Below are 55,483 nucleotides of genomic sequence, written 5' to 3'. Positions count from 1 at the left end.
CCATAGACGGACACGCCCAGCACGGCGCCGAAGCTAAACACCGCGGACAGGCCATCGCGGAAGATGGCAGAAGCGAAGAGGAAGGCAAAGGCGTTGCGGTCCTCCCGCCACAGCGTGTGCACCGTGCGCCATAGCTCCCGGTAAGAGGCCGCGAGGCCGCCCGTTCTTTCACCCGACGGTGCAATCTCCGGCACGCGCAGCAACACGGGGATGGCAGACAGCCCAAACCACGCCGCCGAAAGCAGTGCCACGAGCCGAACATTCCAGCCACCCTCCGTGGACAGCCCCAGTCCGCCGCCCTCGCCGGAGACGAAGCCGAAGTAGCAGATGAGCAGCAGCACGATGCCGCCGAAATAGCCTGCCGACCAGCCCAGGCCGGATACGCGGCCCACCTTGTCCTCGGAGGCCACCTGGTTGAGTTGGGCAAAGTAATTGACTTCGGCGAATTGGATGGTCACCGAACCTACCGCCAAGCCGATAAGCCCCAGCCAGAAGTACGCGGGCGCATCATTGCGAATGAAGAATAGGCTGGCCATGACCAGGAAGGTCAGCAGCGACCAGAAACCCAGCGCGCGCCGCCGCGTGCCCAACCGGTCCGAGCGCTGCCCCATCACGGGGGTCACCGCAAAGATCACCAGGCCCGCCACCGTCATGGACCACGACAGCCACTGCGCCGGGGTGAACTGCGAGTCAATCTGCTGGCCCACCGAGTCGGTGAGATAAACCGAGAAAATAAACGTCACGAGAACCGCGTTGAAAGCTGCCGAACCCCAATCCCACAGGGCCCAAGCAGCCACGGTGAGGCGGTCAGTGCGCTTCGAGGCTTGCGTCATGCTTCATTATCGTAGGCAAAAACACCTGCCGAGTGGATGGAGTTGCACTTAACGCGACGTGAACTTTTAGGCTCAACGACATGCGTAACGACTACAGCATCGGCGATGTGGCCGGCATTTTGAAAGTCACCACCCGCACCCTGCGGCACTGGGATGACATCGGCCTGCTTAGCCCCCAGTGGCGCACCGGGGGCGATCACCGCCTCTACACCGAAGATGACGTGCAGCGCGGGATGGACATCCTGATTTATCGCAGCGTCGGGATTGAGCTGAAAGACATCGCAGTGCTTCTCGACGCCCCTTCCGCAGCCACCCTGGCCCGCCTCCGCGCCCAACACGAGGCCTTGCAGAAGCGGCGAGCCGACGTCGACGCCATGTTGTACGCAGTGGAAAGACTAATTGAGGAGACTGAAATGGATAAGAACCTAAGCCCCAGCCAAAAAGTGCGGAACCTGGGTGACGCATGGCCCCAACTGCAGGAAGAAGCCCACGAGAAGTGGGGCGACAGCAAAGAATGGGCGGCCAGTGCGGCCGTCGTGGAATCGATGGGGAAGAAGGACTGGGAGGGATTCTCCGTGGACCATGAGAACTTTGCGGCCGAGCTAGAGGAGGCCGCGGACGCAGGACTTGAACCGGGCGGCGAGGAGGCGAAGGAGATCGTCGACAAGCACCGCGCCCTCATCGCCCAGTGGTACCCGGTGTCGAGGTCCAAGCAGGTGATCCTGGCGCGCATGTATTGCGAGGACCCGCGGTTTAACGAGACTTACCGCGGTAACGCCGACTATTTGCGCCAGCTGATTGAGGCGCAAGCCCAGGCGGAAGGGGTGGATCTGGACAATCTCGCCTGGGACTAGTCGGTTCACAGCGCACGTACAGACTCCGCTCAGTACCCTTGGAAGCCAGAGTGCAATACTTCTCACCTTGAATGAGATATCCCTGGCGCCACCAGGCGTTAAGAGAAGCGGAGAAAGGACCAAAGCGGGACCATGGATGATTCGAAGGACGTCAAGGTACTTGTCGTCGATGACGAGCCCAATATCGTTGAGTTGCTCACCGTCTCCCTAAAGTTTCAAGGTTTCGACGTACACAGCGCCAACTCCGGCAACGAGGCCCTGCGCATCGCGCGTGAGATCAATCCAGACGCTTACATCATGGACGTCATGATGCCGGGCATGGACGGCTTTGAGCTGCTGGGCAAGCTACGCGCAGAGGGCCTCGACGGCCCCGTGCTCTACCTGACCGCCAAGGACAGCGTGGACCAGCGCATCCACGGCTTGACCATTGGCGCGGATGATTACGTCACCAAGCCCTTCAGCCTGGAAGAGGTCATCACCCGCCTGCGCGTGATTCTGCGCCGCGGTAACGCGGTGGATGACCAGGACGGCGACGCCACCATGACCTATGCCGACCTCACCCTCAACGATGACACCCACGAGGTCACCAAGGCGGGGGAGATCGTGGAGCTTTCGCCCACCGAGTTCAACCTGCTGCGCTACCTCATGCAGAACCGCGAGGTGGTGCTGTCCAAGTCCAAGATTCTGGATAATGTCTGGCACTACGACTTTGGTGGTGACGGCAACGTGGTCGAGTCCTACATTTCCTACCTACGCCGCAAAATTGATACCGGCGATACCCCGCTTATTCACACCGTCCGCGGTGTCGGTTACGTGCTGCGCATGCCGCGCTCGTAGGCTCATCCACTATGAGCGAACCCACCGCGAATATTCAGGCCCCACAATCCGGGGTGACGCTGGTGCGGGATAAAACCCCGCGCCGGCGTATGCAGCGCCCCAAAGCGCTGCCCCTGCGCACGTGGCTACTTGTCCTCATGGTGCTGGTATCGGGGCTTGGCCTGGCCATGTCCTCCCTGGCGGTGTCGTCGATCATGCGCAACGTGCTCTACACCCGAGTGGACACCGAGCTTAACGACGCCCACAGCTCCTGGGCCAGCAACCTCGACGAGTCCTTTTACATGCCGCAGGACGGAAGCCGCCGACCCCCGACGGATTATGTGGCGCTGGCGTACTATCCCGATGGCTCCGTGGTGACCACGCGGCCGATCGCGGCGTTGCCCGATGCACGCAACGTGATCGTCGGTGGGGAACCCACCACCGTGCGCTCGATTCAGGGCGAAACCGAATGGCGGGCCGTGGCCAAACTCCAACGGGATGGTTCCGTGGTGGTCGTCGCCAAAGACATGACGACGGAAAACTCCATCCTGAAAGGGTTGGCGATTGTCCAGGTGATCATCGCGGCCTTGGTCATGCTGATCATCGCGGTGGTGGGCATGTGGCTGATCCACCGGGCGCTGCGGCCGCTGCGCGTGGTCGAGAAAACGGCTTCCCAAATCGCGGCGGGCAACCTGGACAAGCGCGTGCCGGAGTGGCCGCTGCACACTGAAGTGGGGCAGCTTGCCGCAGCGCTCAACGTCATGCTGGGGCAGCTGCAGAATTCCGTCGTCGATGCGCAGGAAAAAGAACAGCAAATGCGCCGCTTCGTCGGCGATGCCTCCCACGAGCTGCGCACGCCGCTGACCAGCCTGCGCGGCTACACGGAGCTGTACCGCTCGGGGGCTACCCAGGACGCGGAGTTTGTCTTCAGCAAGATCGATGCCGAGTCTAAGCGGATGTCGTTGCTCGTGGAGGATCTGCTGGCCCTGACGCGCGCGGAGGGCTCACGCCTGGACATGCGCGAGGTTGACATGCTGGAACTTGTGCTGTCAGTGGGTTCCTCGGCGCGGGCGGCTTTTGCGGGCCGCACCATCAACGTCAACAACGAGGCCTCCGGGATTCCAATGGTCAACGGAGACCCGGATCGCCTACACCAGGTATTGCTTAACCTGGTGTCCAACGGTATCCGCCACGGCGGCGAGGAGGCGTCGGTGACGCTGACCTTGCGCGACGACGAGGAGCACGTGCTTATCGACGTTGCCGATGACGGCAAGGGCATCTCCCCCGAAGACGCGGCCCATATCTTTGAGCGCTTCTACCGTGCAGACACCTCGCGCACCCGCGATACGGGTGGCTCGGGTTTGGGCTTGGCCATCGTGAAATCACTCGTCGAGCAGCACGGCGGTTTAATCTCCGTGGATTCGGAGCTGGGCAGCGGATCGGTCTTCACTATCTGCCTGCCCAAAGCGCCAACCGACGGCAGCTAACGCCTAGCTGTCGCGGCGGCCATCCTCATCCGTGCCGAGGTGCTGGCGGATGCGCGCGGCGGCCTCGTCCATGGCGGCGGGGTCGGTGGCGTCGGCAGCGAAGGCCTTCGCGAAGTCGTAGTCTTCCATCTTCTCGGTGGGGAAGAGGTGGATGTGGGTATGGGGAACGTCGAAGCCAGCGATGATGTAGCCCGTACGCGGGGTATCGAAGGCCGTCTTGATGGCGCCACCGATCTCTAGAGCGATCTCGTTGAGGTGTGCCCAGGTTTCTGAATCGAGGTCAGTCCACTTATCGACCTCCTCGACCGGCACCACCAAGGTGTGGCCATAACGCAGCGGCTCGATGGACAAAAACGCCACGCACTTCTCGTCGCGGTACACAAAGCGAGCAGGCAGCTCGCCCTCGATGATCTTTGTAAATACGGAAGACATGGCCCCTAGGCTACCGCCAGTTAAGATAGACGGCATGCGCATTCTCGTTATTGGCTCGGGCGGCCGCGAACATGCCCTGCTCACTGGCCTTAAATCTGATCCCTCTGTTACCGATTTGCACATCGCACCGGGTTCCCCGGCGCATAAGATGCAGGCCACCATCCACCCGGAGTATTCCCAGGTGGACGATCCTGCGCGCATGACGGAGCTGGCTGTTGATATTGACGCGGATCTGGTCGTCATCGGCCCGGAGGTGCCGCTGGTGAAAGGCGTGGCGGATGCTTTGCGCGAGCGCGGCATTGCGGTCTTCGGGCCGTCGGCAAGCGCGGCACAGATCGAGGGATCCAAAGCCTTCGCCAAGGATGTCATGGCGGCTGCCGGCGTGCGCACCGCCCGCGCGGAGCAGCTCGCCCCCGGCACCAGCGATGAGGACATCGAGGCCGCCCTCGATCGTTTCGGCCCGCACTTCGTGGTTAAGGACGATGGCTTGGCCGGCGGCAAGGGCGTCGTGGTGACCGAGTCCCGCGACGCGGCCCGCGCGCACGTTGATGCGGTCCACGCCGTGGGCAACCCGGTGCTGCTCGAGTCCTTCCTCGACGGCCCGGAGGTCTCCCTGTTCTGCTTGGTGGACGGCGAGACCGTCGTCCCGCTGCTCCCAGCGCAGGACCACAAGCGCGCCTACGACAACGATGAGGGCCCCAACACCGGCGGCATGGGCGCCTACACCCCGCTGCCGTGGCTGCCTGCCGACGGCGTCCAGCGCATCGTCGACGAAGTCTGCGTCCCCGTGGCTAAGGAAATGGTCAAGCGCGGCACCCCGTACTCTGGCTTGCTGTACGCCGGCCTGGCGTGGGGCAAGGAAGGCCCAGCCGTGGTGGAATTCAATGCCCGCTTCGGTGACCCGGAAACGCAGGCGGTGCTCGCTTTGCTGAAGTCTCCGCTCGGAGAGGTCCTGAATGCCACCGCTACCGGACAGCTAGCGGAGCTGGCGCCGCTGGAGTGGGAAGACGGCTATGCCGTCACCGTGGTGCTGGCCGCCGAGGGCTACCCGGCTTCGCCGCGCAAGGGCGACCCGATTGCCTCGCCGGATCTTGATGATCCCACCCGGGTTCTGCACGCCGGTACCACCACGGGGGAGGGCGGCTACGTCTCCAACGGTGGTCGCGTCCTCAACGTTCTCGGTCGCGGTGCCACCCTCGCTGATGCCCGCGCAGCCGCCTACGAGGTTCTCGGCGGCATCGAGCTGGAGGGCAGCTTCTTCCGCACGGACATTGCACTGCCGGCGGAGAAGGGTCAGATTAGCATCTAATCCCCTGATAATGCCTCCTTTGGGGTGAGGCGTGGAATAATGAGCGACGTGGCTGAAAAGAAGAACATTTCCAACGTCCTGTCCGCTCGATACGCCTCCCCCGAGATGGCTGAAATCTGGTCCCCGGAACACAAGATCATCCTGGAGCGCCAGCTGTGGATTGCGGTGATGACGGCGCAGAAGGATCTTGGCGTCAACATCCCTGCCTCGGCTATCGCCGCTTACGAGGCGCAGGTTGAGAACGTCAACCTCGCCTCCATCGCGGAGCGTGAGCGCGTTACGCGCCACGACGTCAAGGCGCGCATCGAGGAGTTCAACGCCCTAGCCGGCTGCGAGCACATCCACAAGGGCATGACCTCGCGTGACCTGACGGAGAACGTGGAGCAGCTGCAGATTCTGCGTTCTTTGGAGCTGGTGCGCGATAAGGCCATCGCGGTGGTCTCGCGCATTGGTGAGCGCGCGGCGCAGTATCAGACGCTGGTCATGGCGGGTCGTTCCCACAACGTCGCTGCCCAGGCCACGACCCTGGGCAAGCGTTTCGCCTCCGCTGCCGACGAGCTCCTGTTGGGCATCGAGCGCGTGGAATCGCTGCTGAGCCGCTATCCGCTGCGCGGCATCAAGGGCCCGATGGGCACCTCGCAGGACATGCTCGACCTCATGGGCGGATCCGAAGACAAGCTCGCCGCGTTGGAGACCCGCATTGCGGATCACCTGGGATTCTCCCGCGTATTCAACTCGGTGGGCCAGGTTTACCCGCGCTCCCTCGACTTCGACGCTGTGTCTGCGCTCGTTGAGCTGGGCGCCGCGCCCTCTTCGCTGGCCACGACCATCCGCCTGATGGCCGGCAACGAGACCGTGACCGAAGGTTTCAAGGAAGGCCAGGTCGGCTCCTCAGCCATGCCGCACAAGATGAATGCCCGCTCCTGCGAGCGTGTGGGCGGCTTCCAGGTCATTCTGCGCGGTTACCTGACGATGGTGGCGGATCTGTCCGGCCAGCAGTGGAACGAGGGTGACGTGTTCTGTTCGGTGGTACGCCGCGTGGCGCTGCCCGACGCCTTCTTCGCTATCGACGGCATGTTTGAAACCTTCCTCACCGTGCTCGACGAGTTCGGCGCTTTCCCGGCCATGATTGACCGCGAGCTGGAGCGCTACCTGCCGTTCCTCGCCACCACCCGCATCCTCATGGCGGCGGTGCGCGCGGGCGTAGGCCGCGAGACCGCGCACGAGGTCATCAAGGAAAATGCTGTCGCCGTGGCGCTCAACATGCGTGAGAATGGCGGGGAGCAGGATCTGATTGAGCGCCTGGCTGCCGACGAGCGCCTGCCGCTCGATGCCGCCGCCCTCGAGGCCGCGCTGTCGGACAAGCACGCTTTCATCGGCGCTGCCGAATCGCAGGTGAGCCAGATTCTGGGCCGCATTAAGGCGATTGTTGACCAGCATCCAAAGGCCGCCGCCTACACCCCGGGCGAAATCCTCTAGTTTCACCCTTGGCGGTACGTTTTCGCAGACAAGCCCTCTCAACGACGAGTTTTCGGGACGCTATTTTTCGAAAACGTACCGCGCTGGCCCGGTCCACGTACGTTTCGATCAAATAAGGCCCCAGAACTTCAATTTTCTGGCCCCTATTTGATCGAAATGACCTTCCTCCCACGGCCACGGGCAACCCTGCACTAGCTCTTAGGCTATCCCGGGGATGCGCAGCACCGGCAGCTCGAAGCCGCCGAGGGATTTGCCGTTGGTAGCAAGGTAGCCGCCGATCATCAGAGCGGTGAGCACCGCCATGATGCCGAGAACCGTAGCACCCGTGGACGAGGTTTGCTGCTGCGTCGTCTTGCCCGGGATGGGTAGCTCTGGCACCGGCTGGATGCCCTCCTGCGCACCGCGGCTGCGCAGCTCTTCCACGCACTCGGCAAAGGACTGCACCTGCGCTGCGTTGAAGGCATCGACGGCCTCTTTTTCCTGCGCCTGGTTTTCTGCCAGAGCGGCGCGCAGCTTAGGGCTGAAATCGCTACCCGTCGACAACAACGGTGCCGGTCCCTTCTCAGTCCGGGACTTCGCCGCATTGATGGAGTATTCGGCATCCCCCGGCAACAGCACCGATTCATCCTCCACCAGGTCCTCCGGGGCGGACGCGCCGACCATGATGATGACCATATCCGCGCCCGTGTAGCCGGCCTTGCCCAGCGCGGCCACCGTCGCCGCGTAGCCCGGAGCCTTGCTGATATCGCGCGAGGTGTACGCGGAGAAGTCCAGCTTCGGGAACTGCGCTTGAATCTTCTCCGAGGTCGCGCGGATGGTGTTGATGTAGCCCGCCCGGACATCGCGGGCTAGTGCGCGATCCGTGGCCGACGCCGACATCGTGCACAGCCACTGTCCGTGGGCGGACTCGCGCACGGAGATGTCGGCTGCGTGCGCAGCGGGCACAGACAGGGCGGCGCCCACCAGCGCAGCGGAGGTCAAAAGGGAGGTCAGGCGAGAGTGCACGGGCTTAGCTCCTCGGGATTGGGACGTATCTTGAAGCAGTCTAGACGGGTCTAGAATGTATGTCATGCGTCCAGAACTTTCTTCCTATACCCACATCGCCTCCGGCAAGGTGCGCGATATCTACGAAATCGACGACAACACCCTGCTCATGGTGGTCTCCGACCGTATTTCCGCCTATGACCACGCCCTTGAGCCCGCCATTCCGGACAAGGGCCGCGTGCTCACAGCGACCTCGAAGTTCTTCTTCGACGTCATTGATTTCCCTAACCACCTCGCCGGCCCGCTCGACGATGAGCGTATTCCCGAAGAGGTACTCGGCCGCGCCATGGTGGTGCAGAAGCTTGACATGCTGCCCTTCGAGTGTGTCGCCCGCGGCTATCTCACCGGCTCCGGGCTGAAGGAATACCAGGCATCCGGCAGCGTGTGCGGCGTCGAGCTGCCCGAGGGGCTGACCGAGGCTTCCCGCCTGCCCGAGCCCGTCTTCACCCCGGCCACCAAGGCGGAGCAGGGCGATCACGATGAGAACGTGTCCTTCGACGTCGTCGTGGACAAGCTCGGCCGCGAACGCGCCGAGGAGCTGCGCGAGGCCACCCTGCGCATCTACGCCGAAGCCGCCGCGTTGGCGGAGGAGAAGGGCATTATTTTGGCGGATACGAAGTTCGAGTTTGGCGTCGATAAGCACGGCACCTTGGTCTTGGCCGATGAGGTCCTCACCCCGGACTCCTCGCGCTACTGGCCGGCCGATACCTATGAGGAGGGCAAAGTCCAGCCCTCCTTTGATAAGCAGTACGTGCGCGACTGGCTCACCAACTCCGGCTGGGACAAGGAGTCCATGCCGCCGCGCCTGCCAGACGACGTTGTTCAGGCCACCCGCGCGCGCTATGTTGAGGCCTTTGAGCGCCTGTCCGGAACCACTTTTTAAGGAGGCTGAATGAACGCCCCGATTGCTGCTAAGCGCCCGGTGACGCGTGAGTTTCACGGCCGCAGCTTCGTTGATAACTACGAGTGGCTGCGCGCGAAAGAAGCCCCGGAAACCCGGGAGTACCTCGAGGCGGAAAACGCCTACACGAAGGAGCGCACCGCACACCTGGAGACCTTGACGGAGAACATCTTTACCGAGGTTAAGTCCCGTATCAAGCAGACGGACATGTCCGTGCCCCAGCGCCGCGGTAAGTACTGGTACTACGGCCGCACCGAGGAGGGCCAGGAGTATGGCTACAGCTGCCGCATCCCGGTGTCGGAAGGCTCCGATCCGTGGACTCCGCCGACCATCCCGGAGGAGGGTGCTGCGGACGGGGAGCAGGTGCTTCTCGACGTCAACGCGCTCGCCGAAGGCCACGACTTCTTTGCCCTCGGCGCGTCCTCGGTGAGCGATTCCGGCGACCTGCTGGCCTATTCGGTCGACGTGGCCGGCGACGAGCGCTTTGAGCTCTTCATCAAGGACCTGCGCACAGGAGAGCTGTTGGAGGACCGCCTGGAAGGCATCTTTTATGGTGCGACGTGGGTCGGGGAGGAGTTCATCTTCTACACCACCGTCGATGATGCATGGCGGCCGGACACCGTGTGGCGCCACCGCGTTGGCACCCCACAGTCGGAGGACGTCGTGGTCATGCGCGAGGAGGATTCGCGTTTCGGAATCGGTGTGGGCACGACCCGCAGCGAGAAGTACATCATGATTGTCTCCGGCTCGAAGACGACGAATGAGGCGTGGGTGCTCGAGCAGTCCACTCCCGAGGGCGAGTTCCGCTGCCTTTGGGAGCGCGAGTCGGGCGTGGACTACGACGTCGACCACGCCGTGGTGGCGGGCACCGACTACTGGGTAGTCACGCACAATGCCACCGGCCCCAACTTTGCTTTGGGGTATTGCCCGGTTGCTGATGAGCTGCCAGCCCTGCGCGAACTCACCGTCCTTATGCCGCACGATGACTCCGTGCGCATCGAGGGCGTGGATTGTTACCGCGACCAGATCGTCGTGGGCTATCGCCGCGGCGGCATCGGTCGTGCCGCGGTGATGGACGTGCGGGAGGGGTGGACGTCGTTAAGCGAGCTCCACTTCAACGAGGAGCTCTACAGCGTTGGCGTGGCCGGCAACCCGGAGTGGGATGCGCCGGTGCTGCGCGTGAGCTATACCTCCTTCATTCAGCCCGCACAGCTCTTTGATTACCGCGTGGCCACCGGCGAGTACACGCTGCTCAAGGAGCAGGAAGTTCCGGGCGGCTACGACAAGGACGAGTACGTGGCCTACCGCGTGTGGTCTAAGGCTCCGGACGGGACGGAGGTGCCGGTGTCCATCGTGCACCGCGCGGATCTGGACCGCACGCAGCCGAACCCGACGTTGCTGTATGGCTACGGCTCCTATGAGGCGAATATGGACCCGTATTTCTCGGTTTTCCGTCTGTCTCTTATGGACCGCGGCATGATTTTTGCCATGGCGCACGTGCGCGGCGGTGGTGAGATGGGCCGTAACTGGTACGACGACGGCAAGATGCTGGCCAAGAAAAACACGTTTACCGACTTCATTGCGGTGGCTGATGACCTCATCGCGCGCCGGGTGACCACGCCGGACACCTTAGTGGCTGAAGGCGGTTCCGCCGGTGGCCTGCTCATGGGCGCGGTGGCGAACATGGCACCGGATAGGTTCAAGGCCATCGAAGCTAATGTGCCCTTCGTGGACCCACTGACCTCCATTCTCATGCCGGAGCTGCCGCTCACGGTGGTGGAGTGGGAGGAATGGGGCGACCCGTACCACGACCCGGAGGTCTACGACTACATGGCCTCCTACGCGCCATACGAAAACATCGCCCCGCAGAAGTATCCGAATATTCTGGCGCTGACCTCGCTCAATGACACCCGCGTGCTCTATGTGGAGCCGGCTAAGTGGGTAGCCAAGCTTCGCGACGTCGCCACCGGCGGCGAGTTCCTCCTCAAGACGGAGATGGCCGCCGGCCATGGTGGTGTGTCTGGCCGCTATGCCAAGTGGCGGCAAGCAGCATTCGAGTATGCGTGGCTGATTAACCAAGCTACGGGGGCGGAGGCTTAAGCATCACCCCCGCTCGGCGCGCGGCGGCGCGGTGGCTATGCGATAATTTTCCTTATGCATGGCCACCTTTTGGTTTCGATTTCCAGTATCTTCGACGACACCCGAAGGCAGGCCGCTGACCTGCTGGAGCAGTTCGATAAAGCGGATATCCCGGTGTCCTTGCTCGTAGCGCCACACATCGATGGCAATTGGCACCTAGCTAAGGATGAGTCGACGCGATCGTGGTTGCGTGATCAAGCGGAGGGCGGCCGCGTGCTCATTCTCAACGGCTTCGACCAAGCAGTTCAGGGCCGCCGCGCGGAGTTCGCGAACTTGGATGCGCACGAGGCACGTCTGCGCCTGAAGGGGGCGACGCGGCAGATGGCAAAGATCGGTTTCGAACCCACTATCTTTGCGCCGCCGCGCTGGCGCATGTCGGAAGGCACGCTCACTGTCCTTCCCGAGTTTGACTTCGACTTCGCCGCCTCTACCCGAGGTATCCATGATTTGCGCTCTGGCGAGCTCCACCAAGCCCGCAACCTGTCCTTTGGTGAGGGTTTTGGTTCTGCGAAGTGGTGGCGCCGCAACATCATCCGCGCCGCGGAGCGCTCCGCCGAGCGCGGCAATACCGTGCGCCTGTCCATTTCGGGACGCAACCTTGATGACCGCAAGGTTGTTTCCGATTTCCTCAAGGCTGCCGAGCGCGCCATGGCAGCAGGTGCCCGCCCCGCCGACTATTCCGTTTTCACGCACGCCGAATAGCCCACCAACCTCTTTTTCTTTGGGGTGTGGCCGAATTAGACGCGGTGTAGGTTTGTGAACCCGTCGGGTGTGCTGGCTGCGTGTTTCACGAGCGCAATCCCCGAATTGCGGTAGCGGACGTAGGTTTCAATTGCCCCACCCGCAATCGGAGCGAGAAAAGCCTCTCTTATGAGGGGCTTGACCTGGCTGAGCAGAGACGAACTTAGCGAGTATTCCGGCGTCGCGGGTCAGTGAGTTAGTGGCAGGAAGCTCCGTCAGTAATGCTGGCGGGTGTCCGGCTGCACTGTTGGCGGCGTCTAGCGCGTACTCGGTACTACATGGGGGTGTTGGAGGCGCCACGACTCGGTGGCGTTGCGTCAACTTCTACTTGGAAAAGCTAGTTCTTGTGGCTAACTTCAAACAGATCATCGCGATGTGCATTGAAGGTGATGGGGTCTTTACAGGTTTACAGCCAACTGCCCGTGTAAACACATGCAGATAAGCGTTTGGCGCTCTTGGGGCAGAGGTTTAAAAGCGTTCATTTGTTTGAAAATGATGTTTTGCTGCTGTCATTAAATGCGCCAGCTTCTCATACGGGCGCGTACGAAAGTACGGTTCCCTCTCGAATTAGGTGTGGTTCATTGAAAAGCGTGTGCCCCCAGGAGGTTTCCCTGGGGGCACACGCGTGTTTCTCTTAGCTCTTTAGAACCAAGAAAGTTAGGGCCAATCTACTTAACAACAATCTTTACCATCACCGGCTCGTCATTCACGGTTACTTCCTGACTACCCTCGAGCGCTCGCGCGGAGGAAAGACTGGAAAGCCCTGAACAAGATGCGTTGATGGTATGCGAACCAGGTTCCAACGCGTAGAAGTACACGCCTTTGGCATTAGTCGTGTGTACCTTTTCCTGCGAAAGGCCAATAAGCTTACATTCGCCTGCCGAGTTACCACTGGAGGTTACAACGCGAATCGTTGATTCTCCTGCATTAGGCTTGGACTGCCCATCGTTGGGGAGGCCTTGGCCGACACTGATTGCAACAACTAGGGAAATAATGCCCAGAACGGTACCAATGAGTCCGAGAAGGTTACTGGGGTTATTAATGAGAGCTTGAACCTGAGCTGGAACCGGGATCTGTGGTTGCATTGTTTTGGATCTCCTTAATGTCATTGAAGGTATTTAGCATGCTTGGGCTGATACGTAGGGCACTGTTTTCAGGGCAGCCGAGATCGCTGATGCCATGCGTGTGAATGCCGATGGCAGCGTTGTCTGTGGTATAGACTGGCGAGCCGCTTTGTCCGCCCGTGGTGTCCAAGTTATAGCAGAGTCGAGTTTGGGTTCCTGGTTGAAGGATTCCGCTCATTGTCCACAGTTGTCCGTAGTCGCGAATCAGGCCCTCGCCTTTTTCTCCTGGAAATCCGGTGACAGTTGCTTTTTGCCCGGAGAAAGCGGAAGAAGTATCGCTCGGTTTAATTCCAAACCAGCTGGAAGAAATCGGCTTTGCAAACTTTACAACTCCCCAGTCGTGATCGGCGGACCCGGTAGTGGGGTATTTGGCGGATACCCACTTTTGGGACGCAAAGGTATAAGACCACTGGCTCCAATCTGATGGACGGAAAATGAGCTTTGGAGTCCATCGCTGCTTATCTTTTTCGTAAAGGCAGTGGGCAGCCGTAATGAGAGTATCTGGTGAAATCATCCAGCCAGTACAATGGTTAAAGCCGTCTCGCTGGATCTGGACGATAGCCGGGTTGGGAGATGCCTTTTGCCGATCATCGGTACCGATAATCGAGTAAGTCCCTACCGTGGTTTCGCGGTCTTGGGAGGTCGCCGTGTTTGGAAATCCGGAAAGTCCAACTGCCTCCGTGCCAGAGTTGAGGTCATCGTTATCAGTTGCAATTGGCAGGAATAGCTCCTCGCCTGTTTCTGACACGCCCACCACAGAGTCGTGAAATGCTTGGGTTTGAGCATTTGCTACGGTGGGGGACAGACAGGTTATTGTAGCCACTATTGCTGCGATAGTAGATTTCCGAAGAGAGAACTTCATGAGTATCCTTTGCAGGTGAGAGATGATGATGTGTGGGGTGAACTGGGGTAATTCCCATTCACCTTGCAGTGAATTATGAGGCATCGAAAAGGGCCGTGCAACCGTCAGGCGGTTTGATGTTGCCTCGTGTTCCCCCAAATAGGGGAGGGGTGGCCTCTTGTTTCATCGGGTCCGACTGGCCGGCTGCGCTGGGGATCCTATATAGGTTGCCAACCTCGTGGGTGGGTTAGTCGGGGTTGGTTTTCTCTGCGGGAGCTATATGGACCTGTTGTCTCCGGGCATGACTTGAAAGCTTATCCATGACGGACAAAACTTGGGACCCTTCAGACTGGTGGCTCGATACCCACACCGAAGAACCTGTAGCGCCACTGGAGTTAGCCAAGTAACAAGACTTCGAACGCCAAGGAGAAAAGCACCACGCGCTACCTGGGCGAAAGAAGAACTCAAACGGCGCGGCCACCCAAACGGCGACCAGCCACATACGACGCCCACATCGACTACGAATGGAACCCCAGCCTAGGCGTAAGAAAAGGCTGGGGCGGGGTTCCTAAATCCACACGAAATGTCCGTTACGCTCGGAGAAAAATGACCTTGAGTCCAAGGCTTACATACAAAACGCACACATTAAACTCGGGAGAGCGCTCTATTCAGACTCGGTTGGGACACAGGCAGCGGCAATGATGCCGAGGACTGCCAGCAGGCCGATACCACCAGCTGCGTACTGAGCCTCGCGTGGGATGTTGCGCGTGACGTTGTACGTCAGCGACTCAATTTGCTTCTGTACCGGCTCAAGGCCCGGGATATTGAACTGCGCGCTGATGTTCCCGAGGAAGGCCAGTGGGATGGCGAGGGCTGCTGGGATGGTGAGGCCGAGGACCGTCGGCAAGCAACGCTCACTCACAGAGGAACCACCTGCCGGGGTCGCCGGCTTGTCGCCGGACTTGACGGTTTCTGAGGTGCCGTCGGTGTAGGTGATGACGAGGTTACCGTCGGCATCCGTGGTCACGGACTTAATACCGCGGCCGTCCTTGCTGTCTTTACCGTTTGCGCCATCGCGGCCATCGGTGCCGTCGCGGCCTGGTGCGCCATCGAAGCCATCGCGGCCCGGCATGCCCTGGTCGCCCTTCGAACCGGCGAGGGTACCGAGAATCTCAGAGGTGCCGTCGGTGTAGGTGACGACCACCTCGCCCTTGTCGTTGGTAGTCACGGACTTGATACCACGGCCGCCTTTACCGTCGGCGCCGTCCTTACCGTCCTGGCCGGCATCGCCCTTGTCGCCCTTGTCGCCGTCTTTACCGTCCTTGCCATCGGAGCCGACGACCTTGCCAGCATCCTCGGTGGTGCCGTCGGTGTAGGTGATGATGAGATGTCCATTGTCGTCAATGGTGACGGACTTGATGCCGCGGGCGTCGTCAGTCGGCGCTGGGTCCTCGGCCTTGTCACAGTCCTTGAGCTCGTCAGCAGAGCGGGAAACCTGGGCAAGGTTGAAGCCCACCTTGACCGGATCGTGGTCGGAGGAGCGGTACGGGTTATCGGACTCAAAGACGTCCCCGCCGGTGTAGTTACGGCGGGAGTACTCCATGGCGATGGGCTCGTCGGAGTTGATGTTCCAGGTCTGTGCGGCCTGGGCGTCGACGTGCTCGTTGGCCAGAATGTGGTCGAGGGAGCCGAGGCGGCCGGAGAACTGGTAGGAGGCCACGTCCTGCCAGTCCTCTTGTGCGTTGAGCTCCTCAACCGGGATGGTGTAGCCGGCGTTGCGGAAGACGGAGATGGCATCTTCCTTGGAGTAAGCGTTCAAGTCACCCATGACGAAAGTGGCCTTCTCCTGCCACTGTGGCTGCTTGGACAAACCATCCAGGACTGCCTGGGCGTGGGCATTGCGCACGTTGGGGTTGTTGCCCTGGCCGTCGCCGGTGTCCTCGTCGCCCTTAGCCACCGAACCCTTGGACTTGAAATGGTTGGTGACCACCACGAAGGAATCCAGGCCCTCAGCAGTGCATTTGTCGGAGACGGGCTGGAACTCGGCGGCGAGCGGGGTGCGGGCGGTGCCCTTGAAACGCTCGTCCTCTAGCAAGGTGGCCTCACCTACTGGCTGGACGCGGTCCTTCTTGTAGATAATCGCGGTGCGGATGACATCCGTGTCCGCCGCGGAGTTCGCTGGGGCCTTGACGTAATCCCACTTCTCAGAACCCGCGCGGGAGTTGAGTTCATCTACGAGGTACTTCACGGCATCGTCATAGGTGCCACCCACGGTGTTCGCGGCGTTTTCGATCTCCGACAAGCCAATGACATCGGCATCGAGGCCCTCCAGCGCGGTGAGGATCTTGCCCTTCTGGTCATTGAACGCGGACTCGGACCACGCCCCGCGGAAGGTGGGGCTGTCGGAGCCGACGCCGTTGCCAAAGCGGTCCTTGTAGGACTTCGCGCCGTTGTCCTCACCTAGGTTGATGAAGAAGTTCAGCACGTTAAACGCCGCCACGGTGTAATCACCAGCGACCTGCGGAGCCTCCGGGCGGGCCGGGTCCCACGTAATCGGCAGGTCCGCGGTAGCGGAATCACCCGTAATCATCGTGGTGGGTTGGAAGCGCCACTGCTCGTGGCCGTATCCCAGGATGACGCCAGAGTCGGCAAACTCCACCTGGTTGGTGGTGCGGATGGTCTTCACATCCGAGCCGTTCTGCATGATGTAGGGCAGCTTCGTGGACGCACCATCACGGGAGAAGTCGCGCGTGGAACCGTCGTCCAAGATGACGTACTTTGCCGCGTTAGACGCTTCCATGTCCTTTTGTTCCTGAGTACCCGGGGGAGACGATATCGGTAGGTTGGCGCAGCGCCTCCGTACCCGGGGCCAGGCCCAACTCGCCGTAGCGGTTGAGGCCGTAGTTATCAGTCACCGTGTGTACGCCTGGCTTGAGCAGCATGGACTCGAGCTTTTCGCGGGCCTCGTCGCCTTCCGGCAGGGCGTCGAGGGACAGCGGGGTGACGGGATCGAGTGCGGTGTCGAGGACGGAGCCTTGGGCTAGGGCGATTTGGGTCTGGCCGTAGTACTCGTCGACGGAGCCAGTAACCTCGACGGATTCCCCAATCTTTGGGTAGAAGCCGGTGCCGCCGGTGTAGACGAAGACGGCCTCAGAGGCCTCGGTCGGCGCAGTTTGACCCGTGCCCGGAGTCTGGATGGTGAAACCGTTGAGGGACTTCTCACCCTGCCACATGGCGGTGACAACACCCTGGGTGGTGACGTTCTGGCCCTTGAGTGGGGACTCCGCGCCGGTGCCCTGGATTTCCGGGATGGTAACGGTAGCGCCCGGCTCGGCCGGCTGCGGGTCCTCCGGTTGCGGGTTCTCCGGCGCGGTGGCGCCGCCGCCGGAGGAGGTAGGAGTCGGGCCGGCGGTGCTGAAGTCGGCGGCGTTGTCGTCGGTGTCGGTGCCGGCGTCATCACGCTGCGCGGAGGTGGTGTTGCTCAAGGAGGAGGTAGGGGAGCCCTCGCTGAGCGACGTCTCCCCGTACCCCACCACGTCGACCTCGGCCCCGGAGGCGTCGTAAAGCTTCACCGAGCCCTTGGAGCCGGACATGCTGAGACCGCCCTCAGCATCCGGGGTGGGCAGCGGCTCGCCTGTGCCGCCGCCACCTTCCTGGATGAGGTAGTAGCCGCCAGCCGGGATGGAACCGTTAAGCGTGGTCTTTCCGCCGGAGTTGCCCTTGGACGAGAAATACTCCACGGACCATCCGGTGAGGTCGATGGCGGAACCCGTTGGGTTGTAGAGCTCGATGAAGTCGTTGGTGAAAGGGGCGTTCTTGTTGCCGCCGCCACCGTAGACCTCCGAGATGACGGCAGTGGAGCCATCCACCGCGGCGCCGGCCTGGGGGACAACGACGCAGGTAGACACTAATGCAGCGATGGCGAGAGAGCCGATGCGTGTGAGGCGCATGAGAGGTTCCTTTAATCAGCGAGAAAATGACAACGCATCTGGTTCTACCTGCCTTCGCCGCCACGGGATACCGGAGGACAACGCGCGAGCTGGGGGTTAAGCCGGGATTCCCCAAGAATTCTTCAGCCGTTTGGTTTGAATTCACCACCCCAAAGATTCCGAATCTTTCCCGCTGGCGGGATAGACTGGCGGGGCACCTATACTCACGCACAGTAAGGCAGAATTTTCATGGCTCGTGTAGTTGTCAATGTCATGCCCAAGGCCGAGATTTTGGACCCGCAAGGTCAGGCCGTCGTCCGCGCGCTGGGCCGCCTGGGGGTTGCTGGTGTCAGCGACGTGCGCCAGGGCAAGCGCTTTGAAATTGAAGTCGATGATTCGGTCAGCGCCGAGGAACTCGAGAAGGTTGCGTCCACCCTTCTGGCGAACACCGTGATCGAGGACTACGAGGTTATCCAGTAATGAAGATCGGCGTTATTACCTTCCCCGGCACGCTTGACGACGTCGACGCGGCCCGCGCCGCCCGCACCGCCGGCGCCGACGTCGTGTCCCTGTGGCATGCGGATGAAGACCTGCGAGGAGTGGACGCCGTCGTTGTCCCCGGTGGCTTTTCCTACGGTGACTACCTGCGCTCCGGCGCTATTTCGGCGCTGGCCCCGGTGATGCGCGCAGTGGTGGAAGCAGCGAATAAGGGCATGCCGGTGCTCGGCATCTGCAACGGCTTCCAGGTTTTGACGGAGGCCGGCCTGCTGCCCGGCGCCCTGACCCGTAACCAGGGCTTGCACTTCCACTGCGTGGATACCTACCTCGAGGTGGCGAACGCACAGACCTCCTGGACTAGCGAGTTTGAGCAGGGCCAGCGGATCCTCATCCCGGCGAAGCACGGCGAGGGCCGTTTCCAAGCAGATGCGGAGACCGTGGAGCGCTTGGAGGGCGAGGGCCGCGTGGTCTTCCGCTATACCGATAACTTCAACGGCTCCATCAACGGCATCGCCGGCATCACCAACGAGGCCGGCAACGTGGTGGGGCTGATGCCGCACCCGGAGCATGCCATCGATCTTCTCACCGGCCCGTCCACCGACGGTCTGGGTTTGTTTGTGTCCGCCCTCAAGGTCGTCGCTTAACCCGCGCCGACGGTTATAAGGAGAAACAATGACCGTACACAACGACACCGTCGAGCAGGCGGCCGCGCAGCCCGAGCTGGAGCAGCCCTACCGCGAGTTGGGCCTGAAGGATGACGAGTACGCGCACATCCGCGAGATCCTGGGCCGCCGCCCCACCGACGCCGAGCTGACCATGTACTCGGTGATGTGGTCGGAGCACTGTTCTTATAAGTCCTCCAAGACGCACCTTCGCTACTTCGGCGAGACCATGACCGAGGAGATGGGCTCCAAGATCCTCGCCGGCATCGGTGAGAACGCCGGCGTGGTGGACATCGGAGACGGCAACGCGGTGACCTTCCGCGTGGAGTCCCACAACCACCCGTCCTACGTGGAGCCGCACCAGGGTGCGGCCACGGGTGTCGGCGGCATCGTCCGCGACATCATGGCGATGGGTGCGCGCCCGATTGCCGTGATGGACCAGCTGCGCTTCGGCCCGGCTGATGCCCCCGACACCAAGCGCGTTTTGCCCGGTGTTGTCGGCGGTATTTCGCACTACGGCAACTGCTTGGGCCTGCCCAACATTGGCGGCGAAACCGTTTTTGATGAGTCCTATGCGGGCAACCCGCTGGTCAACGCGCTGTGCGTGGGCACGCTGAAGGTGGAGGACCTCAAGCTCGCTTTTGCCTCCGGTACCGGCAACAAGGTCATGCTCTTCGGTTCGCGCACCGGCCTCGACGGCATCGGTGGCGTGTCCGTGCTGGCTTCTGACACCTTCGAGGACGGCGCCGAGCGCAAGCTGCCGGCCGTGCAGGTGGGTGACCCGTTCGCGGAGAAGGTTCTCATCGAGTGCTGCCTGGAGCTGTACAAGTCCGGCATCGTCGTGGGCATCCAGGACTTGGGCGGTGCGGGCCTGGCCTGCGCCACCTCCGAGCTGGCCGCCGCCGGCGATGGTGGCATGGAGATCAACCTGGACAACGTCCCGCTGCGCGCAATGGATATGACCGCTGCAGAGATCCTCGCCTCCGAGTCCCAGGAGCGCATGTGTGCCGTGGTGACCCCGGAGAACGTGGAGAAGTTCAAGGAGATCTGCGCGCATTGGGATGTCACCTGCGCTGAGATCGGTGAGGTTACCACCGGCAAGCACCTCATTATCCGCCACCAGGGCGAGGTCGTCGTGGACGCCCCGGCCGGCACCATCGCGGACGAGGCCCCGGTCTACGACCGCCCCTATGCCCGCCCGGAGTGGCAGGATGCGCTGCAGGAGTTCCAGGGCGTCGAGAAGCAGGACCTCACCGTGGCGCTGAAGAAGCTCGTGGCCTCCCCGGCGCTGTGCTCGCGTGATTTCATCACCAACCAGTACGACCGCTACGTGCGCGGCAACACCGTGCAGTCCCACCACGCGAACGCTGGTGTGCTGCGCATCGACGAGGAGACCGGCCGCGGTATCGCGGTATCGGCCGATGCCTCTGGTCGCTACACCAAGCTGGACCCGAACATGGGCACCCGCCTGGCGCTGGCGGAGGCCTACCGCAACGTCGCCGTCACCGGTGCCCGCCCGGTGGCCATTACCAACTGCCTCAACTACGGCTCCCCGGAAAACCCGGACGTGATGTGGCAGTTCCGCGAGTCCGTGCATGGGCTTGCCGACGGCGCCGTGGAACTCGGCATCCCCGTCTCCGGTGGCAACGTCTCCTTCTACAACCAGACCGGCGAGGAGCCGATCTTGCCGACGCCCGTCGTGGGTGTCCTCGGCGTTATCGATGACGTCCACAAGTCCATCGGCAACGAGCTCGGCCTCGTGGAGGAGCCGGAGGTACTCGTGCTGCTGGGTGAGACCAAGGATGAATTTGGCGGCTCCATCTGGCAGCAGGTCAGCGCTCGTGAGCAAGGAAATGAGTCGGAGAATGGTTTGAATGGTCTGCCGCCGCAGGTGGACCTGGCCAACGAGCAGCGCCTCGCGGACTTCTTCGTGGGCAACGAAGGCTTGACCGCTGCACACGACATCTCCGAGGGTGGCCTTGCCGTCACCGCATTCGAGATGGCCAAGCGCAGCGGCGTGGGCTTGAGTCTGGACCTGTCCAAGGTCCATGAGGATGCCTTCGTGGCTGCCTTCTCCGAGTCCGCCTCCCGCGTGCTCGTGGCGACGACCGCGGACCGCGTCGACATGCTGCTGCAGCGCGCTGAGGAGTGCGGTGTACCGGCCGTCGTCGTCGGCCAGACCACCGACAACGGTGAACTGGAACTCGGCGGCGAGTCCATCGCCGTTTCTGAGCTGCGTGAGGCCTGGGCTGCAACCCTGCCGGACCTCTTCGGCCACGCGGTCGGGGCAAACTCCGTGGTGGAGTAGGCCCCACTCACGCTGCTTGTCCCGCAGTTTCTAGAAGAAAAGCCCAGCTTCGGCTGGGCTTTTCTTTCCCCGAAGAGCCGCTTCGTAAGACCCACGAAATTCGCAACTGTTTGTTGCTTCAAAGGCATGAAAAGAACTTAAAGTGTCTTTTCATCCCAGTCGCTTTGAATTCCGATACTGGCTTTTTCAACAAGAGGATTCGTGAGGAAGTGCTGGTTTAATGATGCCACTACTTTGTCAGGCCAGGTAGTCCCAGGGGACACGGTTCGTAGCATATGCGCCATGACAATTAAAGCGCCGAATAGCTTTTCACTTTGAATCTCTGGCAGGAGGTAAAGGCTCCCATTGCTACGGATAACTTCAGTTGGAGCCGGAGCAAAAGAACGATTCCATAGCCTTCCATGGTGCGCACACGTATTCCGAATGATAGTTAGCTGCTCGAGCCAACTTGCCAGCGGATGTTTTTTCGTAAGTTTTTGCTTCTGATTCCTATTCAAACTAGCGAAGTCGATCTTTATATCCAGCGCTTCCGAAATCGATCGCTGATCGTTGGATCCTAAGCCTGCATAGAGCTTTGAAATATCCGAAAAATCGAGCACTTCAGCCACAACCCACATGGGATACTGTCCACCGTATTCATCAATGTAGTGCTTCACGGCGTCGTTCTTCTTTGCCCTCGCGAGTCGTCCATACGCTGTACTCAGCCACGACACGTGGTCGAAGTTTGGCCGAAAGTCGTCTGAGCGGAGGTAGAAAGTAGGATCATTGGGGTGTCGAGTACATAGCAGCTCGACGAGCTTGGTTCGCATCGCTACTTCGATTCGCTCCATTCCGTCATGGATCAGGGTGCGGAGTTTCCTATCGGCTTCATATAAGGAGATGACGTGCACAAAATCGGTACCATCGACGAAGTGACTTGAACGACTAGTTCCGTCTTCATTGAATTGTCTGGCTGGATACCAATAGGCAGAAAGTCGGTAGTAGCTAACGTGTGAAAACCATTGTTCAGCTAAAGCTTTGTCGATCTTCATGCCACGGCTTTGCAACCGAATAATATGCTCGTCAATGGTCGCTGCTGGCTTGAGCGATGAAGACATGGGAAGCCAATCTAGAGAGGGGACGAGTTGTTGTGGGGATCGGTTCGGCGGAACGGCGTAAATAGAGATCCAGCCCACTCCGAGTTTCCGAAGAGAAACCGGGCGGGCTGAACTATTAACCAGCATTTTACCGCAGGACCTTGAAATGCGTCAATCCCACTTTTCAGGTAGACGTGCACGTTGAAGGTCTAGTTGTTCATCCGAGGCTCTGTGAAATTAGGGTGCATCGGGGACATCGCCCGAAGTGAGGCGGCAACCTGTTATTACTTAAGCACCGATGGTGCGGGCGATGGTCTGGTCCCAGCTCAGCTTCATCTGGTGAGAGAAGAGGCCGAAGGTGTGCGAGCCTTGGGGGCTGAAGTAACGGTTCACGCGCACCCCGGCGTTGCGGGCGTTGCGGGTGAATTCCTCCGAGCAGTGGTTGGCCACCATCTCTATCGCGCGGGGCCCGAGCCACTGGCTGGGCTTGTTCGTGCCATCGATGGGGCCCGGGGTGCCGGAGGCCGAGCCCACGAAGACCTCGACGTCGCGAAGGCGGCCGGGATTAGCGTTGGGGTCGTGGTCGAACCACTGCGGGGAGCCCGGCAGGCCCCACGCGTTGAAGGAGGAGCCGCCGCCGTAGGCCATCATCGCGGTGGAAGTGGGGAAGCCAATCGCGCCGGAGCGCACCGGGCAGCCGGAGTAGGAGGCCGCGGCCTTGTAGCGCTGTGGGGCGTGGCCGGCGATGTCGAGTGCAGCACCGCCGGTGGAGGAAACACCACCAATGGCATCGCGGCCGGTGCCGTGGAATTCGGCGTCGATCAGCGGGGGCAACTCAGTGGTCATGTAGGTGTTCCACTTGTTGACGCCCAAGATGGGATCCTCGTTATCCCAATCGGTGTAGAGAGAATAGGCGCCGCCGAGTGGCATCACCACGTTGACGTTCTTGCCCACGGCCCATTGGCGAATATCGGTGTGCGTCATCCAGTTCATGCCCGCCTGGCCGCCCTCCACGCCGGGCAGCAGGTAGAAGGAGGGGCGCGGCTTATCGCCCTCGGGGAGCAGGACGTTATTGGAAATCACCGCACGGTTGGCCGGGGACCACACGTCCACCACCCAGTGGTTGCCGCCCATGTGGCGCTGTGAGGTGATGAAAGGCTCGTCGCCCAGCCAGGGCTGCGGGTTGGTCACGCGCGAGGAAACCTCGCCGATCGTGCTGGACTGAGCGGAAGCGGAGCCGACGCCTGCCGACGCCGCCCCCAGCGCCACCATGACGGCCGCGAGCAACGTCGCGGTGCGGCGAGGAACTGAGACATAGGAAAACACAAATAGTGAAGTTTACTTTGTCGGCGCCTTCGAACTGCACATAGCGGCAGAAAACCTGGCGGTAACTTTCGCTTAGCCCTTGTCCGCTGCAGCGCCCCGCCGTATAGTTACGGGTACGTAAGTTTTGAGGGTGAATGCGTTATTCGCATGACCCTCATTTCAGACAAGGCAAGGGCCCTCACTATGAACGCACCCAGTGCTCACATATCCTCCCCGCAAGAGTTTCCAGTTGAAGACAGCTCTATGCGCGAACACAGCACGATGGAGCAGCTCATCCAGCGCACCTATTGGATGGCGGACCGTGGTCCGCGTCCACTGACGCGCGGCTGGGGCCATTTCTTTGCCGCGATTGCTTCCCTCATCGCATCGACCGTCCTCATTACCTTTGGGTGGATGACGTTGCCGTGGTGGCAGGGTCTCGCGGTGACGGTCTACGGCGTGGGAGTGGTGGGGCTCTTTACGGTCTCAGCCCTGTACCACCGCTGGCCGTGGGTATCGATGCGCGCGGTGCAATGGTGGCGGCGTGCTGACCACGCGACGATTTCTGTGTTTATCGCGGCGACGTACACGCCGCTGTGCGCCATCGTGCTGGAGCCGACGCAGGCGCTATGGATGCTAACTGCGGCGTGGGTGGGCGCCATCATGGGCGTGGTCTTGAATTTGGTGTGGATCAATCATCCGCGGTGGTTGGATGTGGTGGTCTACCTCGTCCTGGGCTGGCTCATTCTGCCGCTGCTGCCAAACCTGTGGCAGTCCGCGGGGCCGGCTGTAGTGTGGCTGCTGTTCGCAGGTGGGGTGGTGTACTCGCTGGGTGCGTTGATGTACGGCTTCAAGTGGCCGGGGCGTAATGCGCGCTGGTATGGCTACCACGAACACTTCCACACCGCGACGATCGCCGCGGCGGTGGTGCACATGGTAGCCATCTGGATGGTTGTGGCGGGCTAGCCCTATACAGGGCTAGCGTTGTGGGGCTATTTACTCGGCATCGGTGAGATCTTCGGCGAGGGGGAATTCGAGAGCGACGTCCTGGCACAGAACGCGCGCTGTCGTCGAGCCATTCCACTCGGGATCAAAGCCCACGGCGCGCAGGGCCTCGACGAGTTGCTCGCCGACCTTGATGGTTGCTTCTTCGTTTTTCTCCATCGCGGAGAAACCGAAGTACAGCTCGCCGTCGTAAATAACTCGGCTGATGTCCTGTCGGTGGCAGTAGGCATAGCCGCTGCGGCCTTCCTTCTCAGCGAGCTTGGAGCCTACCCAGACGCCGTCTGAGAGATCCCAGGCCTCGTTGAACGTGAAGGAGATATCGCGCTGAGCAAGCTCCTCGCGCAGGGCTTCGAGGCGCTTAACATCCTCCGACTTTTCTGTGACCAACCGGCCGTATTCTGCGGCAACTTCGTCGATGATGGTGTCAAAATCCTCTGGATAAGGTTCCTCGTAGCTGGCCTCCCATTCGGAGGGGTCATCGAGGACTTCAATGTAGTCGTTGTGGATGTCCTGGCGAGATTCGCCGTGGCAGAGGCGCAATGCGATGTCATTGCGAAGCGGGCTTGGCTCAAGGAGATCATCGGAGGGTGGGAAGGAACTGGAGAACATCGGATGCTGTGTGGTCATAGCTCAGAGAGTAAACAGTCCCTATCGCTACTGGCAGAAAACTAGGGAGAGCACCCCGCCGGATGGCGGAAGTGCCCTCCCTATGCGTGGAGTGACTAGACGTGGAGCGGATCCACTCCAGCCTCGGTGAGCATCGGGATGTTGTGTACCTCAGGCGGAACGCCGAAGGCATCGACGAGCACGACGGACCACGGTGCCAGCGAATCCACGAGGTCGTTGATGGCGGCGCGGGCGGCCTTGATGCGGCCTGCCGGGATCAGGTTGTGTTCCTGGTACCAGCCCGCGTGCTGGACCAAGGTGTCGAAGACGAAGAGGTGGCGCAGCTGCTCAAAGACCTGGCGTGCCAGCGAACCTTCCTCAAGGCGCTCCTCGGCCTCAATCATGGCCTGGACCAACAAGGTATCCACGCGGGCCCAGCCGGCGGCGATGAGGTGATCCTGGCACTGGTCCATGATGGCGGCAGCCTGCACCTTATCAGCCTTGCGGGCCGGCTGGATGCGGCGCACGAGGGAGAAGAGGATGGACTGGGCGCGGTCGTCGATGAGCTTGGCCTGGTAGGTGGCGTCGAAAAGCGAAGCTTCTGAAGGATTCACGCGGTCCACGAGGCTTTGCAGGCGGGTGGTGAATCCATAGCGGCGACGAACCACATCGGTGGCGGTGGAGGCCGCGTATTTCACGGTGTCCCACGGGCTCATGTCATTCATCGCGCGGCCATAGGCGGTGAGCAGGTTCTTGCCCACCATCTGGATGAGCACGGTGTTATCGCCCTCGAAGGTGGCGAAGACATCGGAGTCGGCACGGTAGGTAGTCAGGCGGTTCTCCGACATGTAGCCAGCGCCGCCGCAAGCCTCGCGGCATTCCTGGATGGTGCGGGTGGCGTGCTGGGTCTGCGCAGTTTTGATGGCCGCGGCCAGGGATTCCATCTCGCGGGAGGCGAACTTCTGCTCCTCGGTCGGCTCCGTCACTGACCAGGTGCCAGCCTCGTGCTGATCGTTTTGCTCCTGGTAGCGCTCCAGAATCTGGTTGTAGAGCAGGTGCAGCGCATAAGTGCGGGCCAACGGAATGAGCAGACGGCGGCGGTGCTGGCGGTGCTCGATGAGGCGCTTCTCAGCGCCGGTCGCGCCCTCAAACTGGCGGCGGCGGTTGGCGTAGCGGATGGCGATGTCCAGGGATGCCTCGGTGGCCGCGCCCGCCGCACCGGAGACGCCGATGCGGCCGCGGATGAGAGTGCCCAGCATGGTGAAGAAGCGGGCATTCTTGGACTCGATGGGGGAGGTGTACTTACCCTTCTCATCGACATCGGCGAAGCGGTTGAGGAGGTTCTCGCGCGGCACGCGGACATTGTCGAAGCGCAGGGTGCCATTGTCGACGCCCACCAAACCACCCTTGTGGCCATGATCGCCCAAGGTCACGCCCGGCAGCTCGTTGCCTTCTTCATCGCGGATCGGGACGATGATGGCGTGCACGCCGTGGGAGCGGCCATCGCTGTCAGGGGTGATCAGCTGGGTGAAGACGACGGCCGCACGGCCGTCCTTGGCGGCGTTGCCGATGTAGTTCTTCACCGCGGAATCGGAGGGGGTGTTGATGACGAACTCGTTGGTCTCTGGGTCGAAGGTGGCGGTGGTTTCCAGGGACTGCACGTCAGAGCCGTGGCCGCGCTCGGTCATAGCGAAGCAGCCTGGCAGCTCCAGGCTGGCGGCTTTCTTGACCCACTCGAGGTGGCGTTCAGTGCCGAGCTGATCCAGGGCGCCGCCCCACAGGCCCCACTGCACGCCGGACTTAATAGCCAGTGAACCATCAACCCAGGCTAGGCCCTCCAGGGTGAAGGTGGACAGGTTCGGCTTACCGGAACCGCCGTTGGCGCGGCGCAGGCCGTGGTTGAAACCGCCGAAATCGCGGACCTTGGAGAGGTTGTCAAAGGTGTGCTGGCGCTGCTCTGCCATCGGCAGGTCCGGCTTCGGGAAGAGCGAAGGGTCGTTGAGGAAGGTGCGCAGCTCCTGGCGGAAGGCGGCGTGGGGGCCGTCGAGAAGCGCAGCCAGTTCTGTGGCCACTGAGGGCTTCGGGGTGGTGGGCAGGCGGTGCGGGCTGCGGGCCTCGGCCTTGGGGGCGTCGGTCGTGGCCTGGTTGTTGAGTTCTGGTGAGACGGACTTCTTGTCCGCGGAAGACTTGGTCAGTGGCATGAGGAGGTCCTTTCTAGGAGGCTTTTCTTAACGCTCGACGATGGCTGCAACACCCTGTCCGCCGGCCGCACAGATGGAGACGAGGGCGCGCCCACCACCGTTTTCTTCGAGAATCTTGGCGGTAGTGGCGAGGATGCGGGTGCCGGTGGCGGCGAAGGGGTGCCCAGCGGCAAGGGAGGAGCCCTTGACGTTGAGCTTGGCACGGTCGATGGGGCCCAGCGCAGACTGCAGGCCGAGGCGCTCGCGGCAGTAGGTCTCGTCCTCCCATGCAGACAGGGTGGCGAGTACCTGGGACGCGAAGGCCTCGTGGACTTCGTAGAAATCGAAATCCTGGAGGGTCAGGTTGTTGCGCTCCAGCAGGCGCGGGACCGCGTAGGTGGGGGCCATGAGAAGGCCATCTGGGCCGTGGACAAAGTCGACGGCCGCGGTCTCGGAATCGACGAGGAAGGCGCGGGGCTCGATATTGTGCTCGGCTGCCCACTCCTCGGAGCTCAGCAGGGCGACGGAGGCGCCGTCGGTCAGCGGTGTGGAATTGCCCGCGGTCATGGTGGCCTGCGTGCCGTGCTGTTCGGCATCGCGCTTGCCGAAGACCGGCTTGAGCTTGGCTAGGGCCTCCAGGGAGGAATCCGGGCGCAGGTTGGTATCGCGGTTGACGCCGAGGAATCCGGTGGTGAGGTCATCGAAGAAGCCCTCTTCCCAGGCCTGATGGAGGTTCTGGTGGGAGGCGAGTGCCAGCTCGTCCTGGGCTTCGCGGCTCACGTTCATTTCGCGGGCGGTGATGGCGGCGTGATCTCCCATGGACAATCCGGTGCGCGGCTCGCCGTTCTGCGGCTGCTCCGGGGCTAACTGCGAGGGTCGGATGGAACCGATGAGCTGGGCGCGCTGAGCGGCGGTCTTGGCGCGGGTGAGGTTGAGCAGCGTGCGGCGCAGGGTGTCATTGACGGCCAGCGGGGCATCCGAGGTGGTGTCCGTTCCGCCCGCGATGCCGGCGGAGATTCGGCCCTGGGCAATGGCATCACCGACGTGGATTGCTGCCGCAAGAGAAGTGCAGCAGGCCTGCTGCACGTCGAGTGCTGGGGTGGTCGAGTCGAGCGCGGAACCGAGGACCGACTCGCGGGTGAGGTTGAAATCGCGGGAGTGCTTGAGCACGGCACCCGCGGCGACGAGGCCGAGGCGTTCGTCGTGTAGCCCGTAGCGCGCCACGAGGCCGTCGAGCGCACTGGTGAGCATGTCTTGGTTGGACGCGTGAGCGTACTGCTTATTGGAGCGAGCAAAGGGAATGCGGTTGCCACCGAGGATGGCTACGCGGTGCGGGGGGTTGGTCATCAAAAACTCCTTCGCGAGTGGTCTGGTGCGAATCGCCCCAGTGGGAGGGGGTAGCAATCCCACCGCGCGTTTCGCATCACAACTAAGGTGATATTGTTAGTTCTATCACTCAATTAACGGGCCTTGCAACTAGCAAAATAATGCTCGCAAGGTTGTGAAGATCCCAGAAAGGAATGCGTCACCTTATGCCGCACGTCACCATTGCCGAGAAGCTCATCAACTCTCCGCTTGCCGCCAAAGCGGGTGTACCCCAGGGCCACCCCCTGCGCCGCCATAAAGTAGGCGAACCGGCGCTCGATGGCCCCATCGTCATTGGCGGCCAGGGACGCATCGCCGACTTTCTTCGCTCCCAGCTAGCCGTGGATTACCAGATCATCAACGCCTCTGCGGAGGCCCCGCGCGCCGCCCTCGTCTTCGATGCCACCGGCCTAGAGACCCCCGAGCAGTTGCGCGAGCTGTATGACTTCTTCAACCCACAGATGCGAAACCTCCTGCCGTGCGCACGCCTCGTGGTTGTCGGCACCACCCCGGAGGCTGCAGATACTATCGACGCCCGGATTACCGCGCGCGCACTCGAAGGCTTTACGCGCTCCTTGGCCAAGGAGATGCGCAAGGGCGGTACCGTGAACCTGGTGTGGGTAGATCCTGCGGCCACCGCGGAGGTGGAGTCCACCCTCCGCTTCTTCCTCTCCGGGAAGTCGGCCTTCGTGGATGGCCAGGTGGTCCGCGTGGGCGCGCAGAGTGAGGGCTCCCCTGTACGCGGCGGTGAGTCAGCGAAGTGGGAGAAGCCGCTCGACGGGCGCCTCGCGGTGGTCACCGGTGCTGCTCGCGGCATTGGCGCTACCATCGCCGAGGTGCTGGCGCGCGACGGTGCCAGCGTTATTTGTATCGACGTCCCGCAAGCTAGCGAGCATCTGGCAAAGACCGCGAACAAGGTCAAAGGCACCGCGCTGCCTCTCGATGTCACTGACCCTCACGCCGCGGACAAGATTGCCCAGCACGCCCAGGAGCGCCATGGTCGAGCTATTGACGTCATCGTCCACAACGCTGGAATCACCCGCGACAAGCTGCTGGCCAACATGAACGAGGGGCAGTGGGACGCTGTCCTTGCTGTTAACCTGCTGGCACCGGTACGCATTACCGAAAACCTCCTCGAATCCGGAGCCCTCGCGCCGGGGGCGGCCGTGGTTGGTGTGTCCTCCATGGCCGGCATTTCCGGCAACCGCGGCCAGACCAACTACGCCACGACGAAGGCAGGAATCATCGGGCTCGTTGATTCCTTGCGCTCCGTCTTGGCGGAGAATGGCTCCACCATCAACGCTGTTGCCCCCGGATTCATCGAAACCGCCATGACTGCGGCGATGCCCACTGGGCCGCGCGAAATCGGCCGCCGCCTGAACTCACTGCAGCAAGGTGGTTTGCCTGTCGACGTCGCGGAGACCGTCGCCTTCTTTGCCGCTTCGGCGTCCGCCGCGGTGAGCGGCAACACGGTCCGCGTGTGCGGCCAGAACCTCATGGGAGCATAAATGAACGTCACCACACTCAACGAGATTCCTGACCTTCCCGCCCTTTACCGCTCACTCATGGTAGGCGCGGTGCCCATCCCCGGGCTGGGGGCCGGCAAGCGCAAGGTCGACGACCCGCAGACCGCCTACCGCGTCGAGGGAGTGCGCGTCGATACCGCGCACCTGGCCCGCTACTGCCAAGCCACGGGCCTGCGTCTGGGCAATGAGTTGCCCGCCACCTACCTGTATGCGCTGGCCTTCCCACTCGCAATCAAGGTGATGGCGGCACAGGACTTTCCTTTTCCCGCAGTCGGCGTGGTGCACCTGTCGAACCGCATCGAGCAGACCCGCCCGCTACGCGTCGACGAAAGTTGCGACATCTCCGTGCACGCGGAAAACCTCCGCCCGCACCGCAAGGGGCTGGTTATCGATATGGTGACCACGTACAGCGTGGGTGGTGAGGAGATCTGGCGCCAGACTTCGGTTTTCCTAGGCCAGAGCGCGAAATTCACCAAGGACACCCCGCGGCAGGTGCGAACGCGCCCTGAAGCCGAGCGCTTCCTCGATTTTCCGGGCGATGAGGTAGGAACCCCCACGGCGACGCTGCGCTTTAGCCCCGAGAGCACCCGCGTCTATGCCGCGGCATCCGGCGATAAGAACCCCATCCACGTCTCCACCGTGGGCGCCAAGCTCTTCGGTTTCCCCGCACCCATCGCGCACGGCATGTACACGCACGCTCGCATGCTGTCGGTGCTCGACGGCACCCTCCCCGGTGCTGTGCGCATCAGCGCGGACTTCTACAAGCCGGTTATTCTTCCGGCAACGACGGGCGTGTTTGTGGCTCCGAGTGTCGCCACAAACACTGAAGCCGGAGCGAGCGTCGCCACAAACACTGAGGTCGGAGCGCGCGACGTCACGTTGCGCAAAGCCAAGGATCCGAGCACCCTCCACGTGGCGTGTCGAGTTGAGCCGCTGAACTAGCTGCGTGGTGCTGGATTAGCCATAGGCTAATCCACGTGCTGATGCTGTGGCGCCACCACCAGCGGCTTCGGGGAGTACTTGCCGCGCAAGCCACGAAGGATGCCGGCGTGCTCCCACAGGCGCTTGTCTTCTTCGGTGCGGGGGACAAACTGGCGGGCGGCGAGCGGCTGCCAGTCAGCGTCCATGCCCATGTAGGCCACAGTGGCGTGGATGGCGGTTTCTAGTTTCTCGCGGCCACCGCGCGGGTTACCCGAGCGGACGTGGATCGACATCTGCATCGAGCGGGTATCCGTGCGCATCATACGGGCATCTACCTCGATGAGGTCTCCAATATGGATAGGCCGGTAGAAGCGAATACCACCGGCATAGACCGCCACCGTGTGCTCGCCTGACCACTCCATGGTGCAGGCAGCGCCGGCCTCATCAATCCATTCCATGGCCGTACCACCGTGGACATTGCCGCCCCAGTTGACGTCGGTCGGCTTTGCCAAGAAGCGGGTGACCATTCGAGGGGCATCGGAAGGGCCATCATAAGTCTGCTTTTCCATCTCCGCTTCGATGGCTTGGCGCAGCTCGATGCGGGATTCCGCGGCTTCCCACACACGCTGGTGCTCTACGGTGTCCGGAACCAGCGGCGGCACGGCGACCGACTTGCCGGTTTCCGTGTCTTTGGCCACGAAGATGACGAGGCAGTCGCACGCGCGAGTAAAAATGCCATCGCGCGGGTCGGCGGAAAGCACCTCGTTGACGATGTGCATGGAGGAGCGCCCCGTCATCGCGATGCGCGAGCGCACCTCCACGAGGTGGCCTGAGGGGATGGGGCGCGTGAAGTGAATATGGCCCACGTAGGCAGTCACGCAGTAGGTACCGGACCATTGAACCGCGCACGCATAGGCGGCCTTATCGATCCATTCCAGGACGCGGCCGCCGCCGATGCCCTGGGCGCCGGCAATGGTGAGATCGGTGGGGGCGGCCATAAACCGCAGGGTGAGGGAAGGGGACTTCTCGTGGGGAACGGACTTCTTTTCTTCCGACGAGCTTGATGGCATGGTTGGTGACATGGATAACAAAGTATCAGGGAGCTTGGTGACCGTATGAAGAAGGCCGTTGATGCCGCCACGGCCCGCGCCGCCGTCGAAGCAGTGGCGGAGTGGATCCACGATCCTCAAGGTGTGGAAAAGCCAGGTCGCGCTGCGCTTGCGGCCGCTACACGCACCACGGCCCGCCTGGTGGAGGCAGACGCGCCGGGCCACTCCGTGGAGCTGCGGGTCCCCCCATTCGTGGCAGTGCAGTGTATCGCCGGGCCTCGCCATACCCGGGGCACCCCTCCGAACGTGGTGGAGATGGATCCCCTGACGTGGCTGCAGCTGGCTACGGGTGCCATGGGGTGGGAGCAGGCGCTTGGCGACGGCCGTGTGGAAGCCTCCGGCTCCCGTGCCCACGAGATTGCTGCCTACTTGCCCGTGATTCCGTTAGTTTTCACTGGCCGGAACGGCTAGGATTAGCGCCGTGGTAGCTGAACACGTCCAGAGCATGACTAAGCCCCTGTCGACGGATCCCAGCCTGGATCCGGAGCCCCGCGAAGAATGCGGAGTTTTCGGTGTCTGGGCACCAGGCGAAGAGGTTTCCAAGCTAACCTACTTTGGCCTCTTTGCCCTCCAGCACCGTGGCCAGGAGGCCGCGGGCATCGCGGTGGGGGATGATGACCGCATCGTGGTCTTCAAAGACATGGGCCTAGTGTCCAATGTCTTCGATGAATCCATCCTGACCTCTCTGCACGGAAACGTGGCTGTTGGCCACACGCGGTATTCCACCGCGGGCGGCAAGGAATGGTCGAATGTGCAGCCGATGTTTGGGACGTCGCCCAGCGGCGTCGACATTGCACTCGGCCACAATGGCAACTTGGTGAATTACGTGGAGCTGCGCGCCGAGGCCGTGGAACGCGGGCTCATCAAGCCGCATGAAGAATCCGTCTCTGACTCCATGTGCCTGTCCATCTTGTTGGCGGATGGTGTCAGCGAGAATAATTCAGTCTTCGACTCGGCACTGCAGCTGTTGCCCAGGGTCAAGGGGGCATACTGCCTGACCTTTACCGACGGTCACACGCTGTATGCCGCTCGCGATCCGCACGGCGTGCGCCCGCTCGCTCTCGGCCGCCTCACCACCGGCTGGGTGGTGGCGAGCGAGACCTGCGCGCTCGATATCGTGGGCGCGCAGTTCATCCGGGAGATCGAACCCGGCGAGCTCGTCGCTATTGATGAGACCGGTATTCGCTCCGAGCGCTTCGCAGAGACCAAGCGCCACGGCTGCGTCTTCGAATACGTCTACCTGGCGCGTCCGGATACAAACATCAAAGGCCGCTCCGTCAATGCCACGCGTGTGGAAATTGGGCGTCGCCTAGCGCGCCAGTACCCAGCGCCCGACGCGGACATGGTGATCCCCGTTCCCGAGTCCGGCAACCCGGCCGCCGTGGGCTATGCCCGCGAATCTGGGCTGACATTCGCGCATGGCTTGGTCAAGAATTCCTACGTGGGCCGCACCTTCATTCAGCCCACGCAGTCTCAACGCCAGATGGGCATCCGCCTCAAGCTCAACCCGTTGCGGGAGGTCATTGACGGCAAGTCCATCGTGGTGGTGGATGATTCGATCGTCCGCGGCAACACGCAGCGCGCCCTGATCCGGATGTTGCGGGAAGCCGGCGCTGCCGAGGTCCACGTGCGCATCGCCTCCCCGCCGGTAAAGTGGCCGTGCTTCTACGGCATCGACTTCGCCTCCCCGGGTGAACTGATTGCTAATGCCAACCCCTCCGATGACCCGGAGGAGGTGGCGCAGACCATCTGCACGGCGATCGGTGCAGATTCGCTGGGCTTCGTCTCCACCGATGAGATGGTGGCGGCCACCGAGCAGCCCCGCAGCGAATTGTGCTGTGCCTGCTTCGATGGCGATTACCCGCTTGGACTGCCCGCCGGAAACCCCAATGCTGAGGCCGTGCGTACCCTGCAGGGCTCGACGACAACTAACGATTAAGGACTAAGTCACTCATGAGCGAGAACACGTATGCTGCCGCCGGCGTCAACATTGAGGAAGGCGACCGCGCAGTTGAGCTAATCACCCCGCACGCCAAGCGTGCCTCCCGCCCGGAGGTCATGGGCGGGCTGGGCGGTTTCGCCGGCCTGTTTAAGCTGGGCGAGTACAAGGAGCCGGTCCTCGCGGCCGGGTCAGACGGCGTGGGCACCAAGCTGGCCGTGGCTCAAGCCATGGATAAGCACGACACTATCGGCATCGACCTGGTTGCCATGTGTGTTGATGACCTCGTCGTGTGCGGCGCCGAGCCGCTCTTCCTCCAGGACTACATCGCCGTGGGCGAGGTTGTTCCGGAAAAGGTCGCGGACATTGTCAAGGGCATTGCTGAGGGCTGCGTGCAGGCAGGTGCAGCGCTGCTGGGCGGCGAGACCGCTGAGCACCCAGGCGTCATGGGCAAGGATGAGTACGATGTTTCCGCCACCGCCGTCGGTGTGGTGGAGGCCGATGAGCTCCTCGGCCCCGACAAGGTACGTGACGGCGACGTCCTTATCGCTATGAAGTCCTCTGGCCTGCACTCCAACGGCTACTCCTTGGCGCGCTACGTGCTGCTGGAGCAGGCCGGTCTGCCGCTCGATGGCTACATGGAAGACTTGGGCCGCACCCTCGGTGAGGAGCTTTTGGAGCCTACTCGCATCTACGCCAAGGACTGTTTGGCGCTGGTATCGGAGTGCGCGGTGTCGACCTTCTGCCACGTCACCGGCGGTGGCCTCGCGGGCAACCTCGAGCGCGTGATCCCGGAGGGCCTGACCGCTGAGGTTAATCGCTCGACGTGGACTCCGGGCCAGATCTTCAAGACCATCTCCTCCGTGGGCAAGGTTGCTCTCGAGGAAATGGAGAAGACGTTCAACATGGGCGTTGGCATGATCGCCGTCGTTGCGCCGGAGGACCGTGAGCGTGCGTTGGCCATGATGACCGCCCGCCACGTTGAGGCATGGGAGCTGGGCACCGTCCGCGTCGCCGAAGACGGCGAGCCGCGCGTCCTCATGACCGGCGAGCACCCAGGGTTCTAGGTTCTGAAGAAAAGGAACAGGGCCGGAGGCGCCCCTCACTAAGAGGGGAGGCATCTCCGGCCCTTCGCTTACGTGCTGTGCATGTACAGAATGGGGAAGTGATTCACGCGCTTAGCGCTCTTCGGAATCATCCTCATCCCACTCGTCCGAGTCCCAGCGATCCGCATAGTCCTCGTAGTCCGCGTACTCCGAGTATTGATCCTCGTCCTCATTGCTGGAGCGCTTGGAGTTCTGTGAGGCGAGTTCACGCTGGAGCGAATCCAGATCCATCTCGGGCGAATTGTACTTCAGCTGGCGTGCAACTTTGGTCTGCTTTGCCTTGGCGCGTCCGCGTCCCATGTGCATGACCCCCTTGAGGTGTGTAGGGCGGTCCAGGGATTCTTGGCCGCCCCATCGTCTTAGTCAGATATGTGTATGTTCCTGTAAGACACCATAGCCTGTGTGACGAAAAAATTCCGAACTACCCCCTAGCGGTGTGCTGAAAAGTGCTCCACCCTGCGGCAAACAGTCCATTGTGTAATACGCCACTATTTTCCGCGCAGGCGATCCACAGCGGCACGGCCGGCCTTCGGGCCCTCATCGACAGGGATGGAATCCGGCTCGATCGATGCTGCTACCGGACCAATGGCCAGCTCTCCATGGTCGAGGGCGCTGCGCTTTACTAGACCAAGCGCGATGGGGCCATACTCACAGTCCTCCACCACGGTGCCGAGCCTGCCCACGCGACGCCCGCCCGACGTGATATCCGCTCCGCTCTCCGGTTGCTCCGGGGCGGAGCCGTCGAGGTAGAGCAGCACCAATAAACGGGGAGAGCGCCCAAGGTTTTCTACGCGCGCGACGGTCTCCTGCCCGCGGTAGCAGCCCTTGTCCAAGTGAACGAACGCGGGCTGATCCTCGCTGCGTCGGATCCAATGCGGAACCTCGTGGGCGATAGTCTTTGCATCGAGATCTGCGGCTAGTTCGGGCTCACGTGCCCGCACGCGCTCGGCGGTAAAAGCCATGAGCCCCGCTAAGCTTCCGCCCTGGGCCTCCAACTCTTGCACCGCTGCGTCTAGTTTGTCCCGCGGCACGAGGAAATCCTGGCGCGGGCAGCCCGGCCAGTGCACGGGCCTTTCCACCAGAGCTGTGGAAGGTTTGTCCAGCGCTTGACCGAGCACGCTGATGACCGCCACGTCCGCTTCCTCTACGGTGACCTGGGACCAGAACACCATGGCGGTGAGGAAATCTCGCAAAGACTCGAACTGCGCCGCCGGCACATCGAGGTAGAAGGTTTCCCCGTCGAAAGATAGATCCATGTGGTGCAGGACGTGGCCCTGAATATTGAGGTCAAGGGCACCTGCGGAAAAGCCGGCGTCCACGTCATCGAGCTTTTGGCTCAGGAGGTTATGCAGGAAGGCCTGGGCATCGGGCCCAGAAACCGCGATGACGTGGCGATGGGAGCGGTCGATGATGGCTGAACCTGTTTCCACCGCGCGCTGTTCGACGAGGGGGGTGCCGTAGTGCCAGGGGACCCCGGAGACATCGACGAGCGTGGTGCCCTGGAACTCAGCGGCTCCGGGCCGGGAAAGAAGTGGCGAAGAGTAACTCACGCCCTCCGATGGTAGGGCATAATCGGGGCTATGAGCCTTCAGTGCAGAAAAGAGCCGGTCATCTACGTCGTGGAGCCGTTTGGGGGATCGGTGCGGCGCCACATGCCGAACCTACCGTTGGTCTACTGGGATGATGCCGCGGTCACGCGCGGAGACGGGATTTTTGAATCCCTTCTAGTGCGTGATGGCAAGGCGGCGAACCTTCACCGCCACGCGGAGCGCTTCCGACACTCCGCCCAGGCTCTGAATTTGCCGGAGCCGCCGATGCACAAGTGGGAGGAAGCCACCGCGCTGGCTATCGCCGATTTTTATGGCCCCGCCGGCGCGGGGGACACGGGTGAATCGCCGCTCGAAGCCAAGTGCACGTGGACCTATACCCGCGGCCGGGCCTCCACCGGGGTGCCCACGGCCTGGGTCGCGGTTCAGGAAATCCCGGAGGATGTGGTGGCGCAGCGTGCGAAGGGCGTCAAGGTCATGAGTACGCCGCGATTGTGGCAGGTGGCGGAGGAGCTGCCGGCCAAGACGTTGAACTATGCGGCAACCATGGCCACACTGCGGCTGGCCCGCGAGCGCGGATTTGATGATGTGATCTTTACCGACCCCGACACGGGGCAGGTCTTGGAGGGGGCTACCTCAACCGTGGTGGCGGTTAAGGGAACCAAGCTGCGCACCCCCGCGGGTAAGGGGATACTCCCCGGAACCACGCAGGCCGCGCTGTTTGAATACGCCTCAGAACAGGGATATCGCTGCAAGGCGAAGGAGCTCAACCTGAGCTACCTCGAGGAGGCTGACTCGGTGTGGCTGGTCTCCTCGGTGCGCACAGCGGTGCGGGTGACGCGCCTCGATGACACGAAGCTCAAGGCGCCGGCGAACGCAGAAGAAATACGCGCGCTGATCGACGCCGCCCTGGCCCGCTAGATTCCCTTATGCGGCTAGCTCGCCTGCTAGCTAGCCTGCCACACGGGTGAGCTCGGCGGACATGAAGGGGCGCATTTCGCCGTCGACAAGCCGCTCATCTACCCAGCCCAGGTTGTTGTTCGGCATCAGGCCGTACATGCGCTTGCCGGGGCCGATGTTGGCGGGGCCTGTCTCCGTGACCATGGTGGAGGCGGACTCCAGCTGCCAGGCGCGCTCGTTGAACAGGGAGCCGTAGAAGATCTCGTTGACACCATTGGAGGAGGTGTAGGTCATCTCAATCTCGTCCTTGAGAGAGATGCGCCAGAATCCGGATTCGCGCGCGTCCGGGCCCGCCGGGTTGCCCTCGGAATCGATCCTCCAGGTGCGGGAGGTGTAGGTCAGGTAGTTCTCACCGTCGTGAGCGATGATGAGCTGCTGGCCAAAGGCGTACTGTTCGCCGTCGGTGCTGTGGGCCTGGCCTTCGCCCTGCCAGACACCGACGAGGGGGAGAAGCCCCAGGAGGCCATCGTGCAGTGACGGGCCCTGACGCAGGTTTGCCGTCTCATCGGGCAAAGGGTTCTCTGCTACATCAACGGTGGGGATGTTGCGGGAGGCAGCATCCTTCCATGCTTCCGCGGCTTGGTTGACGGCTGCGTTGCCATCAATCTTGCCGTTCTCCGGCTGGGTGTTTTCCGGGTGATTCTCATTATTCGTCTGTTCGCTCATGCTGCCCCAGCGTAGTCGTGGGGGCGCCGCGGAAACCACTAGGCTCCAGTAGTCTAGGGGGTCATGCGCGCATTGCTGATCTCAAACCCGAACTCCACGAGCCAGAATTCGGCCCTTTTCCGTGAGGTTCTGCCCGTCATTCGGGACGTGGAGGGGCTGCAGCTGCTTGCTCGCTTTACGCATTATCCGGGGCACGCGGAGGATATAGTGCGGGGCATGACCAGGGAAGACTTCGATGTCATCTTGGTTTTCGGGGGAGATGGCACGGTGAACGAAATTGTGAACGGGCTGTTGGGCCCCGCAGATTCCGCGGAACGTCCCAGCCCCCAGGACATTCCGGCTCTCGCGGTGATTCCCACGGGCTCCGCCAACGTCTTCGTCCGCGCCCTCGGCTTCCCCAATACTCCAGTCGAGGCAGCACACGTGCTGGCTCGGATGCTGGAACGCAATACGCGCCGCACCGTGTCCTTGGGAGTGTGGAATGACCGATGGTTCGCGGTTAATGCTGGTTTCGGATTGGATGCCGACGTGCTCGCTCGCGTGGACCGTGCTCGGGAAATGGGCTTTGCAGCTACCCCGTTGCGCTATTTGGCCGTGGCCTTTCAGGCCTATCAGCGCGCCCGCATTCGCCCACCGCGCATTAGCGTGCGTGCGCGCTCCGGCTCGGGAGACACCTTCTCGGCTGATGACGTGCCCGTCATGTTCACCTCGAATACCAACCCGTGGACCTTCCTCGGACCGCTGCCGGTGGTGACGAATCCGCGCAACTCTTTCGACCAAGGCCTTGGCCTCTTCGGGGTGTCAGACCTCGGTGGCATTGATGGTCTTGTGGGCGTGCTCCACCTCTTTGGCGTGGATCACCGCCACTGGCTGAATAAGGTCACGGATGCCCGAACGCTGCACTTTGAGGATGCCGTCGAGGTGGATTTGGTGTGCCCGAAGCCGCACCGCTTCCAGGCAGACGGAGAGTCGGAGGGAACCTTCACGGAGGTGCATCTGGAATCGGAGGCGGACGCGTTGGAAGTCTTCGCTCCTACCGATCCGGCCCCGCCCATACACCGCAACGTCCGCAGGATCCTGCGCGACCTCGTTCGCATCAACTAGTTTTGGCGCCAACTCGGCGGCGTCGTCGGTGCGCTGCCTACTTCGTTGGCGGTGTCCTGTGCCTTTTGCGCTGCATCCTCGACGGCCTTTTCCTCCGATCCATCGATTTCGAGAGGGGAGAGCTGCGCCGTCTTCAAAGTGATGTTGCGGCGCTGCACCTCGAACGTAATGGAACCGCCGTGCAGCTTCACGGAGGTGGCCTGGGCAGGCAACGGTAGTTGACGGGTATCCAAGACCAACCCGAATGCTTTCTTGAGGCGCTCATCATCGGTCCCGTAGACGCTCATGCGAAATTCCGGCCCAACGAGGCGCAACGTTACCGTCGCCGTGGACTTGGTGGTGTCTCCCGGCAGCGTGCCGGTGAGCTCCGCTTCGGCAGACGGGCCGCCGGTGGGGGACATGTCATCTGGGTTGGCGATGGATAGGTCCGTAATGCCCAGCAGGCGGCCGAGGGCTACTCCGTCGATGCTAATGCTGCGCGTGTAAGTGGAGACCGGTGCACCTTCTAGGTCCCCGCTGAAGAGCTGTTCGGGACGAATGGTGATATCGCGCAGCGTCGTGGAGGCGTTGACCATCCCGAGCTTGGGCACCTCCACGTCGGAGGAGTTGACCTCGAGGTAAGGAACCTCTTTGGTCAGAGCGCCGAGGGTAAAAGGAACACCGCCGATGTACACATTGGGGCTGTTTTCCAGCTGGGAACTGGCTTTCGCCTTCTGTGCCACGGTGTGCTCGGCATGCATCGCCACCGCGGAATCTGCCAGCCATGCGGTCAGAACCACTCCCGCGACGGCGGCGAGTCGGACGACGGGGCGGCTGAGGTAGATGACGGTCACCCTTCTATTACTACCGCACGTAAGCTGGGAAACATGAATATTGGGACCCTTACCCTGCCGCAGAATCCGGATTTGGCACAGCGCGTGGAGGAGCTGGCCACACGCGCCGAAACGCACGATGGTTATGCGCCGTTCTCCGAGCAGTTTGTGGTCGGCCTGCGAGATGGTCGCCTTGGGCACCGCCACCTGCTCGCACTTGAAGACGGTGAGATAACAGGTGTGGCTGCCGTCGAAGGGCAGACGGTAGAGCTCGTCGTCGACGTCGAACACCGCGGGCGCGGGGTGGGGCAGGCGCTTGTCGACGCCCTCCCAACCTCCCCCCAGATCTGGGCTCATGGCAACCTCCCGGCCGCCCAGGCGCTGGCGAAGCGCAATGGGATGGACGTCGTCAGGCGCCTGCTCGTCATGGCGATTGAGGGACGGGACCTACGCGCGGCGGAGGAAGCGTCCGCAAAGGTCGAAGGCCTAGAGATCTGCACGTACACGGAGTCGGTCGAGCGTTTCGGGCGCGAGTACGTCGAGGCGGAGTGGTTACGAGCCAACAACGAGGCTTTTTCCTGGCACCCAGAGCAAGGTGGGTGGGACCTGGAGCGTTTACACCGCGGGATGGAAGCCGAATGGTTCGATCCGGCCGACGTGCTCTTCCTGTGGGATTCGCACGGTGGTGAGCACAGTGCCCCAACCATGGCCGGCTTTCACTGGCTGAAATGGCATGAGGAGGACATCCCAGCCTTCGGTGAGGTCTATGTTGTGGGGCTGAGCGAGGACTATCGCGGGCGCGGGCTCGGCGGCCCGTTGCTCACCGCTGGCTTGCAGCGCATGGTCGCTAAAGGAGCGGACAAGGTCATCTTGTACGTCGAGGCGGACAATGAGCCGGCAGTAAAGGCCTATGAGAAGCTCGGCTTTGGTACTGCGGAGGAGCACTGCGTCTGGGCGAAAAGTGACTAGTCTCACCGCCTTTTGGTACAAGTTAACCGATTGTTCACCTCTTGATCCCTGTGGGGTTAACCCTCCGCATATAGCTTTACTTCCCGTGAGTTAATCGCGCTTGCCTTTGGAGAGGGTAGGGGGCGATTTCCTCGAAAAATCATTCTCTTGTATCCGTACCGGAAAGGTTCCCCGTGATTCGCAACTTCAAGCGCACTGCCGCTATCTTCGGCATCGTCGCCGCCACCTCCACCGCTCTCGTTGCCTGCTCCGAGTCCAACGAGTCTGATTCCGCCGATGGCGGCTCCGACTCCGTAGAGGTCTCCGGTGACCTCTCTGGTGAGGGCGCTTCCTCCCAGAAGTCCGCAATGTCCGTCTTCGAGAAGGCCTTCCTGAACGAGTACCCGGATGCTAACTTCTCCTACACCTCCTCCGGTTCCGGCGCTGGTGTGAAGGCCTTCAACGGTGGCACCGTTGACTTCGCTGGTTCCGACTCCGCCCTGAAGGAGGACAAGGGTGAGGTTGAGGCTGCTAAGGAGCGTTGCGACGGCAACGATGCATGGCACCTGCCGACCACCATCGGCCCGGTTGCTATCGCCTACAACCTGGGTGACACCGAGGTCAACCTCTCCACCGACACCCTGGCTAAGATTTTCAAGGGCGAGATCACCAAGTGGAATGATGACGCCATCAAGGCTGAGAACGAGGGCACCGACCTGCCGGACAAGAACATCACCGTTATCTTCCGCTCTGATGAGTCCGGTACCTCCGACAACTTCCAGAAGTTCCTGACCGCCGCTACCGGCAACTGGGACAGCGAGGGCAAGCAGTTCCCGGATGCTGTTGGTGAGGGCGCTAACGGTTCCTCCGGTGTGGCTGACCAGGTCGCTTCCATCGAGGGTGCTATCACCTACGTTGAAGCTGGCTACGCTCACCAGAAGGAAGCCGATGGCGTCAAGATTGCCAAGATTGACTTCGGCAACGGCCCGGTTGAGCTCAACGCTGAGTCCGTCGGTGTTGCTCTGGACCACCTTGCTTTCAAGGACACCGGCTCCGAGCACAACATGGTTGTTGACTCCGACAAGCTCTTTGCTTCCAACGACGAGGGCGCCTACCCGCTCATCCTGACCACTTACAACATCGTCTGCTCTGCTGGCTACGATGAGGAAACCTCCGCTCTGGTGAAGGCATTCTTCAACACCGTTCTGGACAACCAGAATGACGAGCTGGAGAACGCAGGCTTCATCCCGGTTGCTGGTGACCACCTCGAGCGCCTGAAGGCAGCTGTCGACGCTATCCAGTAAGCGCCGCTGACTGCGGGCCTTAGTTCCGTAGTTGCCGTTTACATACACACTTCCGCCCCCAATCCGCCGTTAACGAGCGCTTTGGGGGCGGTAGCGTGTCCCGCATTTTTCATTGATCCCGTTGAAAAGGATTCCCTAGTCTCATGGCAGACAATAATCTCACCACAGCGTCATCCACGAAGGAGGATGCCGTTTCGGCGATCCGTCCCAGCGCGCATGCATCCACCGCTGATGCTGCCCCTACTCCGGCCGTTAAAACGGGTGTCAAGCGCCCGGGCGATCGTGTCTTTGAATTCCTGTCCACTGCGTCCGCCACGCTAATCACGGTGATGATCGCTGCCATCGCAGTCTTCCTTGTGTGGCAAGCGGTCCCTTCCCTTGCCGTCAACGAGGGCGGCATCGTAGGTTTCTTCACCTACGGTGAGCGTTGGGAAACCACCGATACCGACGCAATGAAGTTCGGTATTCCGACCATGTTCGGCCACACCGTGCTGATTTCCATCGTGGCTCTCATCATCGCGATGCCGGTAGCACTCGGTATTGCTATCTTCTTGTCCAACTACGCACCAGCCAAGCTGGTGAAGCCGCTGGGCTTCCTCGTCGACATGCTCGCTGCCGTGCCGTCCATCGTGTACGGCCTGTGGGGCTGGCAGGTTCTCGGCCCCGCATTGTCCGGCTTCTACACGTGGCTGCACTCCTGGGCAGGTGGCTTCTTCCTGTTCAAGGTCTATGACAACTCCCCGCACTTTGCGACGGGCCGCAACGTCCTCACCGGTGGCATCGTGCTGGCAGTGATGATCCTGCCGATTATCGCCGCTACCGCCCGCGAGGTCTTCGTGCAGACCCCTCCGGGCCAGATCGAGTCTGCCTTGGCACTCGGCGCCACCCGCTGGGAAGTTATTCGTATGACGGTCCTTCCCTTCGGTATGTCCGGCTATATTGCCGGCTCGATGCTGGGCCTGGGTCGCGCGCTGGGTGAGACCATGGCGCTGTACATGGTTGTCTCCCCGTTGGTCGACTTCCGCTTCTCGCTGTTCGATGGCGGTACCACCTTCGCCACCGCCATTGCCTTGGCGGCCGCAGAGTTCGGTAATGAGATGCGTGCCGGCGCCTACATCGCTGCAGGCCTCATGCTGTTCCTTCTGACCTTCGTGGTCAACGCAATTGCCCGTTCCATCGTGAAGAGCAAGTAAGGAGGGAACAGAGATGACTACGACTACAACCTCTAACTCTGTCCCGGCTTCTTCCGGCCCGACCTTCCTGGATATTTCCTCGAGCCGCAAGACCACCAACAACATCGCCACCGTTCTCGTGTGGGCGACGATGATCATCGCCATGATTCCGCTGCTGTGGGTCCTCTTCGAGCTCATCGTTCGCGGTTCCGGTGCTGTCCTGAGCCCCGAGTGGTGGACCGAATCCCAGCGCGGCATCCTGGATACTGAAGCCGGCGGTGGTGCACTGCACGCCATCATCGGTACGTTCGTTCAGACCATCATCGCGACCGTTATTTCGGTTCCGATTGGTATCTTTACCGCGATTTACCTTGTGGAGTACTCCCGCGGTGGCCCCCTGAGCCGCCTCACCACCTTCATGGTGGACATTCTGTCCGGTGTGCCCTCCATCGTGGCCGCACTGTTCATCTTCGCCATGTGGATTACGCTGTTCGGCTTCAAGCGCTCCGGTATGGCTGTGGCGCTGTCCTTGGTACTCCTGATGATTCCGATTGTGGTCCGCAATACGGAGGAGATGCTCCGTGTGGTCCCCATGGACCTGCGTGAGGCTTCCTATGCCCTCGGTGTACCGAAGTGGAAGACCATCGCCCGCATCGTTCTGCCGACCGCTCTCTCCGGCATCGTCACCGGCATCATGCTCGCCGTGGCCCGCATCATGGGTGAGTCCGCGCCGGTGCTGGTGTTGGTGGGCTCTACGTCCTCCATCAACTGGGATGCCCTCAAGGGCGCGCAGTCCTCGCTGCCACTGATGATGCTGGATATGTACAAGTCCGGTGCTGATCCGGCTGTCTTGGACAAGCTGTGGGGCGCCGCCCTCACGTTGGTTGTCCTCATCGCGATTCTCAATATCGGCGCGCGCATCGTTTCGGCGAAGTTCTCCGTCAAGAAGTAACCGTATTCACTTTCCACCTACCCCCAATAGGAGCACTACTCATGTCCAAGCTTGAGCTCAACGACGTGAACATCTACTACGGTGACTTCCACGCCGTACAGAATGTCAACATGCAAATTCCGGCGAAGGCCGTCACCGCCTTCATCGGCCCCTCCGGCTGCGGTAAGTCCACCGTTCTGCGCACCCTCAACCGTATGCACGAGGTCATCCCCGGCGCCTACGTCAAGGGTGAGATCCTCTTGGATGGACAGAACATCTACGGCTCCAAGGTTGACCCGGTGTCTGTCCGCAACACCATCGGCATGGTATTCCAGAAGGCCAACCCGTTCCCGACCATGTCCATCGAGGACAACGTTGTCGCCGGCCTGAAGCTGTCCGGTGAGAAGAACAAGAAGAAGCTCAAGGAAGTCGCCGAGAAGTCCCTGCGCGGCGCTAACCTCTGGGACGAGGTGAAGGACCGTCTGGATAAGCCGGGCGGCGGCTTGTCGGGTGGTCAGCAGCAGCGCCTGTGCATCGCCCGTGCGATTGCCGTGGAGCCGGAGGTTCTCCTCATGGATGAGCCGTGCTCGGCGCTGGACCCGATTTCCACCCTGGCTGTTGAGGACCTCATCCACGAGCTGAAGGAAAACTTCACCATCGTTATCGTGACCCACAACATGCAGCAGGCAGCCCGCGTGTCCGATAAGACTGGTTTCTTCTCTCTAGAGGCCACCGGCAAGCCGGGCCACCTCGTCGAGTTCGATGACACCACCAAGATCTTCGAAAACCCGTCCAAGAAGGACACCGAGGATTACATCTCTGGCCGCTTCGGCTAAATGCCACTAGTGCCCAAAGCCGGCGCCCTCTCTCACCTGTTTAAGGTCTAGGAGAGGCGCCGGCTTTCTTGTGCTTCGGATCGAGCCGGGTGGATCACCCACGCCCACACGCCTGCCTAGTTGCGGAATTGGCGCTCGAGCTCCGCCATGCGGGCTTCCATCTCGGCGTCGCGCTGCTCCTGGTCGCGCTTGCGCATATAGCGATCCGGGTCCAAGCCCGTGGCCAGGTAGATGATGCGCCCGGCAGCGGCGGCACAATGATCTGCGAATCGCTCGTAGTAGCGTGACAGCTGCGAAGTCTCCACGGCTTGGCGCACCGTTCCCTTCCACTCCCGCTGGGTCAGCATGCGCAGCAGGTGATGGTTGATGTCATCCACGGCATCGTCATCTTCGGTCAGGCGCAGCGCGAGCTCCGGATCGCGGGTGATGAGGATGTCTTTGAGCCCTGCAGACATGTCGAGGACGAGGCGGGTGTACTCCTCGAAATAGCCCATGATTTCTGCCGGTACAACCGGCTCTGGGTGGCGGCGACGCGCGCTCGTTGCAATGTGCTGGGATAGGCGGCCCATGCGGTAGAAATCTTCCACAATATAGATGGAGGAGATCACTTGGCGTAGGTCCTTGGCCATAGGGTTCTCCAAGGCCAGAAGGGACACCGCACGGTCTTCACAGCGCGTGCGGACCTCATCCAGTTCATCGCGCAGCGACACGGCCTCCTCAGCTGGTTGCAGGGAAGCCTCGATTAATGCCTGGGAGGCAAGAGTCATCAACCTATGGACGGTCGTGCTCATGATGATCAGATCATGGGCAAAGTTATCCAACTGTTCACGGTAAGCTGCGCGCATGCCACGTACTTTAGCCCAACTATTGGTCTAGTGCCTGTCGGGCAACACGATCAAGGCAGGTTCTGCTCCTAGCCTCCGGAGTGCATGATCTCCGCGCCTTCCGGAACCGTGGCATCTTCCGGATCATCGAGCCACCCTTCGGGCAGGACCACCTTGGCGGGTGAACCCTGGCGGCCGCGGGCGCCATCGGCGTCGTCGGCAAGCGCGGGCGAGTCCGCCCACGGCGCCAATAGCTCGCGCAGATCCTCCAAGGAATTGACGCGAGAAAGCCCCGCGCGTACCTGGCCGCCCACCGGAAAGCCTCGGAGGTACCACCCAATATGCTTGCGAATATCGCGGCTGGCCTGGCGCTCGCCTTCGTGCTGTGTCAGCAGTTCGGCGTGGCGAATCATAATCTGCGTGACTTCCCCCAAAGTGGGCTCCGGCGGCACCGGCTCACCCCGCAGGTGGGCGGAGAGCTCCGCGAAGAGCCAGGGGCGGCCCAAACAGCCGCGGCCTACGACGACGCCGTCGCATCCCGTTTGCTCCATCATGTCGTGCGCATCGGTTGCCTTGAAGATATCGCCGTTACCCAAGACGGGAATGCCAGTATCCGCTAGGTGTTCCTTGAGGCGGGCAATCTCTCCCCAGTCGGCGTGGCCGGAGTAGCGTTGCGCCGCCGTGCGACCGTGGAGAGCGACGGCCGCGGCACCCTCAGCAACGGCGATCCGGCCGGCGTCGAGGTGCGTTTTGTGCTCGTCATCGATGCCGACGCGCATCTTGACGGTGACTGGAATGTCCGTGCCCTCCGTGGCTTTGACGGCCGCAGCGACAATGTTGCCAAACAAACGGCGCTTATAGGGCAGGGCAGAACCACCGCCGCGGCGCGTGACCTTGGGAACCGGGCAGCCGAAGTTCATGTCGATGTGGTCTGCGAGGTTCTCGTCCACGATCATTTTGGCCGCCTTGTACGTGTACTCCGGATCGACGGTGTACAGCTGCAGTGAACGCGGCTGTTCTTGGGGGTCAAACGTGGTCATGTGCAAGGTCTTTGGGTTGCGCTCAACGAGGGCGCGTGCGGTGACCATTTCACACACGTAGAGGCCGGAGACGGTTCCGGTCTTCGCTATCTCTTGCTCGCGGCACAGCACGCGAAAGGCCACGTTGGTCACGCCCGCCATAGGGGCGAGGACAACGGGGGAGTTGAGCTGGATGTTTCCGATAGCAAGAGTCACGCCGCCAATTGTGCGCGGAACAAGCCTAGGGTGGCAAATTCTGATGAAAAAAGTGAGGGGTGCACACGGTTTGGGGCAGAGTGCGGTAAATTCGCCACCGATTCGCTAGTGTGGTGCATGTAACTAATAGGAAAGGACCGTAACCTAGGTCTTTTCTGCACATAAAAGGAGGACTCATGTCTGAGAGAATTGCATACGCGCCGTTTGAGAAGCTCGTTATGAGCGCTGACGAGGCAGCTAAGTTTGTCAATCACGGTGACCGTGTGGGAATCTCCGGCTTTACTGGTGCTGGCTACCCCAAGGCCCTGCCTACCGCCATCGCGGAAAAGGCAAAGGCAGCGCACGAGGCGGGTGAAGAGTTCAAGATTGACGTCTTCTCTGGCGCTTCGACTGCCCCGGACTGCGACGGCGTGCTGGCTGAGGCTAACGCCATTCGCTTCCGCTCCCCGTACAACTCCGATCCAGTTCTGCGTGGCCGCTTCAACGACGGCTCCGCGCTGTACCAGGACATCCACCTTTCTCACTCGGGTCAGCAGGTCGAGGAGGGCTTCTACGGTGACTTCCAGGTAGCCATTATTGAGGCCGTGCGTATCGACGAGAACGGAAACATCGTTCCGTCCTCGGCCGTAGGCAACAACCTCGAGTACATTGAGGCCGCCGACAAGATCATCATCGAGGTGAACGAGTGGCAGTCCCTCAACCTTGAGGGCATGCACGATATCTACCGGATTGAGAAGCTGCCGAACCGTCAGCCCATTCCGATCACCAAGCCGGCCGACCGCGTTGGAACCACCTACATTGAGATCCCGGAAGAAAAGGTCGTGGCAGTGGTCAAGACCGACGCTCCGGACCGCAACGCACCGTTCAAGGCTCCGGATGAGGTCTCCGAGAAGATTGCTGCGAACTTCATCGAGTTCCTTGAGGGCGAGGTCGCTGCCGGCCGCCTTGAGTATGACAAGTTCATCATGCAGTCCGGTGTGGGTAACGTCCCGAACGCTGTGATGGCCGGCCTGCTGGACTCCAAGTTTGAAAACATTCAGGCGTATACCGAGGTTATCCAGGACGGCATGCTCGATCTGATCGACGCCGGCAAGATGACCGTCGCCTCTGCTACCTCCTTCGCTCTGTCCCCGGAGTACGCGGACAAGATGAACGCTGAGGCTGAGCGCTACGCCAAGCACATCATCCTGCGCCCGCAGCAGGTGTCCAACCACCCGGAGGTTATTCGCCGCGTTGGCCTGATTTCCTCCAACGGCATGATTGAGGGCGACATTTACGGCAACATCAACTCCACCAACGTTTCCGGTTCCCGCATCATGAACGGTACCGGCGGCTCCGGTGACTTCACCCGTAACGCTTACATCTCCACCTTCGTCTCCCCGTCGGTGGCCAAGGATGGCGCAATCTCCGCCATCGTGCCGTTTGTGTCCCACACCGACCACACCGAGCACGACACCATGGTCATCATCACCGAGTACGGTGTGGCGGACCTGCGTGGTCTCGCTCCGAAGGAGCGCGTGGAGAAGGTTATCGCCGTGGCGCACCCAGACTACCGCCCGCTGCTTGAGGAATACTACGAGCGTGCCAAGGCTAATAAGTTCCAGCACACCCCGCACGATCTGAAGACCGCCTTTGACTTCCAGGTGAACTTCATGGAGAAGGGTGACATGCGCGGTTAATCGCTCATGCCGCTCGGTCGTGGCCCTTACCGCTGGAGGTGAGGGCCATTTCCTTTTCCTTAGTGTCACCTACTAAGATGGATGGGCGTTGGGCCTTTAGCTCAGTTGGTAGAGCTACGGACTTTTAATCCGCAGGTCGCGGGTTCGAGCCCCGCAGGGCCCACAGAAAGAGCCGCCTTCGGGCGGCTCTTTTGCGTTGTAGGGTGGCCCACTCAGCAGGCTTTGCTCCTCTAGCTCTTCACGAGCTTCCGGATGGCCCGCATGGCCTCCTCTAGCTTCTCTGTGGCTACTTGCCCGTCCTCGGCGGCGGCTCCTGCCACGCAGTGCTCTATGTGGTCTTCTAGCAGCGCTAGGGAGACGTTCTCGAGCGCTGAGGTGACCGCGGAGATCTGCGTGATGATGTCGATGCAATATTGGTCTTCCGCAATCATGCGGTGGATGCCTCTGGTTTGGCCCTCGATGCGCTTGAGACGCGCTAAGTATTTTGCCTTTTGCTCGCTATCGGAGTTGTAGCCGTGAACGCCGGGCTCGTGGCAGGAGCAAGTATCGCGCTGGTCAGCCATGGTTTTCCGCCTTTCTGCCGGGGCGATTTGGTTAAGTAGGGATGTCTCCAGTATATTTTTACAAAGTTGCCTCAAGGCAACGGGCCCCCATCGTCTAGCGGCCTAGGACACCGCCCTTTCACGGCGGCGGCACGGGTTCGAATCCCGTTGGGGGTACCAACACTAACGTGTTGGTACATAAGTCAATATGTATGGCCCTGTGGCGCAGTTGGTTAGCGCGCCGCCCTGTCACGGCGGAGGTCGCGGGTTCAAGTCCCGTCAGGGTCGCCATACCAAGCCTCGGAGCGGTGTTTGTAGAAACACGCTTCGAGGCTTGAATTGTTTTGCTTGTCATAGCCCACTCAAGGCGGGGTCGGGACCGATAGGTCTAGGTGCTGTGCGGCAGTCGCGTGGACGGTACTTCTTTACTCTTAAAAACCGTATATGACATGCTGATTTGGTGTGTTTCTCAAGCTTTGTGTAGAGTACTTATTCGTGCCCAGCGCACAAGAGATAATTGAAAATGGCCCTGTGGCGCAGTTGGTTAGCGCGCCGCCCTGTCACGGCGGAGGTCGCGGGTTCAAGTCCCGTCAGGGTCGCCGAAGTCCTTGTGGCTTCTGGCCAGATAGCTCAGTCGGTAGAGCACACGCCTGAAAAGTGTGGGGTCGCCAGTTCGATCCTGGCTCTGGCCACAAGAAAGCCCCCTCCAGTACTGGAGGGGGCTCTTTTGTTTCCTTGTTCCCCCGGAGTTGCTCTAGTGGTCTGCTGCTTTTTGGTTTAATGGGGCACCATGACTACTTCAGTTGCGCACCAAACCGATCGATCCCGCTTCGTCATCACCGTCGATGGCGAGGAAGCAGGCTTCGCTGAATACAGTGACTCCGCCACCACGCGCGAATTTACGCACACGGAAATTTTTGAGTCTTTTCAAGGCCAAGGCCTGTCCAAACCTCTGATTAAGGCGGCGTTGGATGATGACTCGACGGCAGGCCGCCAAGTCATCCCAACGTGCAGCGCCGTGGCGCGGTTCATCGAGAAGAACCCCGAGTACCAGCGGTTGACCGCCCGCGAGGGCAGCCTCTAAATACGGAGTCGGCCGCCCTTAGATGTAGTAGTCCGGGTCCACCAGCTTGATGCGTTCGTCCTTCTTGCGAGGACGGTTCTTAGCGGGAATACCCGTAGCGGTGTGATACGCGGGCACATCTTTCGTCACCACGGCGTTAGCGCCTACCGCGGAGCCCTCACCGATGGTGATGGGGCCTAGTACCTTTGCGCCGGCGCCGATGGTCACGTTGTCCCCGATCGTTGGGTGGCGCTTTGTCTGCGTGAGAACCTGGCCGCCGAGCGTGACACCGTGGTAGAGCATAACGCCATCACCGATTTCGGCGGTCTCACCAATGACGATTCCCATTCCGTGGTCAATGAAGAAGCGCCGACCAATTGTGGCGCCGGGGTGGATCTCAATTCCGGTGAAGAAACGGTTCACCTGGGCCAAGATGCGTGCCGGCCCGCGCCAGCCACGCTTCCACATGCGGTGGGCAATGCGGTGCGCCCAAATGGCGTGGAGGCCGGAATAGACCACGGCGTTCTCAACGTCGCCGCGCGCGGCCGGATCATGCTCGCGCGCGTTGGCGAGGTCTTCACGAATCATCTTCAAGATGTGCATGCAAACCATCCTATCTAGAAAGAAAAAGCGCCCCCTAGCACAGAGGGCGCTTTTATTCGGGGTGCTCACCGCAGTGCGCTTTGCGACGCCCCGTGGAAAGCCACGCTGGGAACTCTAAGCCTCGCGGATGTCCTCGAAGAGGATGGTGGAGACATAACGCTCACCAAAGTCCGGGGCGACGACCACGATGGTCTTGCCCTTGAACTCCTCGCGTGCAGCCAGCTTGAGAGCAGCGGAGACGTTGGCGCCGGAGGAAATGCCGACGAGCAGGCCCTCCTCGGTGGCCAGCTTGCGGGCAGTGGAGACAGATTCCTCGGTGGTGGCGGTGAGAACCTCGTTGAGGATCTCGCGGTCCAGAACCTCCGGGACGAAGTTAGCGCCGATGCCCTGGATCTTGTGCGGGCCTGCCTTGCCCTCGGACAGGACGGGGGAGTCGGAGGGCTCTACAGCTACCAAGTAGGTATCCGGGTTCTGGGAGCGCAGGTAGCGACCAACGCCGGTGACGGTGCCGCCGGTGCCGACGCCGGCTACGAAAGCATCAACCTTGCCCTCGGCGTCCTCCCAGATCTCGGGGCCGGTGGTTGCCTCGTGGATCTTCGGGTTTGCTTCATTAGCGAACTGGGAAGCCAGGATCGCGTTGGGGGTTTCGGCAATAATTTCGTTGGCCTTCTCTACGGCCCCCTTCATTCCGGCAGCGCCCGGGGTCAACACGATCTCAGCGCCATAAGCGCGCAGCAGCACCTTGCGCTCGTTAGACATGGTCTCCGGCATGGTCAGGATGACCTTGTAACCCTGGGCTGCGCCGACAAGCGCCAAGCCAATACCGGTGTTGCCGGAGGTGGCTTCAACGATGGTGCCGCCCGGCTTCAGCTCGCCGGCTTCTACGGCGGTGTCGACAATCGCCTTGGCGATGCGGTCCTTGACGGAATTTGCGGGGTTGAAGGACTCAACCTTCACGAGCACCTCGGCGCCGAGGCCCTCGGTCAAACGGTTGAGGCGGACCAGCGGGGTTCCGCCGATGGTTTCTAGAATGTTGTCGTATACAGCCACGATGTGGACTCCTTGTAAATAACTTCCGATGTACAGCAGACACCTTACACCCCGCTACTAGACAAAGTAGTATATAAATTCTGAACAGAGCATTCGGGCATGGTATGTGGGATTTGGGGTGACGGAGTAGGGCGCGGTGCGATTTAGAATTACCCCCGTCGGACGGTTATACTTCGCAAATAGTGTTCACCTACCCCCGTTTCAGGCGGGGAATGTGGGTGCACCTGCTGGTTACCCCCGAGTAAGAGAGAGCCTCATGGAGCCGCACCGACTCAAGGATGATGACGAAGCCGTACGCGCAGCGCTATCGTCGCTGAAGACCGCAACGGGAATTCCCGTTACGATGTACGGAACCTTGCTGCCGGATAATCGTTTGCAGATTACCCACTGGGTAGGTCTGCGCACCCCGGCCTTGCAGAACTTGGTGATTGACGCGAATGTGGGCGTCGGCGGGCGCGTTGTCAGCACTCGCCGCGCTGTAGGTGTATCCGATTACACCCGCGCCACGACGATCAGCCACGAGAACGACCGTTACATCCAGGATGAGGGACTGCACTCCATCGTGGCGGTGCCGGTGACTGTGCAGCGTGAGATCCGCGGCGTTCTTTATGTTGGTGTTCATTCGCCGGTCCGCTTGGGTGACAAGGTCATCGAGGAGGTCACCATGACCGCCCGCTGCCTCGAGCAGGATTTAGCGGTTAATTCCGCACTGCGCCGCGCCGATGGGGGCAAGGGCGGCGCCGCTCGCGGGCACGTGATGAACGGCGCCGAATGGGAGCAGGTGCGCTCGACGCACTCCAAGCTGCGGATGCTGGCTAACCGCGTCAACGATGAGGACCTCCGCAAGGAATTGGAAGCCCTCTGCGACCAGATGGTCTCCCCGGTGCGCGTGAAGCAGACCACCAAGTTGTCTGCGCGCGAGCTCGATGTTTTGTCTTGCGTGGCGTTGGGGCACACCAACGTTGAGGCGGCAGAGGAAATGGGCATCGGAGCCGAAACGGTGAAGTCTTATCTGCGTTCTGTCATGCGCAAACTGGGTGCCCACACCCGCTATGAAGCGGTCAATGCGGCCCGTCGTATCGGCGCGCTGCCCTGATTGTAGGTAAGTTGGGTGGGCGTGAAAGACCAATTTATTGTCTCCGGTGGGGCGCGCCTGCAGGGCACCGTCAAGGTGGACGGTGCCAAAAACAGTGTGCTGAAGCTGATGGCTGCGGCACTGTTGGCGGAGGGCACGACCACGCTGACCAACTGTCCTGAAATTCTTGATGTTCCCCTGATGCGCAAGGTCCTCGAAGGTCTCGGGTGCTCAGTGGAGATCGATGGCCACACAGTGCGCATCACCACTCCGGCCGAGCTGCACTCCAACGCGGACTTCGACGCCGTGCGGCAGTTCCGCGCGTCCGTGTGCGTGCTAGGTCCGCTGACGGCGCGGTGCGGTCACGCCAAGGTGGCTTTGCCGGGTGGAGATGCCATTGGCTCCCGCCCCTTGGACATGCACCAGTCCGGACTCGAAAAAATGGGTGCGAGCACGCGTATTGAGCACGGTGCCGTCGTAGCGGAGGTTGACCACCTGCACGGCGCAAGCATCAAGCTCGATTTCCCCTCTGTGGGCGCCACAGAGAATATTCTTACCGCTGCCGTGCTTGCCGACGGCGAAACTCAGCTCCACAACGCCGCCCGCGAACCGGAAATCGTCGATCTGTGCCTGATGCTTAAGGAAATGGGTGCTGACATCACTGGTGAAGGTACGTCCACCATCACGATTCGCGGTGTGGACAAGCTTCAGCCGACGGAACACGAGGTCATCGGTGACCGCATCGTGGCCGGGACGTGGGCCTATGCCGCAGTCATGACGCGCGGAGATATTACGGTGGGCGGCATCGCTCCCAAGCACCTGCACCTGCCTTTGGAAAAGCTCAAGTCGGCCGGTGCCGATATTGAGGACTATGTCAACGGCTTCCGCGTGCGTATGGATGGGCGCCCCACCGCCGTGGACTACCAAACGCTGCCTTACCCAGGCTTTCCAACGGATCTTCAGCCCATCGCTATTGGACTGTCCGCGGTTGCGGAAGGTACTTCCATCATTACGGAGAACGTGTTCGAGTCCCGTTTCCGATTCGTCGATGAGATGTTGCGCCTCGGCGCCGACGCTCAGGTGGATGGCCACCATGTTGTCATCCGCGGCCAGGAGCGGTTGTCTTCAACGCATGTCTGGAGCTCCGACATTCGCGCGGGCGCCGGTTTGGTGCTCTCTGCGCTCTGTGCAGATGAGACAACTACCGTCCACGATGTTTTCCACATCGATCGCGGATATCCCAACTTTGTAGAGAACCTGCAAGCGCTGGGGGCGACCATCGAGCGCACTCAGGAGGAAGAGCTCTACTAGGCAGCAGTGCTTGGCGACGTCCCCAGGTGGTACAACGAAACGGTGTACTTCCTGGGGATTTGTTGTTTGTTGGGGGTGTGCGTATATTTATCGAAGTCGCCGCGAGGTAGCCGGGAGGTTAACTGGTGGTAGATGTTCGGGCAATGTTTGTTCGGCGGGTTTGACTTTGGTTGAGCTTGTTGGGTAAGGTTGTTCGGGCCGCCGCAAGAGGGTTAACGTTTGGTTAATTTTTGTTGGGGTGTGCGGATGATGTTTGAGAACTCAATAGTGTGCCAATGTACTTTTT

General features: G+C 61.5%; 50 protein-coding genes, 5 tRNA genes and 1 pseudogene (1 of these 56 cut by a window edge). 34 read left to right on the top strand and 22 right to left on the bottom strand.

The annotated features are described in order from the left end of the window. Positions 1–833, bottom strand: the 5' portion of a protein-coding gene (locus tag HMPREF2993_RS02735; protein ID WP_070700893.1) for an MFS transporter. 457 nt of this gene lie to the left of the window's left edge; 833 of the gene's 1,290 nt are visible here — the first part of the coding sequence; it begins with the start codon at positions 831–833; its stop codon lies off the left edge, out of view. Between the two features lie 80 nt (positions 834–913). On the opposite strand from HMPREF2993_RS02735, the gene HMPREF2993_RS02730 reads away from it, so the two are divergent. The 3 genes from HMPREF2993_RS02730 (at position 914) to HMPREF2993_RS02720 (ending at position 3,990) form a co-directional block, all read left to right on the top strand. After that, complete coding sequence (locus HMPREF2993_RS02730) at positions 914–1,687, top strand: MerR family transcriptional regulator (protein ID WP_070700891.1); 774 nt, start codon at positions 914–916, stop codon at positions 1,685–1,687. 132 nt (positions 1,688–1,819) lie between these two features. After that, the gene (locus tag HMPREF2993_RS02725) at positions 1,820–2,524 is read left to right on the top strand and encodes a response regulator transcription factor (protein WP_046649284.1); all 705 of its coding nucleotides are present in this window, start codon (positions 1,820–1,822) and stop codon (positions 2,522–2,524) included. Between the two features lie 11 nt (positions 2,525–2,535). Beyond that, a complete protein-coding gene (locus tag HMPREF2993_RS02720) occupies positions 2,536–3,990 on the top strand; it encodes a sensor histidine kinase (RefSeq protein WP_070700889.1) in 1,455 nt (484 codons plus the stop codon). Between the two features lie 3 nt (positions 3,991–3,993). Here HMPREF2993_RS02720 and HMPREF2993_RS02715 read toward each other — a convergent pair whose 3' ends face one another. Beyond that, positions 3,994–4,422, bottom strand: a complete 429-nt coding sequence (locus HMPREF2993_RS02715; RefSeq protein WP_046649286.1) for an HIT family protein — start codon at positions 4,420–4,422, stop codon at positions 3,994–3,996. 34 nt (positions 4,423–4,456) lie between these two features. Here HMPREF2993_RS02715 and purD point away from each other — a divergent pair, with 34 nt between their 5' ends. Together purD and purB are read left to right on the top strand one after the other, a co-directional pair. Continuing rightward, positions 4,457–5,731 (top strand): phosphoribosylamine--glycine ligase, encoded by a 1,275-nt coding sequence (gene purD / locus HMPREF2993_RS02710; protein ID WP_070546744.1) that lies wholly within the window; start codon positions 4,457–4,459, stop codon positions 5,729–5,731. A 39-nt stretch (positions 5,732–5,770) separates the two neighbouring features. Next, the gene (gene purB, locus HMPREF2993_RS02705; protein ID WP_070700887.1) at positions 5,771–7,210 is read left to right on the top strand and encodes an adenylosuccinate lyase; all 1,440 of its coding nucleotides are present in this window, start codon (positions 5,771–5,773) and stop codon (positions 7,208–7,210) included. A 198-nt stretch (positions 7,211–7,408) separates the two neighbouring features. On the opposite strand, the gene HMPREF2993_RS02700 is transcribed toward purB, so the two are convergent. Beyond that, a complete protein-coding gene (locus HMPREF2993_RS02700) occupies positions 7,409–8,215 on the bottom strand; it encodes a hypothetical protein (RefSeq protein ID WP_046649289.1) in 807 nt (268 codons plus the stop codon). Positions 8,216–8,279: 64 nt separating this feature from the next. On the opposite strand from HMPREF2993_RS02700, the gene HMPREF2993_RS13370 reads away from it, so the two are divergent. The 3 genes from HMPREF2993_RS13370 to HMPREF2993_RS02685 are packed head-to-tail and all read left to right on the top strand — an operon-like array spanning position 8,280 to position 11,996. Next, positions 8,280–9,137 carry a phosphoribosylaminoimidazolesuccinocarboxamide synthase gene (locus HMPREF2993_RS13370; protein ID WP_070700885.1) on the top strand — a complete coding sequence of 286 codons (858 nt, stop codon included), beginning with the start codon at positions 8,280–8,282 and terminating at the stop codon, positions 9,135–9,137. A 9-nt stretch (positions 9,138–9,146) separates the two neighbouring features. Beyond that, positions 9,147–11,255 carry a S9 family peptidase gene (locus tag HMPREF2993_RS02690; RefSeq protein ID WP_070700883.1) on the top strand — a complete coding sequence of 703 codons (2,109 nt, stop codon included), beginning with the start codon at positions 9,147–9,149 and terminating at the stop codon, positions 11,253–11,255. Positions 11,256–11,309: 54 nt separating this feature from the next. Continuing rightward, complete coding sequence (locus HMPREF2993_RS02685) at positions 11,310–11,996, top strand: DUF2334 domain-containing protein (RefSeq protein WP_049154755.1); 687 nt, start codon at positions 11,310–11,312, stop codon at positions 11,994–11,996. 707 nt (positions 11,997–12,703) lie between these two features. Here the strand turns inward: HMPREF2993_RS02685 and HMPREF2993_RS13365 are convergent. Next, a complete protein-coding gene (locus HMPREF2993_RS13365; protein ID WP_049154756.1) occupies positions 12,704–13,120 on the bottom strand; it encodes a hypothetical protein in 417 nt (138 codons plus the stop codon). Further along, positions 13,074–14,021, bottom strand: a complete 948-nt coding sequence (locus HMPREF2993_RS12980; RefSeq protein ID WP_158010531.1) for a trypsin-like serine peptidase — start codon at positions 14,019–14,021, stop codon at positions 13,074–13,076. Before HMPREF2993_RS12980 ends, HMPREF2993_RS13365 begins: the two co-directional genes overlap by 47 nt. 326 nt (positions 14,022–14,347) lie before the next feature. Between HMPREF2993_RS12980 and HMPREF2993_RS13360 the strand changes: the two are divergent. Continuing rightward, positions 14,348–14,564: pseudogene (locus tag HMPREF2993_RS13360) on the top strand (IS256 family transposase); the annotation flags it as partial. A gap of 100 nt (positions 14,565–14,664) precedes the next feature. Here the strand turns inward: HMPREF2993_RS13360 and HMPREF2993_RS13800 are convergent. Continuing rightward, complete coding sequence (locus HMPREF2993_RS13800) at positions 14,665–16,800, bottom strand: ExeM/NucH family extracellular endonuclease (protein WP_246822323.1); 2,136 nt, start codon at positions 16,798–16,800, stop codon at positions 14,665–14,667. Further along, positions 16,787–17,950, bottom strand: a complete 1,164-nt coding sequence (locus HMPREF2993_RS13795) for a lamin tail domain-containing protein (RefSeq protein ID WP_246822321.1) — start codon at positions 17,948–17,950, stop codon at positions 16,787–16,789. Before HMPREF2993_RS13795 ends, HMPREF2993_RS13800 begins: the two co-directional genes overlap by 14 nt. 228 nt (positions 17,951–18,178) lie before the next feature. Between HMPREF2993_RS13795 and purS the strand changes: the two genes are divergently transcribed. Genes purS through purL form a run of 3 tightly spaced genes read left to right on the top strand, consistent with a single transcriptional unit; the run spans position 18,179 to position 21,397 of the window. Next, positions 18,179–18,409, top strand: a complete 231-nt coding sequence (gene purS / locus HMPREF2993_RS02670) for a phosphoribosylformylglycinamidine synthase subunit PurS (RefSeq protein WP_039676532.1) — start codon at positions 18,179–18,181, stop codon at positions 18,407–18,409. Then, on the top strand, positions 18,409–19,071 hold the full coding sequence (purQ, locus tag HMPREF2993_RS02665) for a phosphoribosylformylglycinamidine synthase subunit PurQ (RefSeq protein ID WP_070700881.1): 663 nt from the start codon (positions 18,409–18,411) through the stop codon (positions 19,069–19,071). Before purS ends, purQ begins: the two co-directional genes overlap by 1 nt. A 28-nt stretch (positions 19,072–19,099) precedes the next feature. Next, positions 19,100–21,397, top strand: coding sequence for a phosphoribosylformylglycinamidine synthase subunit PurL (purL, locus tag HMPREF2993_RS02660; protein ID WP_070700878.1), 2,298 nt, complete (start codon positions 19,100–19,102; stop codon positions 21,395–21,397). 137 nt (positions 21,398–21,534) lie between these two features. Here the strand turns inward: purL and HMPREF2993_RS02655 are convergent, their stop codons facing one another. Both HMPREF2993_RS02655 and HMPREF2993_RS02650 read right to left on the bottom strand, forming a co-directional pair. Next, positions 21,535–22,494: an Abi family protein gene (locus HMPREF2993_RS02655; protein WP_070511040.1), complete on the bottom strand. Its 960-nt coding sequence runs from the start codon at positions 22,492–22,494 to the stop codon at positions 21,535–21,537. 267 nt (positions 22,495–22,761) lie between these two features. Beyond that, positions 22,762–23,799, bottom strand: a complete 1,038-nt coding sequence (locus tag HMPREF2993_RS02650; RefSeq protein ID WP_046649318.1) for an alpha/beta hydrolase — start codon at positions 23,797–23,799, stop codon at positions 22,762–22,764. A gap of 243 nt (positions 23,800–24,042) precedes the next feature. Here HMPREF2993_RS02650 and HMPREF2993_RS02645 point away from each other — a divergent pair, with 243 nt between their 5' ends. Next, positions 24,043–24,744 (top strand): PAQR family membrane homeostasis protein TrhA, encoded by a 702-nt coding sequence (locus HMPREF2993_RS02645; protein WP_046649317.1) that lies wholly within the window; start codon positions 24,043–24,045, stop codon positions 24,742–24,744. A 30-nt stretch (positions 24,745–24,774) separates the two neighbouring features. Here HMPREF2993_RS02645 and HMPREF2993_RS02640 read toward each other — a convergent pair whose 3' ends face one another. The 3 genes from HMPREF2993_RS02640 to HMPREF2993_RS02630 form a co-directional block, all read right to left on the bottom strand. Further along, positions 24,775–25,410 (bottom strand): DUF6891 domain-containing protein, encoded by a 636-nt coding sequence (locus HMPREF2993_RS02640; RefSeq protein WP_070700875.1) that lies wholly within the window; start codon positions 25,408–25,410, stop codon positions 24,775–24,777. Between the two features lie 95 nt (positions 25,411–25,505). After that, positions 25,506–27,590 carry an acyl-CoA dehydrogenase family protein gene (locus tag HMPREF2993_RS02635; RefSeq protein ID WP_070700871.1) on the bottom strand — a complete coding sequence of 695 codons (2,085 nt, stop codon included), beginning with the start codon at positions 27,588–27,590 and terminating at the stop codon, positions 25,506–25,508. Positions 27,591–27,617: 27 nt separating this feature from the next. After that, the gene (locus tag HMPREF2993_RS02630) at positions 27,618–28,916 is read right to left on the bottom strand and encodes an acetyl-CoA C-acetyltransferase (protein WP_049157180.1); all 1,299 of its coding nucleotides are present in this window, start codon (positions 28,914–28,916) and stop codon (positions 27,618–27,620) included. Between the two features lie 185 nt (positions 28,917–29,101). On the opposite strand from HMPREF2993_RS02630, the gene HMPREF2993_RS02625 reads away from it, so the two are divergent. Both HMPREF2993_RS02625 and HMPREF2993_RS02620 read left to right on the top strand, forming a co-directional pair. Beyond that, the gene (locus HMPREF2993_RS02625) at positions 29,102–30,442 is read left to right on the top strand and encodes a 3-oxoacyl-ACP reductase (RefSeq protein ID WP_070700868.1); all 1,341 of its coding nucleotides are present in this window, start codon (positions 29,102–29,104) and stop codon (positions 30,440–30,442) included. After that, positions 30,443–31,402 carry a MaoC/PaaZ C-terminal domain-containing protein gene (locus tag HMPREF2993_RS02620; RefSeq protein ID WP_046649312.1) on the top strand — a complete coding sequence of 320 codons (960 nt, stop codon included), beginning with the start codon at positions 30,443–30,445 and terminating at the stop codon, positions 31,400–31,402. It begins immediately after the preceding gene. A gap of 26 nt (positions 31,403–31,428) precedes the next feature. Here HMPREF2993_RS02620 and HMPREF2993_RS02615 read toward each other — a convergent pair whose 3' ends face one another. Further along, positions 31,429–32,463, bottom strand: coding sequence for an acyl-CoA thioesterase (locus HMPREF2993_RS02615; RefSeq protein ID WP_046649311.1), 1,035 nt, complete (start codon positions 32,461–32,463; stop codon positions 31,429–31,431). A 33-nt stretch (positions 32,464–32,496) separates the two neighbouring features. On the opposite strand from HMPREF2993_RS02615, the gene HMPREF2993_RS02610 reads away from it, so the two are divergent. From HMPREF2993_RS02610 to purM, 3 genes are read left to right on the top strand one after another with little or no spacing between them, the layout of a single operon-like run. Continuing rightward, positions 32,497–32,901, top strand: a complete 405-nt coding sequence (locus tag HMPREF2993_RS02610) for a sterol carrier family protein (RefSeq protein ID WP_046649310.1) — start codon at positions 32,497–32,499, stop codon at positions 32,899–32,901. 34 nt (positions 32,902–32,935) lie between these two features. Beyond that, entirely contained in the window at positions 32,936–34,429 is a 1,494-nt protein-coding gene (gene purF, locus HMPREF2993_RS02605; protein WP_198525943.1) for an amidophosphoribosyltransferase, read from the top strand. A 14-nt stretch (positions 34,430–34,443) separates the two neighbouring features. Next, on the top strand, positions 34,444–35,496 hold the full coding sequence (gene purM, locus HMPREF2993_RS02600; RefSeq protein WP_070516640.1) for a phosphoribosylformylglycinamidine cyclo-ligase: 1,053 nt from the start codon (positions 34,444–34,446) through the stop codon (positions 35,494–35,496). A gap of 111 nt (positions 35,497–35,607) precedes the next feature. Here the strand turns inward: purM and HMPREF2993_RS02595 are convergent, their stop codons facing one another. Together HMPREF2993_RS02595 and HMPREF2993_RS02590 are read right to left on the bottom strand one after the other, a co-directional pair. After that, complete coding sequence (locus HMPREF2993_RS02595; protein WP_049157167.1) at positions 35,608–35,835, bottom strand: DUF3073 domain-containing protein; 228 nt, start codon at positions 35,833–35,835, stop codon at positions 35,608–35,610. Positions 35,836–36,023: 188 nt separating this feature from the next. Beyond that, positions 36,024–37,085, bottom strand: a complete 1,062-nt coding sequence (locus HMPREF2993_RS02590) for a CAF17-like 4Fe-4S cluster assembly/insertion protein YgfZ (RefSeq protein WP_070680169.1) — start codon at positions 37,083–37,085, stop codon at positions 36,024–36,026. 30 nt (positions 37,086–37,115) lie between these two features. Here HMPREF2993_RS02590 and HMPREF2993_RS02585 point away from each other — a divergent pair, with 30 nt between their 5' ends. After that, positions 37,116–38,003, top strand: coding sequence for an aminodeoxychorismate lyase (locus tag HMPREF2993_RS02585; RefSeq protein ID WP_070680172.1), 888 nt, complete (start codon positions 37,116–37,118; stop codon positions 38,001–38,003). Between the two features lie 30 nt (positions 38,004–38,033). On the opposite strand, the gene HMPREF2993_RS02580 is transcribed toward HMPREF2993_RS02585, so the two are convergent. After that, positions 38,034–38,708 (bottom strand): heme-binding beta-barrel domain-containing protein, encoded by a 675-nt coding sequence (locus HMPREF2993_RS02580; protein ID WP_070700865.1) that lies wholly within the window; start codon positions 38,706–38,708, stop codon positions 38,034–38,036. Between the two features lie 63 nt (positions 38,709–38,771). Here HMPREF2993_RS02580 and HMPREF2993_RS02575 point away from each other — a divergent pair, with 63 nt between their 5' ends. Continuing rightward, positions 38,772–39,812, top strand: a complete 1,041-nt coding sequence (locus HMPREF2993_RS02575) for a diacylglycerol/lipid kinase family protein (RefSeq protein ID WP_046649305.1) — start codon at positions 38,772–38,774, stop codon at positions 39,810–39,812. Here HMPREF2993_RS02575 and HMPREF2993_RS02570 read toward each other — a convergent pair. After that, positions 39,809–40,645, bottom strand: coding sequence for an LmeA family phospholipid-binding protein (locus HMPREF2993_RS02570; RefSeq protein ID WP_046649304.1), 837 nt, complete (start codon positions 40,643–40,645; stop codon positions 39,809–39,811). The two genes, HMPREF2993_RS02575 and HMPREF2993_RS02570, sit on opposite strands and share 4 nt — an antisense overlap. 33 nt (positions 40,646–40,678) lie before the next feature. Here HMPREF2993_RS02570 and mshD point away from each other — a divergent pair, with 33 nt between their 5' ends. The 5 genes from mshD (at position 40,679) to pstB (ending at position 45,815) form a co-directional block, all read left to right on the top strand. Next, the gene (gene mshD / locus HMPREF2993_RS02565) at positions 40,679–41,593 is read left to right on the top strand and encodes a mycothiol synthase (RefSeq protein ID WP_070511021.1); all 915 of its coding nucleotides are present in this window, start codon (positions 40,679–40,681) and stop codon (positions 41,591–41,593) included. A 173-nt stretch (positions 41,594–41,766) separates the two neighbouring features. Beyond that, a complete protein-coding gene (pstS, locus tag HMPREF2993_RS02560) occupies positions 41,767–42,876 on the top strand; it encodes a phosphate ABC transporter substrate-binding protein PstS (protein WP_046649303.1) in 1,110 nt (369 codons plus the stop codon). A gap of 143 nt (positions 42,877–43,019) precedes the next feature. Further along, the gene (gene pstC / locus HMPREF2993_RS02555; protein ID WP_049157156.1) at positions 43,020–44,069 is read left to right on the top strand and encodes a phosphate ABC transporter permease subunit PstC; all 1,050 of its coding nucleotides are present in this window, start codon (positions 43,020–43,022) and stop codon (positions 44,067–44,069) included. Positions 44,070–44,082: 13 nt separating this feature from the next. Further along, positions 44,083–45,000 carry a phosphate ABC transporter permease PstA gene (gene pstA / locus HMPREF2993_RS02550; RefSeq protein WP_070511015.1) on the top strand — a complete coding sequence of 306 codons (918 nt, stop codon included), beginning with the start codon at positions 44,083–44,085 and terminating at the stop codon, positions 44,998–45,000. Positions 45,001–45,041: 41 nt separating this feature from the next. Then, on the top strand, positions 45,042–45,815 hold the full coding sequence (gene pstB, locus HMPREF2993_RS02545; protein ID WP_046649300.1) for a phosphate ABC transporter ATP-binding protein PstB: 774 nt from the start codon (positions 45,042–45,044) through the stop codon (positions 45,813–45,815). A gap of 116 nt (positions 45,816–45,931) precedes the next feature. Here pstB and phoU read toward each other — a convergent pair whose 3' ends face one another. Then, positions 45,932–46,660: a phosphate signaling complex protein PhoU gene (gene phoU, locus HMPREF2993_RS02540; RefSeq protein WP_049157153.1), complete on the bottom strand. Its 729-nt coding sequence runs from the start codon at positions 46,658–46,660 to the stop codon at positions 45,932–45,934. A 68-nt stretch (positions 46,661–46,728) separates the two neighbouring features. After that, positions 46,729–47,874, bottom strand: coding sequence for a tRNA dihydrouridine synthase DusB (gene dusB, locus HMPREF2993_RS02535; RefSeq protein WP_070700861.1), 1,146 nt, complete (start codon positions 47,872–47,874; stop codon positions 46,729–46,731). A gap of 176 nt (positions 47,875–48,050) precedes the next feature. Here dusB and HMPREF2993_RS02530 point away from each other — a divergent pair, with 176 nt between their 5' ends. Further along, a complete protein-coding gene (locus tag HMPREF2993_RS02530; protein WP_046649298.1) occupies positions 48,051–49,553 on the top strand; it encodes an acetyl-CoA hydrolase/transferase family protein in 1,503 nt (500 codons plus the stop codon). 90 nt (positions 49,554–49,643) lie between these two features. After that, positions 49,644–49,716, top strand: a tRNA-Lys gene (locus tag HMPREF2993_RS02525). 67 nt (positions 49,717–49,783) lie between these two features. Here HMPREF2993_RS02525 and HMPREF2993_RS02520 read toward each other — a convergent pair. Continuing rightward, a complete protein-coding gene (locus HMPREF2993_RS02520; protein ID WP_046649297.1) occupies positions 49,784–50,116 on the bottom strand; it encodes a metal-sensitive transcriptional regulator in 333 nt (110 codons plus the stop codon). A gap of 83 nt (positions 50,117–50,199) precedes the next feature. On the opposite strand from HMPREF2993_RS02520, the gene HMPREF2993_RS02515 reads away from it, so the two are divergent. The 5 genes from HMPREF2993_RS02515 (at position 50,200) to HMPREF2993_RS02495 (ending at position 51,179) form a co-directional block, all read left to right on the top strand. Next, positions 50,200–50,275, top strand: a tRNA-Glu gene (locus HMPREF2993_RS02515). Between the two features lie 34 nt (positions 50,276–50,309). Next, a tRNA-Asp gene (locus tag HMPREF2993_RS02510) sits at positions 50,310–50,386 on the top strand. A gap of 234 nt (positions 50,387–50,620) precedes the next feature. Next, positions 50,621–50,694, top strand: a tRNA-Asp gene (locus tag HMPREF2993_RS02505). 20 nt (positions 50,695–50,714) lie between these two features. After that, positions 50,715–50,787, top strand: a tRNA-Phe gene (locus HMPREF2993_RS02500). A gap of 98 nt (positions 50,788–50,885) precedes the next feature. Continuing rightward, positions 50,886–51,179 (top strand): GNAT family N-acetyltransferase, encoded by a 294-nt coding sequence (locus tag HMPREF2993_RS02495; RefSeq protein WP_046649296.1) that lies wholly within the window; start codon positions 50,886–50,888, stop codon positions 51,177–51,179. 18 nt (positions 51,180–51,197) lie between these two features. On the opposite strand, the gene epsC is transcribed toward HMPREF2993_RS02495, so the two are convergent. Next, the gene (epsC, locus tag HMPREF2993_RS02490; RefSeq protein WP_141745899.1) at positions 51,198–51,761 is read right to left on the bottom strand and encodes a serine O-acetyltransferase EpsC; all 564 of its coding nucleotides are present in this window, start codon (positions 51,759–51,761) and stop codon (positions 51,198–51,200) included. 114 nt (positions 51,762–51,875) lie between these two features. Further along, positions 51,876–52,814: a cysteine synthase A gene (gene cysK / locus HMPREF2993_RS02485; protein ID WP_175973585.1), complete on the bottom strand. Its 939-nt coding sequence runs from the start codon at positions 52,812–52,814 to the stop codon at positions 51,876–51,878. 253 nt (positions 52,815–53,067) lie between these two features. On the opposite strand from cysK, the gene ramA reads away from it, so the two are divergent. Both ramA and murA read left to right on the top strand, forming a co-directional pair. Beyond that, positions 53,068–53,907 (top strand): acetate metabolism transcriptional regulator RamA, encoded by an 840-nt coding sequence (ramA, locus tag HMPREF2993_RS02480; protein WP_046649294.1) that lies wholly within the window; start codon positions 53,068–53,070, stop codon positions 53,905–53,907. Between the two features lie 21 nt (positions 53,908–53,928). Then, on the top strand, positions 53,929–55,197 hold the full coding sequence (murA, locus tag HMPREF2993_RS02475; protein ID WP_070700971.1) for a UDP-N-acetylglucosamine 1-carboxyvinyltransferase: 1,269 nt from the start codon (positions 53,929–53,931) through the stop codon (positions 55,195–55,197). Positions 55,198–55,483 lie beyond the last annotated feature (286 nt).

This window comes from Corynebacterium sp. HMSC068G04, assembly GCF_001814885.1.
GTDB classification, from domain to species: Bacteria; Actinomycetota; Actinomycetes; order Mycobacteriales; family Mycobacteriaceae; genus Corynebacterium; species Corynebacterium hiratae.
This window is presented reverse-complemented; position numbering and strand designations above follow the sequence as displayed.

What these genes read in the sequence shown, in the direction of transcription:
- HMPREF2993_RS02585 (WP_070680172.1), top strand. Translation starts at nt 37,116, where the DNA reads ATGAGCCTTCAGTGCAGAAAAGAGCCGGTCATCTACGTCGTGGAGCCG.
- HMPREF2993_RS02595 (WP_049157167.1), bottom strand. Translation starts at nt 35,835, where the DNA reads ATGGGACGCGGACGCGCCAAGGCAAAGCAGACCAAAGTTGCACGCCAG.
- purM (WP_070516640.1), top strand. Translation starts at nt 34,444, where the DNA reads ATGAGCGAGAACACGTATGCTGCCGCCGGCGTCAACATTGAGGAAGGC.
- purS (WP_039676532.1), top strand. Translation starts at nt 18,179, where the DNA reads ATGGCTCGTGTAGTTGTCAATGTCATGCCCAAGGCCGAGATTTTGGAC.
- HMPREF2993_RS02645 (WP_046649317.1), top strand. Translation starts at nt 24,043, where the DNA reads ATGCGCGAACACAGCACGATGGAGCAGCTCATCCAGCGCACCTATTGG.
- HMPREF2993_RS02685 (WP_049154755.1), top strand. Translation starts at nt 11,310, where the DNA reads ATGCATGGCCACCTTTTGGTTTCGATTTCCAGTATCTTCGACGACACC.
- HMPREF2993_RS02530 (WP_046649298.1), top strand. Translation starts at nt 48,051, where the DNA reads ATGTCTGAGAGAATTGCATACGCGCCGTTTGAGAAGCTCGTTATGAGC.
- pstA (WP_070511015.1), top strand. Translation starts at nt 44,083, where the DNA reads ATGACTACGACTACAACCTCTAACTCTGTCCCGGCTTCTTCCGGCCCG.
- HMPREF2993_RS02640 (WP_070700875.1), bottom strand. Translation starts at nt 25,410, where the DNA reads ATGACCACACAGCATCCGATGTTCTCCAGTTCCTTCCCACCCTCCGAT.
- HMPREF2993_RS02655 (WP_070511040.1), bottom strand. Translation starts at nt 22,494, where the DNA reads ATGTCTTCATCGCTCAAGCCAGCAGCGACCATTGACGAGCATATTATT.
- HMPREF2993_RS13795 (WP_246822321.1), bottom strand. Translation starts at nt 17,950, where the DNA reads ATGCGCCTCACACGCATCGGCTCTCTCGCCATCGCTGCATTAGTGTCT.
- purD (WP_070546744.1), top strand. Translation starts at nt 4,457, where the DNA reads ATGCGCATTCTCGTTATTGGCTCGGGCGGCCGCGAACATGCCCTGCTC.
- phoU (WP_049157153.1), bottom strand. Translation starts at nt 46,660, where the DNA reads ATGCGCGCAGCTTACCGTGAACAGTTGGATAACTTTGCCCATGATCTG.
- HMPREF2993_RS02615 (WP_046649311.1), bottom strand. Translation starts at nt 32,463, where the DNA reads ATGTCACCAACCATGCCATCAAGCTCGTCGGAAGAAAAGAAGTCCGTT.
- HMPREF2993_RS02520 (WP_046649297.1), bottom strand. Translation starts at nt 50,116, where the DNA reads ATGGCTGACCAGCGCGATACTTGCTCCTGCCACGAGCCCGGCGTTCAC.
- HMPREF2993_RS02610 (WP_046649310.1), top strand. Translation starts at nt 32,497, where the DNA reads ATGAAGAAGGCCGTTGATGCCGCCACGGCCCGCGCCGCCGTCGAAGCA.
- pstC (WP_049157156.1), top strand. Translation starts at nt 43,020, where the DNA reads ATGGCAGACAATAATCTCACCACAGCGTCATCCACGAAGGAGGATGCC.
- HMPREF2993_RS02625 (WP_070700868.1), top strand. Translation starts at nt 29,102, where the DNA reads ATGCCGCACGTCACCATTGCCGAGAAGCTCATCAACTCTCCGCTTGCC.
- purB (WP_070700887.1), top strand. Translation starts at nt 5,771, where the DNA reads ATGAGCGACGTGGCTGAAAAGAAGAACATTTCCAACGTCCTGTCCGCT.
- mshD (WP_070511021.1), top strand. Translation starts at nt 40,679, where the DNA reads ATGAATATTGGGACCCTTACCCTGCCGCAGAATCCGGATTTGGCACAG.
- purQ (WP_070700881.1), top strand. Translation starts at nt 18,409, where the DNA reads ATGAAGATCGGCGTTATTACCTTCCCCGGCACGCTTGACGACGTCGAC.
- HMPREF2993_RS02580 (WP_070700865.1), bottom strand. Translation starts at nt 38,708, where the DNA reads ATGAGCGAACAGACGAATAATGAGAATCACCCGGAAAACACCCAGCCG.
- HMPREF2993_RS02715 (WP_046649286.1), bottom strand. Translation starts at nt 4,422, where the DNA reads ATGTCTTCCGTATTTACAAAGATCATCGAGGGCGAGCTGCCTGCTCGC.
- HMPREF2993_RS13365 (WP_049154756.1), bottom strand. Translation starts at nt 13,120, where the DNA reads ATGCAACCACAGATCCCGGTTCCAGCTCAGGTTCAAGCTCTCATTAAT.
- epsC (WP_141745899.1), bottom strand. Translation starts at nt 51,761, where the DNA reads ATGCACATCTTGAAGATGATTCGTGAAGACCTCGCCAACGCGCGCGAG.
- HMPREF2993_RS02575 (WP_046649305.1), top strand. Translation starts at nt 38,772, where the DNA reads ATGCGCGCATTGCTGATCTCAAACCCGAACTCCACGAGCCAGAATTCG.
- HMPREF2993_RS02720 (WP_070700889.1), top strand. Translation starts at nt 2,536, where the DNA reads ATGAGCGAACCCACCGCGAATATTCAGGCCCCACAATCCGGGGTGACG.
- purL (WP_070700878.1), top strand. Translation starts at nt 19,100, where the DNA reads ATGACCGTACACAACGACACCGTCGAGCAGGCGGCCGCGCAGCCCGAG.
- pstB (WP_046649300.1), top strand. Translation starts at nt 45,042, where the DNA reads ATGTCCAAGCTTGAGCTCAACGACGTGAACATCTACTACGGTGACTTC.
- ramA (WP_046649294.1), top strand. Translation starts at nt 53,068, where the DNA reads ATGGAGCCGCACCGACTCAAGGATGATGACGAAGCCGTACGCGCAGCG.
- HMPREF2993_RS02730 (WP_070700891.1), top strand. Translation starts at nt 914, where the DNA reads ATGCGTAACGACTACAGCATCGGCGATGTGGCCGGCATTTTGAAAGTC.
- HMPREF2993_RS13800 (WP_246822323.1), bottom strand. Translation starts at nt 16,800, where the DNA reads ATGGAAGCGTCTAACGCGGCAAAGTACGTCATCTTGGACGACGGTTCC.
- HMPREF2993_RS02635 (WP_070700871.1), bottom strand. Translation starts at nt 27,590, where the DNA reads ATGCCACTGACCAAGTCTTCCGCGGACAAGAAGTCCGTCTCACCAGAA.
- HMPREF2993_RS02495 (WP_046649296.1), top strand. Translation starts at nt 50,886, where the DNA reads ATGACTACTTCAGTTGCGCACCAAACCGATCGATCCCGCTTCGTCATC.
- HMPREF2993_RS02630 (WP_049157180.1), bottom strand. Translation starts at nt 28,916, where the DNA reads ATGACCAACCCCCCGCACCGCGTAGCCATCCTCGGTGGCAACCGCATT.
- HMPREF2993_RS02620 (WP_046649312.1), top strand. Translation starts at nt 30,443, where the DNA reads ATGAACGTCACCACACTCAACGAGATTCCTGACCTTCCCGCCCTTTAC.
- HMPREF2993_RS13370 (WP_070700885.1), top strand. Translation starts at nt 8,280, where the DNA reads ATGCGTCCAGAACTTTCTTCCTATACCCACATCGCCTCCGGCAAGGTG.
- HMPREF2993_RS02725 (WP_046649284.1), top strand. Translation starts at nt 1,820, where the DNA reads ATGGATGATTCGAAGGACGTCAAGGTACTTGTCGTCGATGACGAGCCC.
- purF (WP_198525943.1), top strand. Translation starts at nt 32,936, where the DNA reads ATGACTAAGCCCCTGTCGACGGATCCCAGCCTGGATCCGGAGCCCCGC.
- HMPREF2993_RS12980 (WP_158010531.1), bottom strand. Translation starts at nt 14,021, where the DNA reads ATGAAGTTCTCTCTTCGGAAATCTACTATCGCAGCAATAGTGGCTACA.
- HMPREF2993_RS02690 (WP_070700883.1), top strand. Translation starts at nt 9,147, where the DNA reads ATGAACGCCCCGATTGCTGCTAAGCGCCCGGTGACGCGTGAGTTTCAC.